General features: G+C 45.2%; 61 protein-coding genes, 1 tRNA gene, 3 pseudogenes and 1 riboswitch (1 of these 66 only partly in view). Of the genes and pseudogenes, 43 read left to right on the top strand and 22 right to left on the bottom strand.

Annotation, left to right across the window (positions count from 1 at the left end; all coding sequences use genetic code 11):
* Window positions 1-43, bottom strand: partial view of an MFS transporter gene (locus tag AB447_RS08310; RefSeq protein WP_057957539.1) — the start only. 1,136 nt of this gene lie to the left of the window's left edge; 43 of the gene's 1,179 nt are visible here — the first part of the coding sequence; its start codon is at window positions 41-43; its stop codon lies beyond the left edge, outside the window.
* Window positions 44-339: 296 nt separating this feature from the next.
* On the opposite strand from AB447_RS08310, the gene kapD reads away from it, so the two are divergent.
* Window positions 340-957, top strand: coding sequence for a 3'-5' exonuclease KapD (gene kapD, locus AB447_RS08305; protein ID WP_048353799.1), 618 nt, complete (start codon window positions 340-342; stop codon window positions 955-957).
* Window positions 958-985: 28 nt separating this feature from the next.
* Here kapD and kapB read toward each other — a convergent pair whose 3' ends face one another.
* Window positions 986-1,414 carry a kinase-associated lipoprotein KapB gene (kapB, locus tag AB447_RS08300; RefSeq protein ID WP_082142496.1) on the bottom strand — a complete coding sequence of 143 codons (429 nt, stop codon included), beginning with the start codon at window positions 1,412-1,414 and terminating at the stop codon, window positions 986-988.
* A 19-nt stretch (window positions 1,415-1,433) separates the two neighbouring features.
* Between kapB and AB447_RS08295 the strand changes: the two genes are divergently transcribed.
* Entirely contained in the window at window positions 1,434-1,628 is a 195-nt protein-coding gene (locus AB447_RS08295; protein ID WP_048353801.1) for a hypothetical protein, read from the top strand.
* A 29-nt stretch (window positions 1,629-1,657) separates the two neighbouring features.
* Here the strand turns inward: AB447_RS08295 and AB447_RS08290 are convergent, their stop codons facing one another.
* A complete protein-coding gene (locus AB447_RS08290; protein WP_048353802.1) occupies window positions 1,658-2,821 on the bottom strand; it encodes a MalY/PatB family protein in 1,164 nt (387 codons plus the stop codon).
* Between the two features lie 168 nt (window positions 2,822-2,989).
* Between AB447_RS08290 and AB447_RS08285 the strand changes: the two genes are divergently transcribed.
* Window positions 2,990-3,244 carry a DUF1871 family protein gene (locus tag AB447_RS08285; RefSeq protein ID WP_046129933.1) on the top strand — a complete coding sequence of 85 codons (255 nt, stop codon included), beginning with the start codon at window positions 2,990-2,992 and terminating at the stop codon, window positions 3,242-3,244.
* Window positions 3,245-3,535: 291 nt separating this feature from the next.
* On the opposite strand, the gene AB447_RS08280 is transcribed toward AB447_RS08285, so the two are convergent.
* Window positions 3,536-4,357, bottom strand: a complete 822-nt coding sequence (locus AB447_RS08280) for an alpha/beta fold hydrolase (RefSeq protein WP_048353803.1) — start codon at window positions 4,355-4,357, stop codon at window positions 3,536-3,538.
* 181 nt (window positions 4,358-4,538) lie between these two features.
* Between AB447_RS08280 and AB447_RS08275 the strand changes: the two genes are divergently transcribed.
* From AB447_RS08275 to yugI, 3 genes are all read left to right on the top strand, one after another.
* Window positions 4,539-5,039 carry an Lrp/AsnC family transcriptional regulator gene (locus tag AB447_RS08275; RefSeq protein ID WP_046129935.1) on the top strand — a complete coding sequence of 167 codons (501 nt, stop codon included), beginning with the start codon at window positions 4,539-4,541 and terminating at the stop codon, window positions 5,037-5,039.
* A 1-nt stretch (window position 5,040) separates the two neighbouring features.
* Window positions 5,041-6,201, top strand: a complete 1,161-nt coding sequence (locus AB447_RS08270; RefSeq protein WP_057957514.1) for an aminotransferase — start codon at window positions 5,041-5,043, stop codon at window positions 6,199-6,201.
* A 208-nt stretch (window positions 6,202-6,409) separates the two neighbouring features.
* Window positions 6,410-6,799: a S1 domain-containing post-transcriptional regulator GSP13 gene (gene yugI / locus AB447_RS08265; protein WP_048353805.1), complete on the top strand. Its 390-nt coding sequence runs from the start codon at window positions 6,410-6,412 to the stop codon at window positions 6,797-6,799.
* 55 nt (window positions 6,800-6,854) lie between these two features.
* On the opposite strand, the gene AB447_RS08260 is transcribed toward yugI, so the two are convergent.
* The gene (locus AB447_RS08260) at window positions 6,855-7,091 is read right to left on the bottom strand and encodes a DUF378 domain-containing protein (RefSeq protein ID WP_048407158.1); all 237 of its coding nucleotides are present in this window, start codon (window positions 7,089-7,091) and stop codon (window positions 6,855-6,857) included.
* A 137-nt stretch (window positions 7,092-7,228) separates the two neighbouring features.
* Here AB447_RS08260 and AB447_RS08255 point away from each other — a divergent pair, with 137 nt between their 5' ends.
* The 4 genes from AB447_RS08255 to AB447_RS08240 all read left to right on the top strand — a co-directional run bounded on the left by AB447_RS08255 (window position 7,229) and on the right by AB447_RS08240 (window position 11,088).
* Window positions 7,229-8,392 (top strand): iron-containing alcohol dehydrogenase, encoded by a 1,164-nt coding sequence (locus AB447_RS08255; RefSeq protein WP_048353806.1) that lies wholly within the window; start codon window positions 7,229-7,231, stop codon window positions 8,390-8,392.
* A 282-nt stretch (window positions 8,393-8,674) separates the two neighbouring features.
* Window positions 8,675-10,027, top strand: a complete 1,353-nt coding sequence (locus AB447_RS08250; protein ID WP_048353807.1) for a glucose-6-phosphate isomerase — start codon at window positions 8,675-8,677, stop codon at window positions 10,025-10,027.
* Window positions 10,028-10,155: 128 nt separating this feature from the next.
* Window positions 10,156-10,335, top strand: a complete 180-nt coding sequence (locus AB447_RS08245; RefSeq protein ID WP_057957513.1) for a hypothetical protein — start codon at window positions 10,156-10,158, stop codon at window positions 10,333-10,335.
* A 348-nt stretch (window positions 10,336-10,683) separates the two neighbouring features.
* The gene (locus AB447_RS08240) at window positions 10,684-11,088 is read left to right on the top strand and encodes a YugN-like family protein (protein WP_048353808.1); all 405 of its coding nucleotides are present in this window, start codon (window positions 10,684-10,686) and stop codon (window positions 11,086-11,088) included.
* On the opposite strand, the gene AB447_RS08235 is transcribed toward AB447_RS08240, so the two are convergent.
* Window positions 11,085-12,068, bottom strand: a complete 984-nt coding sequence (locus AB447_RS08235; protein WP_048407159.1) for a potassium channel family protein — start codon at window positions 12,066-12,068, stop codon at window positions 11,085-11,087. The genes AB447_RS08240 and AB447_RS08235 overlap by 4 nt on opposite strands.
* Window positions 12,065-12,319 carry a protein mistic gene (locus AB447_RS08230; RefSeq protein WP_046129944.1) on the bottom strand — a complete coding sequence of 85 codons (255 nt, stop codon included), beginning with the start codon at window positions 12,317-12,319 and terminating at the stop codon, window positions 12,065-12,067. Before AB447_RS08230 ends, AB447_RS08235 begins: the two co-directional genes overlap by 4 nt.
* A 191-nt stretch (window positions 12,320-12,510) precedes the next feature.
* On the opposite strand from AB447_RS08230, the gene AB447_RS08225 reads away from it, so the two are divergent.
* The 7 genes and pseudogenes from AB447_RS08225 to AB447_RS08195 all read left to right on the top strand — a co-directional run.
* Window positions 12,511-12,735 (top strand): YuzI family membrane protein, encoded by a 225-nt coding sequence (locus AB447_RS08225; RefSeq protein WP_048354744.1) that lies wholly within the window; start codon window positions 12,511-12,513, stop codon window positions 12,733-12,735.
* A gap of 99 nt (window positions 12,736-12,834) precedes the next feature.
* Window positions 12,835-13,512 (top strand): zinc metallopeptidase, encoded by a 678-nt coding sequence (locus tag AB447_RS08220; RefSeq protein ID WP_048354751.1) that lies wholly within the window; start codon window positions 12,835-12,837, stop codon window positions 13,510-13,512.
* A gap of 49 nt (window positions 13,513-13,561) precedes the next feature.
* A complete protein-coding gene (locus AB447_RS08215; RefSeq protein WP_048354743.1) occupies window positions 13,562-14,851 on the top strand; it encodes a hemolysin family protein in 1,290 nt (429 codons plus the stop codon).
* 230 nt (window positions 14,852-15,081) lie between these two features.
* Window positions 15,082-15,813, top strand: coding sequence for a GH12 family glycosyl hydrolase domain-containing protein (locus tag AB447_RS08210; RefSeq protein WP_048354750.1), 732 nt, complete (start codon window positions 15,082-15,084; stop codon window positions 15,811-15,813).
* Between the two features lie 92 nt (window positions 15,814-15,905).
* On the top strand, window positions 15,906-17,591 hold the full coding sequence (locus AB447_RS08205; protein ID WP_048354742.1) for a glycoside hydrolase family 13 protein: 1,686 nt from the start codon (window positions 15,906-15,908) through the stop codon (window positions 17,589-17,591).
* 36 nt (window positions 17,592-17,627) lie between these two features.
* Window positions 17,628-18,029, top strand: coding sequence for a secondary thiamine-phosphate synthase enzyme YjbQ (locus AB447_RS08200; protein WP_048354741.1), 402 nt, complete (start codon window positions 17,628-17,630; stop codon window positions 18,027-18,029).
* 109 nt (window positions 18,030-18,138) lie between these two features.
* Window positions 18,139-18,366: pseudogene (locus tag AB447_RS08195) on the top strand (nitronate monooxygenase); the annotation flags it as partial.
* A 104-nt stretch (window positions 18,367-18,470) separates the two neighbouring features.
* Here AB447_RS08195 and AB447_RS08190 read toward each other — a convergent pair.
* Window positions 18,471-19,208 carry a protein-glutamine gamma-glutamyltransferase gene (locus AB447_RS08190; protein ID WP_048354749.1) on the bottom strand — a complete coding sequence of 246 codons (738 nt, stop codon included), beginning with the start codon at window positions 19,206-19,208 and terminating at the stop codon, window positions 18,471-18,473.
* Window positions 19,209-19,385: 177 nt separating this feature from the next.
* Here AB447_RS08190 and tlpB (AB447_RS27615) point away from each other — a divergent pair, with 177 nt between their 5' ends.
* The 3 genes and pseudogenes from tlpB (AB447_RS27615) (at window position 19,386) to tlpB (AB447_RS08175) (ending at window position 25,614) form a co-directional block, all read left to right on the top strand.
* Complete coding sequence (gene tlpB, locus AB447_RS27615; RefSeq protein ID WP_057957512.1) at window positions 19,386-21,371, top strand: HAMP domain-containing methyl-accepting chemotaxis protein; 1,986 nt, start codon at window positions 19,386-19,388, stop codon at window positions 21,369-21,371.
* A gap of 143 nt (window positions 21,372-21,514) precedes the next feature.
* On the top strand, window positions 21,515-23,500 hold the full coding sequence (gene tlpB / locus AB447_RS08180; RefSeq protein WP_057957511.1) for a methyl-accepting chemotaxis protein: 1,986 nt from the start codon (window positions 21,515-21,517) through the stop codon (window positions 23,498-23,500).
* A 129-nt stretch (window positions 23,501-23,629) separates the two neighbouring features.
* Window positions 23,630-25,614 (top strand): annotated as a pseudogene (gene tlpB / locus AB447_RS08175) (methyl-accepting chemotaxis protein TlpB).
* Window positions 25,615-25,662: 48 nt separating this feature from the next.
* Here the strand turns inward: tlpB (AB447_RS08175) and AB447_RS08170 are convergent.
* Window positions 25,663-26,649, bottom strand: coding sequence for a Gfo/Idh/MocA family protein (locus tag AB447_RS08170; RefSeq protein ID WP_048354740.1), 987 nt, complete (start codon window positions 26,647-26,649; stop codon window positions 25,663-25,665).
* Window positions 26,650-26,865: 216 nt separating this feature from the next.
* Here AB447_RS08170 and AB447_RS08165 point away from each other — a divergent pair, with 216 nt between their 5' ends.
* The 3 genes from AB447_RS08165 to AB447_RS08155 all read left to right on the top strand — a co-directional run bounded on the left by AB447_RS08165 (window position 26,866) and on the right by AB447_RS08155 (window position 29,955).
* Complete coding sequence (locus AB447_RS08165; RefSeq protein ID WP_048354739.1) at window positions 26,866-28,017, top strand: AI-2E family transporter; 1,152 nt, start codon at window positions 26,866-26,868, stop codon at window positions 28,015-28,017.
* A gap of 101 nt (window positions 28,018-28,118) precedes the next feature.
* Window positions 28,119-28,949, top strand: a complete 831-nt coding sequence (locus AB447_RS08160) for an undecaprenyl-diphosphate phosphatase (protein WP_048354738.1) — start codon at window positions 28,119-28,121, stop codon at window positions 28,947-28,949.
* Window positions 28,950-29,136: 187 nt separating this feature from the next.
* The gene (locus AB447_RS08155; protein WP_048354737.1) at window positions 29,137-29,955 is read left to right on the top strand and encodes a metallophosphoesterase; all 819 of its coding nucleotides are present in this window, start codon (window positions 29,137-29,139) and stop codon (window positions 29,953-29,955) included.
* A 30-nt stretch (window positions 29,956-29,985) separates the two neighbouring features.
* Here AB447_RS08155 and AB447_RS08150 read toward each other — a convergent pair whose 3' ends face one another.
* The gene (locus tag AB447_RS08150; protein ID WP_048354736.1) at window positions 29,986-30,534 is read right to left on the bottom strand and encodes a YkoP family protein; all 549 of its coding nucleotides are present in this window, start codon (window positions 30,532-30,534) and stop codon (window positions 29,986-29,988) included.
* A 94-nt stretch (window positions 30,535-30,628) separates the two neighbouring features.
* On the opposite strand from AB447_RS08150, the gene AB447_RS08145 reads away from it, so the two are divergent.
* The gene (locus AB447_RS08145; RefSeq protein ID WP_048354735.1) at window positions 30,629-31,744 is read left to right on the top strand and encodes an MGDG synthase family glycosyltransferase; all 1,116 of its coding nucleotides are present in this window, start codon (window positions 30,629-30,631) and stop codon (window positions 31,742-31,744) included.
* A 31-nt stretch (window positions 31,745-31,775) separates the two neighbouring features.
* A complete protein-coding gene (locus tag AB447_RS08140) occupies window positions 31,776-33,257 on the top strand; it encodes an alkaline phosphatase family protein (RefSeq protein ID WP_057957510.1) in 1,482 nt (493 codons plus the stop codon).
* A 14-nt stretch (window positions 33,258-33,271) separates the two neighbouring features.
* Here the strand turns inward: AB447_RS08140 and AB447_RS26210 are convergent, their stop codons facing one another.
* The 3 genes from AB447_RS26210 to AB447_RS08130 all read right to left on the bottom strand — a co-directional run bounded on the left by AB447_RS26210 (window position 33,272) and on the right by AB447_RS08130 (window position 34,254).
* Window positions 33,272-33,445 carry a hypothetical protein gene (locus tag AB447_RS26210; protein WP_172796332.1) on the bottom strand — a complete coding sequence of 58 codons (174 nt, stop codon included), beginning with the start codon at window positions 33,443-33,445 and terminating at the stop codon, window positions 33,272-33,274.
* 19 nt (window positions 33,446-33,464) lie between these two features.
* Window positions 33,465-33,671, bottom strand: a complete 207-nt coding sequence (locus tag AB447_RS08135) for a zinc ribbon domain-containing protein (RefSeq protein WP_048354734.1) — start codon at window positions 33,669-33,671, stop codon at window positions 33,465-33,467.
* A gap of 109 nt (window positions 33,672-33,780) precedes the next feature.
* A complete protein-coding gene (locus AB447_RS08130; RefSeq protein WP_048354733.1) occupies window positions 33,781-34,254 on the bottom strand; it encodes a hypothetical protein in 474 nt (157 codons plus the stop codon).
* Window positions 34,255-34,570: 316 nt separating this feature from the next.
* On the opposite strand from AB447_RS08130, the gene AB447_RS08125 reads away from it, so the two are divergent.
* From AB447_RS08125 to AB447_RS08080, 10 genes and pseudogenes are all read left to right on the top strand, one after another.
* Window positions 34,571-34,933, top strand: a complete 363-nt coding sequence (locus tag AB447_RS08125) for a hypothetical protein (RefSeq protein WP_048354732.1) — start codon at window positions 34,571-34,573, stop codon at window positions 34,931-34,933.
* A gap of 18 nt (window positions 34,934-34,951) precedes the next feature.
* Window positions 34,952-35,308 carry a WXG100 family type VII secretion target gene (locus AB447_RS08120; RefSeq protein WP_048354731.1) on the top strand — a complete coding sequence of 119 codons (357 nt, stop codon included), beginning with the start codon at window positions 34,952-34,954 and terminating at the stop codon, window positions 35,306-35,308.
* 11 nt (window positions 35,309-35,319) lie between these two features.
* A complete protein-coding gene (locus tag AB447_RS08115; RefSeq protein WP_048354730.1) occupies window positions 35,320-36,027 on the top strand; it encodes a DUF5081 family protein in 708 nt (235 codons plus the stop codon).
* Window positions 36,024-36,347: a hypothetical protein gene (locus AB447_RS08110; RefSeq protein ID WP_048354729.1), complete on the top strand. Its 324-nt coding sequence runs from the start codon at window positions 36,024-36,026 to the stop codon at window positions 36,345-36,347. The genes AB447_RS08115 and AB447_RS08110 overlap by 4 nt, the downstream gene beginning before the upstream one ends.
* Window positions 36,348-36,362: 15 nt before the next feature.
* Window positions 36,363-37,961, top strand: coding sequence for a hypothetical protein (locus AB447_RS08105; RefSeq protein ID WP_232517705.1), 1,599 nt, complete (start codon window positions 36,363-36,365; stop codon window positions 37,959-37,961).
* Window positions 37,962-37,963: 2 nt separating this feature from the next.
* Window positions 37,964-38,326 (top strand): hypothetical protein, encoded by a 363-nt coding sequence (locus AB447_RS08100; RefSeq protein ID WP_048354728.1) that lies wholly within the window; start codon window positions 37,964-37,966, stop codon window positions 38,324-38,326.
* A 16-nt stretch (window positions 38,327-38,342) separates the two neighbouring features.
* Window positions 38,343-38,882 (top strand): RNA 2'-phosphotransferase, encoded by a 540-nt coding sequence (locus AB447_RS08095; protein WP_048354747.1) that lies wholly within the window; start codon window positions 38,343-38,345, stop codon window positions 38,880-38,882.
* A gap of 131 nt (window positions 38,883-39,013) precedes the next feature.
* Window positions 39,014-39,991: pseudogene (locus AB447_RS08090) on the top strand (ADP-ribosylglycohydrolase family protein).
* Window positions 39,992-40,169: 178 nt separating this feature from the next.
* Entirely contained in the window at window positions 40,170-40,373 is a 204-nt protein-coding gene (locus AB447_RS08085; protein WP_048354727.1) for a hypothetical protein, read from the top strand.
* A gap of 102 nt (window positions 40,374-40,475) precedes the next feature.
* Window positions 40,476-40,548: transfer RNA gene (locus AB447_RS08080), tRNA-Ala, on the top strand.
* A 442-nt stretch (window positions 40,549-40,990) separates the two neighbouring features.
* Here AB447_RS08080 and AB447_RS08075 read toward each other — a convergent pair.
* Window positions 40,991-41,218: a hypothetical protein gene (locus tag AB447_RS08075; protein ID WP_048354726.1), complete on the bottom strand. Its 228-nt coding sequence runs from the start codon at window positions 41,216-41,218 to the stop codon at window positions 40,991-40,993.
* A 299-nt stretch (window positions 41,219-41,517) separates the two neighbouring features.
* On the opposite strand from AB447_RS08075, the gene AB447_RS08070 reads away from it, so the two are divergent.
* Together AB447_RS08070 and AB447_RS27475 are read left to right on the top strand one after the other, a co-directional pair.
* Window positions 41,518-41,841 (top strand): CarD family transcriptional regulator, encoded by a 324-nt coding sequence (locus AB447_RS08070; protein WP_048354725.1) that lies wholly within the window; start codon window positions 41,518-41,520, stop codon window positions 41,839-41,841.
* Window positions 41,771-42,016, top strand: a complete 246-nt coding sequence (locus tag AB447_RS27475) for a hypothetical protein (protein WP_411801429.1) — start codon at window positions 41,771-41,773, stop codon at window positions 42,014-42,016. The genes AB447_RS08070 and AB447_RS27475 overlap by 71 nt, the downstream gene beginning before the upstream one ends.
* A gap of 534 nt (window positions 42,017-42,550) precedes the next feature.
* Here AB447_RS27475 and hmpA read toward each other — a convergent pair.
* Together hmpA and cudC are read right to left on the bottom strand one after the other, a co-directional pair.
* Window positions 42,551-43,759 carry an NO-inducible flavohemoprotein gene (gene hmpA, locus AB447_RS08065; protein WP_048354724.1) on the bottom strand — a complete coding sequence of 403 codons (1,209 nt, stop codon included), beginning with the start codon at window positions 43,757-43,759 and terminating at the stop codon, window positions 42,551-42,553.
* Window positions 43,760-43,860: 101 nt separating this feature from the next.
* Window positions 43,861-44,415, bottom strand: coding sequence for a choline uptake/conversion transcriptional regulator CudC (gene cudC, locus AB447_RS08060; protein ID WP_048354723.1), 555 nt, complete (start codon window positions 44,413-44,415; stop codon window positions 43,861-43,863).
* 321 nt (window positions 44,416-44,736) lie between these two features.
* On the opposite strand from cudC, the gene betB reads away from it, so the two are divergent.
* From betB to AB447_RS08045, 3 genes are all read left to right on the top strand, one after another.
* Entirely contained in the window at window positions 44,737-46,209 is a 1,473-nt protein-coding gene (gene betB, locus AB447_RS08055; protein ID WP_048354722.1) for a betaine-aldehyde dehydrogenase, read from the top strand.
* 17 nt (window positions 46,210-46,226) lie between these two features.
* The gene (locus AB447_RS08050; RefSeq protein WP_048354721.1) at window positions 46,227-47,435 is read left to right on the top strand and encodes an iron-containing alcohol dehydrogenase; all 1,209 of its coding nucleotides are present in this window, start codon (window positions 46,227-46,229) and stop codon (window positions 47,433-47,435) included.
* Between the two features lie 114 nt (window positions 47,436-47,549).
* On the top strand, window positions 47,550-48,131 hold the full coding sequence (locus AB447_RS08045) for an MOSC domain-containing protein (protein WP_048354720.1): 582 nt from the start codon (window positions 47,550-47,552) through the stop codon (window positions 48,129-48,131).
* A 52-nt stretch (window positions 48,132-48,183) separates the two neighbouring features.
* Here the strand turns inward: AB447_RS08045 and AB447_RS08040 are convergent, their stop codons facing one another.
* The 5 genes from AB447_RS08040 to AB447_RS08025 form a co-directional block, all read right to left on the bottom strand.
* Window positions 48,184-48,669 carry a DinB family protein gene (locus AB447_RS08040; RefSeq protein ID WP_048354719.1) on the bottom strand — a complete coding sequence of 162 codons (486 nt, stop codon included), beginning with the start codon at window positions 48,667-48,669 and terminating at the stop codon, window positions 48,184-48,186.
* A 126-nt stretch (window positions 48,670-48,795) separates the two neighbouring features.
* Entirely contained in the window at window positions 48,796-49,443 is a 648-nt protein-coding gene (pcp, locus tag AB447_RS08035; protein ID WP_048354718.1) for a pyroglutamyl-peptidase I, read from the bottom strand.
* Window positions 49,444-49,553: 110 nt separating this feature from the next.
* Window positions 49,554-49,682, bottom strand: a complete 129-nt coding sequence (locus AB447_RS27210; RefSeq protein WP_269082056.1) for a hypothetical protein — start codon at window positions 49,680-49,682, stop codon at window positions 49,554-49,556.
* Window positions 49,683-50,795 carry a response regulator aspartate phosphatase gene (locus AB447_RS08030; protein WP_048354717.1) on the bottom strand — a complete coding sequence of 371 codons (1,113 nt, stop codon included), beginning with the start codon at window positions 50,793-50,795 and terminating at the stop codon, window positions 49,683-49,685.
* Window positions 50,796-51,026: 231 nt separating this feature from the next.
* Window positions 51,027-51,215 carry a hypothetical protein gene (locus AB447_RS08025; protein ID WP_046132335.1) on the bottom strand — a complete coding sequence of 63 codons (189 nt, stop codon included), beginning with the start codon at window positions 51,213-51,215 and terminating at the stop codon, window positions 51,027-51,029.
* 158 nt (window positions 51,216-51,373) lie between these two features.
* Between AB447_RS08025 and AB447_RS08020 the strand changes: the two genes are divergently transcribed.
* Both AB447_RS08020 and AB447_RS08015 read left to right on the top strand, forming a co-directional pair.
* Window positions 51,374-52,369 carry a processed acidic surface protein gene (locus tag AB447_RS08020; protein WP_057957509.1) on the top strand — a complete coding sequence of 332 codons (996 nt, stop codon included), beginning with the start codon at window positions 51,374-51,376 and terminating at the stop codon, window positions 52,367-52,369.
* A gap of 66 nt (window positions 52,370-52,435) precedes the next feature.
* The gene (locus AB447_RS08015; RefSeq protein WP_048354746.1) at window positions 52,436-53,008 is read left to right on the top strand and encodes a class D sortase; all 573 of its coding nucleotides are present in this window, start codon (window positions 52,436-52,438) and stop codon (window positions 53,006-53,008) included.
* Between the two features lie 15 nt (window positions 53,009-53,023).
* Here AB447_RS08015 and thiT read toward each other — a convergent pair whose 3' ends face one another.
* Window positions 53,024-53,608: an energy-coupled thiamine transporter ThiT gene (gene thiT / locus AB447_RS08010; protein ID WP_048354716.1), complete on the bottom strand. Its 585-nt coding sequence runs from the start codon at window positions 53,606-53,608 to the stop codon at window positions 53,024-53,026.
* A gap of 108 nt (window positions 53,609-53,716) precedes the next feature.
* Window positions 53,717-53,816, bottom strand: a riboswitch (TPP riboswitch).
* 157 nt (window positions 53,817-53,973) lie between these two features.
* Between thiT and AB447_RS08005 the strand changes: the two genes are divergently transcribed.
* A complete protein-coding gene (locus tag AB447_RS08005; protein ID WP_048354715.1) occupies window positions 53,974-55,077 on the top strand; it encodes a GntR family transcriptional regulator in 1,104 nt (367 codons plus the stop codon).
* Window positions 55,078-55,530: the final 453 nt, after the last annotated feature.

The following is a 55,530-nucleotide window of genomic DNA, read 5'->3' as shown; positions in this document are numbered from 1 at the left end:
CCATCGTGGAGCTTGCCGCGACAAAAAAGTTCGCAAACCACATAATCAAAAGGTTTTTCTTATAAACAGAGATGGGAATCACCTTCTTAAAAAGTTGGATTCCTTTTCATTATAACGGAATATCGGAAATGACGTTCCCGGGTTCGATGAAAGAGAGATGTTTGAACGAATTTTCTACCTTTTCAGAAAATAATCACTTAAAGATAGAAATATAATGATATAATAAAAGAAAAGTTAACGTGTCTTTTGAAATCAAAAACAGGCTGAAAGCATTGGGACGGGGACGGTGCAAACCAAGTGAAAGTCTTTATATTGCGATAAGAAAGGCAGGTGGAAAAAGTGAAAACAGATTCATTGCTGATTATCGATTTTGAATTTACAATGCCTGAGGGGAAATATCATCCGCAAAATTTTTTTCCGGAAATCATTGAAGCGGGGATTGTCAAAGTTGCGAATGGTGAAGTGACAGAGACGTTTTCCAGCTATGTGAAACCAAAGAAATTTCCAAAATTAACGAGACGGTGCAAATCGTTTTTAAACATCACACAGGAAAAAGTCGATCAAGGCATCGCGTTTCATTCCTTGATTGAGAAGCTGAGGGAGCTTGATTCTGATCAAAACAGCGTCATTATTACGTGGGGAAACATGGATATGAAAGTGTTGAAGCAAAATTGTATGTTCAACCACATTCCGTTTCCATTTAAAGGGGAAATGAGAGATTTGTCAATGGAGTACAAGGAGTTTTTCGGCGACAAAACGCTGACGAATTTGTGGAAAGCTGCGGAGGAATACGGCGACTCAGGGACGGGAAAACAGCATAAAGCGCTTGACGATGCCATGACAACATATAAGCTGTTTCAGCTGGTGGAACGGGATAAACAGTATTTGGAGAATCCTAAACCGACGACGATCGGAGACAGGATCGAACTTTCGAAAGTATTTCCGCATGCCACATAAAAAGCCCAATCTTATACTGAAGATTGGGTTATTTGTTTGGAAAATATTCTTTTTCGAGTCCAGCGGCGCATTCCAGCGATTTTGCCGCATAATCGGAAGCGTCTTGTAATAGTTCTCTTTTAAAACGATCTAAAGCGTCGCGAAGCGATTCCTCATAATCCGGCACCGGACCGTCGAACGGCTTCACCATATGGTGCGGAATGTTTGTTTGTTCGCGGTAAGCAAGCGTCTTCCGCTCATGAAAAAAGGGCACATCCGCATCCTTTGGGTGGTGAAGGTCGCCCTGCTTCGGATGGGTCAGGACGGCGAGGATTTTGACGAGATAGTGCATCGGTTTAATATCCGTAATTTCTCCAATATATACGCCTGTTTTATAAAAGCCTTTCACTTTATCTCCGATTTGAAACTGATTCACTAAAAACCCCTCCTGATGGTATGATGGTGTTATAAAAAACATAATCGGGGAGGAAGGAACATTGCCGCTGCTCATTCAGTTCATGCTGTATTTCCCTGAGGATAAAAGAGAATACATTCCTTCTTTTATCACGCTGGCTGTTTTCTTTATCATCGCCGCATTCGTATTTAGGCTGATCGTCAAGCATTCCCGGCAAGAAGCGAAAAAAGCCGAACAGCTTGAAAAAAAACTGCATCAAGAATGGCATAAGCGGTAAAAAGAGCACCCGGCCTGCGGCCGGAGTGCTTATGATAAGGCCGTTTTCAGCCGTTTCAGTCCCTCTTTTACGACCTGCAGCGAACACCCGACGTTCATTCTCACAAAACCTTCTCCGCCAGGGCCGTACTTCGGTCCCGGCTCAAGGATGAGCTTTCCTTTATGGAGCAGCCTGTCCTTTAATTCCTGATCTGAGAGGCCGAGCGCCCGGCAGTCGAGCCATATCAAATATGAAGCATCAGGAATCATCATCTTGACCTCCGGCAGCTCACGGGCCAAAAAGGCGCGGACTTCTTCCATATTGTTTTCGATATAGGAAATCAAGCTGTCGAGCCATGGTTCTCCTTTTGAATAAGCGGCTTCCATCCCGGTGACGGCAAACGCGTTTAAAGACGACAGCCCGACGCGCTGCATCGTCTTTAGGAATGCATTTCTTTTCGTCAGATCCGGTATGATGATGGCTGACGCCTGAAGGCCCGCCAAATTGAACGTCTTGCTCGGAGCGATGCATGTGATGGAAAGTGCGGCCAATTCCCGGGAAATGGAAGCGAACGGTGTATGCTTCAATCCGTGCAGCATCAGGTCGGAATGGATCTCGTCCGAAACGACGGTCACCTGGTGGGAAAGGCAAAGCTCGCCCAATTTTGCCAGTTCATCCTTCGTCCAGGAACGTCCTGAAGGATTATGCGGATTGCAAAGGATCAAAAGCTTTACATTCGGCTCTTGAAGCTTCCTTTCAAGATCATCGAAGTCCATTTCATAACGTCCGTTTTTTTCTATTAATGGATTATGTAAAACGTTGCGGCCGTTTCTTTTCACCATGTCAAAAAACGGAGGATAGACGGGCGGCTGCACGATCACGCTGTCACCCGGTTCTGTATACGCTTGGACGGCGATGCCGAGAGCGGTTACAATGCCCGGGCTGAAGGTGATTGCTGACGGATCGATTTCCCAGCCGTGTCTTCGGCTGAGCCACCCTGCGACAGCTTCCTTCGTGGCTGCATTTGGAGACGTGTATCCAAATACACCGTGCTCGATGCGCTGTTGCAGCGCATCAATGACTTCTTGAGGCGCGCGAAAATCCATATCCGCCACCCACATTGGCAGCGCGTCTTTCACGCCGAACAGCTCCTCGGTCAAATCCCATTTGACGGACTGGGTTCCCAGTCTGTTTTGTTCTGTATTAAAATCCATGATCTCACCTCATGTCTCTTTCATATGTAATACATTAACGATCATGAAAAGAGATTGCAATGGTTAAGCAAGAAAAATGAAAAGGGAAAAAACGAGCTTTTCTTCCCGGACACCTCGATCCTTGTGGTACAATAGCCGTGTATAATTACACGTTAAGCGGTGATAAACATGGAAGAAAGTCAAGCAGCAGCGCAAATCATCCAAATGATAAAAAAATGGGACCCTTTTCAGGCCGGAGGGGATTTCTACGAAACGGAAGCGGCGGAAATCGTCCAGGCCGTCTATACAGAAGATGATCCCGAGCGGCTTGGAAAAGCGATTCAAACCATTTTTGACGTATCGTTTGACAAAGAGCTGCCTTTGGAGGATTGCAAAAAGCTGGCGGAGCGGCTGCTCGTCATTAAAGACAGCAGCACCTGCTGATATCATATGAAAGCACCCGGTTAAGGCCAAGCCTTGTGTGCCGGAAAACGAAAAGCCGCCGGTGTTCCGGCGGCCTCAGATTGTTGACAAAATCCTAAAACGATTTAAAGTTTTAGGATTTTGTCATCCATTCAGCGTGACCCGTCTAGGAAGGCCTGGCATCAGACTTTCACAGGACGTGATGACGGCGGTGTTCAGGCAGTACGGGCCGTTAGCCGCCGTTCCTTGAGACCTGACGACGAATGCGAAGGTTTGTCGACACGCTGAAGCCGCCTTGATGGGCGGTTTTTTTTATGTGAGGACAAACTCTGCGATCCTATCTGACACGTAATCGGGGTTTTCTTCCGGAACGAGATGCCCGGTATGCTGCAAAGAATAAAACGTGGAATCAGGCAAATCCTGATGCAGCCTTTTTCCGATCTGAACCGGGACGATGCGGTCTTCCTCACCCCATATTAAAAGGGAGGGGGTTTCGATCTTTTTTAAATCGTCGGGTGTTAAATCTCCTTCGCGATGGCGGATGAGCCGGGCGAGCGCCCTGAAAATCTGGTCGTCGAGAAACGGCTTCAAATAGCCGTCGATCATTTCCTGATCGATCAGATTACTGTCATATACGACGTTCCGCAAATTTTTCAGCACGCCTTGTTTGGACAGCCAGCGTTTAATGTACAAATAAAAGTACGGAATGTGGCTTCCGAAAACAAGCGAACGGGGCGACCGCTTCAAATACCCGGAACTGCACAGCAGCACGACCTTTTTAAACAATTCTGGCCTTTCTTTTACGGCATAAAGCGAAATTTGCCCGCCCATCGAATGGCCGACCAGGATGGCCTCGCTAATCGTGAGCTGTTCAATCAAATCGATGACCACCTTGGCCATATTCCTGTAGGTATAAATAAAAGTCTGCGATTTTTCCGATTGACCGAACGGAGGCAGGTCAATGGCGATGATGTTAAATTCATCCTTTAATAAAGGAATGATTTTTCTGTAGCAAAACGAAGACGAAAGAAATCCGTGTATTAAAATCAGCGTTGTTTTTCCGGGATTATCATAATGTTCGTAATAGATATCGACCCCTTGTATCTTCTGTGTCGAAGGTTTTGTTAACAGCATGATAAAAATCACTCCGAATGGTTTTGTTTCAGCACTAACGTAAACTAACTGCACATCGTCAGCCAGTCTTTCATATCGTACCCGAAAAAATTTTTTTCACGCGATTTTTTCCGGACTTACATTCGCAAAAAATCGTGCTATAATAATCAGAAGATTTCTCGACATAAAAGGTGTGAAGCAGATGAAGCTAACAGAAAAGGAAACCGAAATACTCGAAATATTAGAGGAGAACAGCCGCCTGAATCCGGAAACGATTGCGAAAATGGCGAATATTTCTCAGGAAGAAACAAAGGCCATCATCGAAAAGCTTGAAAAAGAAAAGGTAATCATCGATTATTCGGCGATGATCGACTGGCGGAAAGTAGACGGCCATGAAGGCGTGACGGCGATGATCGATGTCAAAGTGACGCCGAAGCGCGGCGTCGGGTTCGATGAGGTGGCAGAGCGCATCTACAGGTTTGATGAAGTTGAATCCGTTTACTTAATGTCAGGTGTTTATGATTTGTCTGTCGTCATCCGCGGCAGAACGATGTCGGATATTTCTCACTTCGTATCGGAAAAATTATCGACGCTTGAATCTGTCGTATCAACAACCACCCACTTTATTTTAAAGAAATACAAGCACGACGGTAAAGTTTTTGACTCCGGTAATGATGACAAAAGAATCGTGGTGTCTCCTTAACATGAGAGCAACCTATGTATCAAAAGCAGCACAGCAAATCAAACCGTCCGGCATCCGCAAGTTTTTTGATCTTGCGTCAACGATGGAGGGCGTGATTTCTTTGGGGGTCGGGGAGCCTGATTTTGTAACGGCATGGAATGTGAGGGAAGCGAGCATTCTATCGCTTGAACAAGGCTACACCTCCTATACCGCCAATGCCGGTCTGCCTTCTTTAAGGAGGGAAATCAGCGCTTATTTAAATAAACGCTTTCATCTTGACTATTCCCCGGATGACGAGCTGATCGTGACAGTAGGGGCAAGCCAGGCGCTTGATATCGCGATCAGGGCAATACTCGACCCGGGAGATGAAGTGCTGATTCCAGAGCCTTGTTTTGTCGCCTATGAAGCTCTCGTCGCGTTGGCCGGGGGAAATCCGGTCCATATTCATACGAACGCCGAGCGCGGATTCAAAGCGCGACCTGAAGATTTTGAAGCCGCCCTTACGGAAAAAACGAAAGCGATCATTCTTTGTACGCCGTCAAATCCGACCGGGTCTGTTTATTCGAGAGAAGAGCTGGAAGAGATCGCGGATTTTGCGGAAAAGCAAGATCTCATCATTATTGCCGACGAAATTTATGCGGAGCTCACCTATGACGAAGCATTTACGAGCTTTGCCGCGATCAGCGGAATGAAAGAGCGGACGATTTTGATATCCGGCTTTTCGAAAGGCTTTGCCATGACGGGCTGGCGTCTCGGGTATGTCGCGGCTCCGGCTTTTTTAAGGGACCCGATGCTGAAAATCCACCAATATTCGCTGATGTGTGCGCCGAGCATGGCGCAATTTGCTGCTGAAGAAGCGCTGAAGAACGGTTTGGATGATGTGGAAAAAATGAGAAAAAGCTATCGCCGCAGAAGGAACCTTTTTGTAGACGCATTAAATGAGATGGGGCTGGACTGCCACCATCCGGGAGGCGCTTTTTACGCATTCCCGTCGGTCAAAAAAACCGGCATGACGTCAGAAGTGTTTGCCGAAGAACTTCTCATGAAGGAAAAAGTCGCCGTCGTTCCCGGAAATGTATTCGGTTCGAGCGGCGAAGGCTACATCAGATGCTCGTATGCATCATCGCTTGAGCAGCTTCAGGAAGCGCTCGTCAGAATGAAGCGGTTCGTTCAAAGCATATAGACAAAAAAATGCGAAACCTTGACAGGTCCGCATCCAAAATAAGGGGGGAATACTAGAAAGCCTAATTATTCTCAGTATTCCCTTTTTCTTTGGGCTGTAAACATATATTTGCAAAAAAAGTTTTTTTGCTTATAAATGACTTGTATGATATAATTTTTTATTGCGTATAAAAAGAGATTAAATTCATAAGATTTAGGAGTTGTTAGGTATGACAGCAAAATTTGAAGTGGGCAATGTTTACACCGGAAAGGTGACTGGATTACAGGCGTATGGAGCGTTTGTAGCCTTAGATGAAGAAACTCAGGGACTCGTGCATATTTCTGAAGTAACGCATGGCTTCGTTAAAGATATCAATGAACATTTGGCAATCGGCGATGAAGTGCAGGTGAAAGTTCTTTCTGTAGATGAAGAAAAAGGAAAGATCAGTCTTTCCATCCGCGCGACACAGGTAGCTCCTGAACGTAGAGAAAACAAGCCTAGAAAGCAAAAGGCCGCTCAAGCGGAAGAAGCTACTACTCCTCAAGGGTTCAACACGTTGAAAGATAAGCTTGAAGAGTGGATTGAGCAGTCAAACAGAAAAGATTTAATTAAAAAATAAGGCGACAAAAAATAACTCCGGTTAAAAACCGGAGTTATTTTTATATCTGCATATTTTAGCGCATTTCAGGCTCTTTGGCGTCTTCACGAACGGTCTCCTCGTTAGGTTTAAATAAAAGCCCGAGGTTGATTAAACCGGCAATTCCGACAAGCGCGTAAATCGTCCGGGAAATGGCGGAGCCTGGACCTCCGAAGATGGCTGCGACCAAATCAAATTGAAAAAAACCAATCAGTCCCCAGTTAATTGCCCCGATGATCGTAAGTACCAATGCGATTCGTTGAAGCGTACTCATGTATTTGTGTTCCTCCTTTTTCATATCATGAAACATTTATAGATTGTGACGGTTTTGGAAAGTTTATGCGTAGAAGAGCAGATCGCTTTACACGGCGGAAGGTCTTTCAAGATAATATGGATAAAGGAGGAGATTGCATGGACAGCTTTACATATTGGAATCCCACAAAACTCATTTTCGGACGCGGCGAAGTCGAAAAGCTTGCCGATGAGGTCAAACAATACGGCCGAAACGTGCTGCTTGTTTACGGAGGAGGCAGCATTAAACGAAACGGTTTATATGATCAAGTCGTTTCCATCCTCGAAAAAGCGGGGCTGAATGTTCATGAACTGGCAGGCGTTGAGCCGAATCCACGGGTCGCAACCGTCAATAAAGGCGCAAGACTCTGCAAGGAACACGATATCGACTTTCTTTTGGCGGTCGGAGGCGGAAGCGTCATCGACTGTACAAAGGCAATCGCTGCCGGTGCAAAATATGACGGAGACGCCTGGGATATCGTTACGAAAAAACACATTCCGACCGAAGCGCTGCCGTTCGGCACCGTTTTGACATTAGCGGCGACAGGTTCGGAAATGAACTCGGGGTCCGTGATTACAAATTGGGAAACCAATGAGAAGTACGGATGGGGCAGCCCGCTTGTTTTCCCTAAATTTTCGATCCTCGATCCGGTCAACACGTTCACGGTTCCTAAAGACCATACGATCTACGGCATCGTCGATATGATGTCACACGTGTTCGAGCAATATTTTCACCATACAAAAAATACGCCATATCAGGACCGGATGTGTGAATCCCTGCTGAAAACGGTGATTGAAACAGCTCCGAAGCTGATCGAAGACCTTGAAAACTACGAGCTGCGCGAAACGATCCTCTACACGGGCACAATTGCGCTCAATGGCATGCTGTCAATGGGCGCGCGCGGAGACTGGGCAACCCACAATATCGAGCACGCCGTGAGCGCAGTGTACGACATTCCGCATGCCGGGGGGCTTGCGATCCTGTTCCCGAACTGGATGAAGCATACGCTCTCTGAAAATGTCGGCCGCTTTAAACAGCTTGCCGTCCGCGTGTTCGATATTGATGATGCGGGTAAAACAGACCGTGAAATCGCGCTTTCAGGCATTGAAAAGCTTTCTGAATTCTGGACCAGCCTAGGTGCGCCGAACCGCCTCGCCGATTACGGCATCACCGATGAAAAGCTGGACCTCATTGCTGACAAAGCGATGGCAAACGGCGAATTCGGCCGCTTTAAAACATTGAATAAAGAAGACGTGTTATCGATTTTGAAGGCTTCTTTGTAAAAGCGAAAGGAAAACGGCTCGGGAAGGACCGTCTCTTCCCAGGCCGTTTTTTGTTCGCCATTTTGACAAAAATCAATCAGTTCCTTTAAACAATCGTTTTTTCCGGGCCGGAGATATGCCATTTACCCTTTTTCATCACTTGATTTCACAATGGAGTTCATATAAAGTGAAAAGGGAAAAGGCTGTCGCCGAAAATCGACATGTCAGACCCCCGGCTTTACTTAAAATGAAAGCGCTGGCGGGATATCTGAACAAAACAGTGAGTACTGGAGGTTTATTATCATGACGCATGTCCGTTTTGATTACTCAAGAGCATTGCCTTTCTTTAAAGAACAGGAGCTTACATATCTGCGCGATTTCGTAAAAGTCGCCCACCACTCCATTCATGAAAAAACAGGTGCTGGAAGCGACTTTTTAGGCTGGGTCAACCTTCCGACAGATTATGACAAAGAAGAGTTCGCCCGCATTAAAACATCCGCTGAAAAAATTAAAAACGATTCAGACGTTCTGCTCGTCATCGGAATCGGCGGTTCATACCTCGGAGCGAGAGCTGCGATCGAAATGCTGAACCATTCATTCTACAACGTATTGCCGAAAGGAAAACGGAAGACGCCTCAGGTGATTTTCGTCGGCAATAATATCAGCTCTTCTTATATGAGAGAAGTAATGGATCTTCTTGAAGATGCCGATTTCTCAATCAATGTCATTTCCAAATCTGGAACAACGACAGAACCGGCGATTGCTTTCCGGATCTTCCGCAAGCTTCTTGAAGAAAAGTACGGAAAAGAAGAAGCAAAACGCCGCATTTATGCAACGACTGATAAAGCGCGCGGTGCATTAAAAACGCTTGCTGATGAAGAAGGCTATGAATCGTTCATTATTCCTGACGACGTCGGCGGCCGCTACTCTGTCTTGACTGCGGTAGGTTTATTGCCGATCGCCGTAAGCGGAGCCGATATTGACGAAATGATGAAAGGTGCGGCCGATGCCAGCAAAGACTTTGCTTCCTCAGAGCTTGAAGACAATCAGGCGTACCAATATGCCGCCGTCAGAAACATCCTTTACAATAAAGGCAAAACGATCGAAATGCTGATCAACTATGAGCCTGGCCTTCAGTACTTTGCAGAATGGTGGAAACAGCTGTTTGGAGAAAGCGAAGGAAAAGACGAAAAAGGCGTTTATCCGTCGTCTGCCAACTTCTCAACTGACCTTCACTCTCTTGGACAATACGTACAAGAAGGAAGAAGAGACATGTTTGAAACGGTGTTGAACGTTGAGAAGCCGAGACATGAGCTGACGATTGAAGAGGCGGAAAATGACCTTGACGGCTTGAACTATCTTGCCGGAAAAACGGTTGATTTCGTCAATAAGAAAGCGTTCCAGGGCACGATGCTTGCACATACGGACGGAAACGTACCGAACCTGATCGTTAACGTACCTGAAATGAACGCCTATACGTTCGGATATCTTGTCTACTTCTTTGAAAAAGCCTGCGCGATGAGCGGCTACCTGCTTGGCGTCAATCCGTTTGACCAGCCTGGGGTGGAAGCGTACAAAGTGAACATGTTCGCCCTTCTCGGCAAACCGGGCTTTGAAGAGAAAAAAGCCGAGCTTGAGAAGCGTTTGAATCAATAAAATCTTCATATGAGCGTCCCGCCGTGTATAACATGGCGGGGCGCTTTTTTGTTTTTGAAAAAGCCCCTGTCAGGCATAGTGAACAGCCTCTTAAGAAATACTAAATGTAATGAATTAGGAGGAGAAAAATGGACTTTGTTTTTAAAGTATTTTTTCTAATTTTAGCAGGCATGTGCCTGGTGAGGATTTCAAGCAGACCAGATGACGGTCGCACCAACCGTTGTTACGGTTTTTTTGATAGGTACGATGATTGTCCAGCCGATCGTTCGGGACGGCAACAGCGTCTGGGAAAACGATTGCTTCCGTAACTATCTTTATTTTCACGCTGATGGTCATCGATTTTTTGAGATTTAATTTTTTTGAAACCATGATTTCCGAAAACAGCCGTTATCCACGGACAGCTGCATGAAAAAAACCTCAAAAAACACAAAATGACCGTTGATCAGTTGGAAATGCAGGATTTCAAAAATATTTGATGTAAAGACAGCGACTCTTGACAGAACAGCTTAATTGGTTATGAGTAAACTTTTGCAAAACGGGCTCACCGCAGGACAAAATGTCACGATTTATTCAAAGAAATCTGACGAACATCGGAAAGAATTCAAAAAAAACAGCAGCAGCTTTTAACATGACATTTATCGGAAAGGGGTTTTAACATGATCAGCATACCTTCTGAACTCGAAAATCGTTCGTTTTCGCTTTACCATCTTGAACAAACGCTGAAGCCGCTCGGGTTTATCATCGGCGGGGGCTGGGAGTATGACCGCGGCTTTTTTGATTATAAACTCGACGACGCGGACGGCTACCTTTTTTTGCGGCTGCCGTTTGAAGCTGAAGACGGGCAGCTTGATTCGCAAAACGCGACTGTCCAACTGGGCCGGCCTTTTTTGCTCCGTCACGTCTATCAGGAGGCGCTTGATGATCATGTGACACAGGGAAATGTCCGGGCGTCTTTTGACCAGTTTGCCGAACCGAAGAAAAAAGACGCCGATATTCCGGACGTGTATGTAGAGCTAGGGCGTTCTTCGGTAAAGGATCTCGAAAAAGCCCTGTTGTCTTAAAGCGACAGCAGTTTATCCGTTTTCTTTATCGTGTAAGAAAATGAAGGGGATAAAATCGGGCCGTCTTTTTGCTGCACGCCGATAATTAAAATGTGCTCATTCATAAAATGGCTGACCGCCTCCTGAAAAGAACTGCCCGCCATCCGGTCAGGCACGGGAATCGCATGAATTTTCAAATGAACGTCTGCCTCTTGAAAGAGCGGGTCAGAAAGCTGATTTTTGATGAGAAAGTGCCGGAGCATCGCCGTTTTTAAAAGCTCCGCCGTGCTGAAAATTTGATTGGCTCCCGCGCGCTCGGCATTTTTTCTTTGTCTTTCTGTCAATATTTCGACCAGGCAATAGACCGACGGATTGAGCCCTTTCACCGCAAGCAATGTCAAGATCGACTGCATATCCGCATCTGCTTCGTTTTTATGCTGGTCTGCCGTGATAAACACGATCTCCGCCTCTTCAATGTTTGCTTTTTGCAAAACGGCGTCATCTGCTGCATACCCCCGGATGAAATGGATGTTTTCCAACAGGGGCCCTTCCCTCAGCGTTTCATCGATCAGAACGATCGTTTTGTTTGTATCAGCGGATTGCAACGTCCTCATTAATTTATTCGCTTTTTCGTTCCAGCCGATCAAAATCATATGGCCGCGTCCCTTGTAATTCACTTTGCCTTCTGCATAGCGCTGCTGTTTATGGAAAGCGGCCGTTGCCATCGTCGCAAAATATGCCGTGACAAACGCCGCTCCCAATAACACGAGCAGCATGCCGACGATTTGCCCGGCAGGGGTTTTGGGAACATAGTCGCCGTAGCCGACCGTAGAAACGGTAATCAGCGCCCACCAGATTCCTTCAAAAACGTTTGGAAATTGTTCAGGCTCCACCAATGAAATGAGCTGTCCGAATAATATGATCAGCAAAATGATAATAGTCGCGATGCGGAGAGAAATCGGCCATCTGAGCCACCCGATAAACACGCGGTTTGATTTCACGATTTTTCACCATCTTTCAAAAGAGAAAAGGATAAAATTTCTTTTATGATCGCATTTAATTTTTGATTAATGCTTTCCTTCCCGTATTGCTCGATCGCCTGCTTAATAACGTCAGCCGTTTCATCTTCATAGTCGATCAGGGGCTCGTCCTTTACCGATTCATTATAAAGGAGAATAAATGCATCAAGTCCTTCATTCATTTTGTCTATTGCTGTGCTGAGCTGTTCTTTTTCCTGGTCTGTTACTTTCACCGTGTCACCACCCCGAAATGCGTTTTTTTAATCAGTATATCCCTCTTTTGTGAAAATTTTTCAGGTCATAACACTCCGCGCTTATGCGGACAATAAATAATGTCATTCTTGAAATATACATGTTGTGCCCCGGCATATTGATTCTTGTCTTTCCATACACTGTTACAAAACGAGTGAGGGATGAGAGACGAATGTCGTGTCTGGCGAGACTCATCATGATGCTGATCGGGTTCCACCTGATGGCCGGGGCGTCCGTTCAATTTGTTTTTGATTTAAATGAGGTTCATCATTCCTCAGACGGGGTGTTCTGGATGGAGTTTTTTAAGGAGCTGGTGACGAGGCCGCCTTTATATGTAATGATTTCGGGGATGGTGTTTTTGTTTATCGGGGTGTGCTTCCCGCAAAAAAGCAGGTGATGCACTTTTCTGTACAAAAAAGGATCCCTCAAATAAAATATATTTAATATTACGATAAAAAAACTATTTAGCATAAAGAGGGAAGATGATTGCATGAGCATGATTTTTTACTTGTTGACATTTGCTGCATTAGGTTTGTCGATTTGGGCACAATTTAAAGTAAAGGGCAACTTTGAAAAATATTCAAAAGTAGAGGCCTCAAGCGGGAGAACTGGAGCGGAAGTGGCCAGACATATTCTTGACCAAAACGGCCTTTACGATGTGCCGGTTGAACCGGTAAGTGGAACCTTGACAGACCATTACGACCCGACGACACGCGTCGTGCGCTTGTCAGAACCTGTATACTACGGCCGTTCGATCGCAGCGATTTCCGTTGCGTCTCATGAAGTCGGACATGCCCTGCAGCATCAGGAATCATACGGCGCGCTTGTGTTAAGACATAAAATCTTTCCGATCGCAAACTTTGCTTCAGGCGTGGCGCCATTCCTGTTCCTTGGCGGTATGCTGCTCAGAAGCTTTAATTTGATCGGTCTCGGCATCATTTTATTTTCAGCGGCCGTATTCTTCCAGCTCGTGACCCTGCCTGTTGAATTCAACGCAAGCTCCAGGGCGAAGAGGATTATCGTCTCAGAAGGAATGATCCGCAACAATGAAGAAAGAGGCGTAAGCAAGGTGCTTGGTGCCGCTGCCTTGACGTATGTTGCCGCAGCGCTCGTTTCATTGTTCGAATTGCTGCGCTTTGTGGCGATTTTCCTGTCCGGTCGTAATGATGATTAACCTTTAGTCAGAGGAGGTGACCCCTTACCATGTTTGGTAAGGGTTTTTTTTGAATATCTTGAATGTCATACTCGTCATGCTTTTAATCGCAGCTACGGCTTTCTTTGTCGTCGCAGAGTTTGCGATTGTCAAAATTCGCGGCACAAGAATTGATCAATTGGTGGAGACCGGAGATACGCGGGCGATCGCAGCCAAAAGGGTCGTCTCAAACCTTGATGAATATTTATCCGCCTGCCAGCTCGGCATTACCATCACAGCTCTGGGGCTCGGCTGGCTCGGGGAATCGACGTTTGAGAAAATCATTCATCCGGTTTTTGCCTACGTCGGCATACCTGAAACGGTTTTAGGGGTCGCGTCGGTCGTAACGGCTTTTGTCGTTATTACCTTTCTGCATGTCGTCATTGGAGAACTTGCGCCGAAGACGATTGCGATTCAAAAAGCGGAAGCCGTCAGCTTATGGACGGCGAGGCCGCTTATTATTTTCTATAAGGTCATGTTTCCTTTCATTAAATTATTAAACGGGTCAGCCAGCGCGCTGGCGAAGCTGTTCGGCTTTCATTCGGTGAAGGAGCATGAAGTGGTGATCAGCGAGGAAGAGCTGAGGATCATGCTTTCCGAGAGCTATAAAAAAGGAGAAATCAACCAGTCGGAGTATAAATATGTCACCAAAATCTTCGAATTTGACAACCGGCTGGCAAGGGAGATCATGGTGCCGAGGACGGAGATTGCGGTGATTTCATCGGATCAGTCGATGAAGGAAGCGATTGAAACGGTCATGAATGAACGCTACACAAGATATCCGGTGATAAAGGATGATAAAGACCATATTATCGGCATCATCAACAGCAAGGATCTCTTTAAATCGTACTTTCTCGAACAGACGATTGACTTGTCCGAGCTGATGAGGCCGGTCATTAGAGTGATCGAAAGCATCCCCATTCAGGAGCTGTTGATCAGAATGCAAAAAGAACGCATCCACATGGCGATCCTTGTCGATGAATATGGAGGAACGGCCGGCCTTGTCACCGTTGAAGACATTTTGGAAGAAATCGTCGGGGAAATCAGGGACGAATTTGATCAGGACGAAATGCCGCATATCGTTAAAAAAGGCGAGCATCATTATATCATGGACGGCAAAGCGCTCATTGACGAGGTGAATGACCTGCTTCACATCGTAATCGAAAACGAAGAAGTCGACACGATTGGCGGATGGCTCCTCACGCAAAAAATGGAGCTCAAAAACGGCGATATTTTCCGTTCGGAGGGATGCGAATTTAAGATTCTTGACGCTGAGGATCATCATATTCGCTTTGTCGAAGTCAAAAAAACGGATTTTTAAGTTGCGGGATCGTGCGGCTGCTTTTTTAGTTCTATAGCCACTGTTTGCTTTCTGTCTGAAGGGGAATGTGAAAAAGATAAGAAGATCTATTCATGGAAATCATGACTTTTTGCGAATGTGCCGTTGTCCAATCTCTTTTATAATATCGTCTGTACATCATATAAGGAGGTTTGGAAAACGTGAACAGACATGCCGTAAAATCGTTTCTTCTATTTGGCATCGCATGCATTATGTTATTGGCGGGGCCGCTGACGGCCTTGGGCGCTTCGTCCTCAACCCCGTCAGACAAAATGTATTTTAAAAACAAAAAATACTACATTTTCAACAATATATGGGGAGCTGATCAAGTCAGCGGCTGGTGGCAGACCATTTATCATAACAGCGATTCCGATTTAGGCTGGGTATGGAATTGGCCGAGCAGCACAAGTTCTGTGAAGGCGTATCCGTCGATTGTCAGCGGTTGGCATTGGACCGAAGGCTATACGAAAGGAAGCGGATTCCCGACCCGTCTGTCGGATCGAAAAAATATCAACACAAAAGTCAGCTATTCGATCAGTGCGAACGGAACGTATAATGCCGCCTACGACATTTGGCTGCACAACACGAATAAAGCGAGCTGGGACTCTGCTCCAACCGATGAAATCATGATTTGGCTGAACAATACTAACGCCGGGCCGTTAGGTTCATACGTCGAAACGGTTTCAATCGGCGGCCACAAATGGAACGTGCATAAAGGATATGTAGATTCAGGGAACGGCAAGGGCTGGAATGTGTATTCCTTTGTCAGAACATCAAATGTTCAAAGCGCAAGCTTAAACATCCGCGACTTCACAAACTACCTCGCCGGTTCAAAGAAATGGCTCTCTAAAACCAAATATGTCAGCAGCGTCGAATTCGGAACGGAAATTTTCGGAGGGACGGGACAGATTAACATTTCCAATTGGGATGTCACGGTCCGCTAAAAGATGATACAACCGCTCTTTTAAAAGGGCGGTGATTTTTTTGCGCTTTTTACTATATATATCAAACGAAATAACCGATAAGGGGTGTGCTGATGACAAGGGCATGGTGGAAAGAGGCGGTTGTTTATCAAATTTATCCGCGCAGCTTTATGGATTCAAACGGAGACGGTATCGGGGATATTAACGGAATCAGGGCAAAGCTTTCTTATATAAAAGAACTGGGGGCTGACGCCATTTGGATTTGTCCCATTTTTGATTCGCCGAATGCCGATAATGGCTATGATATTAGAGATTATCAAAGCATCTTAAAAGAATTCGGGACGATGGACGATTTTGACGCCTTATTGTCTGAGGCCCATCAGCTCGGCATGAAGCTTGTCATCGATCTTGTCATCAACCATACCAGCGATGAGCATCCGTGGTTTATCGAATCAAGGGCTGATAAAGAATCGCCGAAACGCGACTGGTATATTTGGAGGGACGGGAAAGACGGCGGTGAACCGAATAATTGGGAAAGCATATTCGGCGGCTCCGCCTGGACGTATGATCGTCAAACTGATCAATATTACCTGCACGTATTTGCGGAAAAACAGCCTGATTTGAATTGGGAAAACAGCGGCATGCGCCGCGCCGTATACGGGATGGTGAACTGGTGGCTTGCAAAAGGAATAGACGGTTTCAGGGTGGATGCGATTTCCCATATTAAGAAAAAGGAAGGGCTCCCAGACCTGACCAATCCGAATGATCTTCCCTATGTACCCTCCTATGATTATCACATGAATGTTGACGGGATTATGAAATTCCTTCGGGAGCTGAAGCAGGAAACGTTTGCGAAACACGGGCACATCATGACGGTCGGGGAAGCAAACGGGGTTAAAGCGGATGAAGCGGCAGAATGGGCCGGCGAGAAAAACGGGATGTTCAACATGATTTTTCAGTTCGAGCATCTCGGCCTTTGGGACATTGAGGCAGGAGCGCAAATCGATATCGTTGAACTGAAACGCATCTTGTCATGCTGGCAGACCAGCCTTGAAGGGGTGGGATGGAATGCGCTTTTTACGGAAAACCATGATCAGCCCCGCTCTGTTTCGGTATGGGGGGATGACGGGACATACAGAAATGAGAGTGCGAAAGCCCTGGCTGCTATGTATTTTTTGATGAAGGGTACTCCTTTTATTTATCAGGGGCAGGAAATCGGAATGACGAATGTTGCGTTTTTCGATATCGAAGATTATGACGACATTTCCGTAAAACTTTATTATGACAGTCAAAGACAAGCCGGCAGATCGCACGAAGACACGATGAAAGCGATTTGGAGGAGGAGCAGGGATAATGCGAGGACGCCGATGCAATGGACGGATTCCGGCAATGCCGGCTTTTCAAGCGGAACGCCGTGGCTGCCCGTTAATGAAAATCATCGCTTGATCAATGTCGCCTGCCAGCAGCAGGACCCGGATTCGATCTACCATTTCTACAAACGGATGATCGCCATCAGGAAACGACATGATGTGTTCATTGACGGCGCGTTTGAACTCATCCTTGCGGAGGACCCGCAAATTTTTGCCTATTTGCGCAAGCTTGAAGGAGAAACCGCGCTAGTGATGGTAAATCTCAGTCCGGATTCCGCGCTTTACCGTCATCCCGCTTACCCTTTATCAAGCGGCGGACTCTTGCTTTCCAATATGGATATAAAACCTCATCAGCATCTGACTTCGTTTATGATGAAGCCTTATGAAGCACGGGTTTATGTCCTGCCAAAACAGGAGATCGGCAATTGACAGCGAATTGAAGATGAAAGAAAGGAGCAGATTGACATGTTGAAAAAAATAGCCATTCAGACGAACAAGCGGGATGAAATGCTCGATATCACTGACGAAGTGCAGACATTTATCAGCGAAGAAGAAGTGTCTAGCGGCGTTGTTATCGTCTATTGCCCGCATACGACGGCGGGCATCACGATCAACGAAAATGCCGATCCCGATGTAAAACGGGATATGCTGAGGCGGTTTGATGAAGTATATCCATGGGAACACCGGCTTGACCGCCATATGGAAGGAAATACGGCGGCACATATGAAGTCGAGTACAGTCGGTGCGTCGCAGCATATCATCATTGAAGACGGGAAGCTGGTGCTCGGGACATGGCAGGGGATTTATTTCTGTGAATTTGACGGTCCGAGATCCAGGACGTGTTATGTTAAAATCATCGCCGGTTAAAAGGAGGAAATACGATGAATGAGTTCCATAAAGCGGTTATTGCTGGGGAGTGAATTTCATTCGTCGTCCAAGGAAGTGAAGCGGGCAACCACGCGGCTTTCGCACTGGGCGCAAGGGCGCCCAAGCAGGAGCGGCTTTTTTGATATGCGTTGAAGCGGAACGCCTGCCGTATACAAACAACAATTCTGAAACCGATACAAGGCTGACAAAGCTGTTTTCAGGAAAGCCGGCAAGGGGCATCGTCAACCAGGACGGGCAATATGACGAAGAGGGTACACTGCCGTATCCCGTTCAAAACGCATTGACAAAACCGGTGAGAAAACAGGCGCTCCTTTAAGAAAATCCGGAAAACATGTCCCTATGGTGCAGTCAGGGAGTGCAGGCGGTGAGCAGGGAAACAACCGTAAAGGGACTGCTGGATCAGCTTCCCTGCCGTCCGGGCTATCTAATCATCTGGTATAACGCCGGAATATCAACCCGCGTGGTTTGGCTAAGAAGATGGGCGGACGTCTGTGCTCCGGGCTTTCTCAGCCGGTTCAGCTTTTCAATGATGCTTCCCGCACTCAAAATGCCTAAGCCGTGTGCCGCATATTGGTCATTGCCTAAAAAAATGGCGTTTTCCCCGCGCCATTGGGGTCTTGACGGGTCGAAATCGGGATTTTGAAAATACAGGCAATCTCCCGGAAGAAAATCGTTCCCTTTTTCGGTGTAGATCGGCAGCTTCTCATAATGCCAATCATATAAAATGATCCTGTCATAATGTCTGTCAAAAGCCTGATCGCCGATCGTCCTGACCAGCGCCATATAAAAGATGATGACGATCGCGGTCGCACATTCAAACGCGTAAAGAGAACCGCTTCCAAAAATGTTTTTAATCGCATTGGAAGCGGACGCTCTGTACCTCAATTCTAAAGCTCCTTCCGGCGTCACCCTCCAGAACGCCTCATTGCCATACGTCTTTGAAAAAGTGGCAAACTTTGCTCCGCTGTTGATCAGCGCTTTAGCCGATTCGACGGTATGTTCCCTGAAGCTGAGTTCGAACAGCAGCTCGCGAACCGCATCATATCTATACTGTGCAGGCATTGAAATCATCTGGTTGACGATGTTCTTTTGCATTTGGCTGATGTTCAGTTTCTCCGCGTCTTCCGGGCGAAGCCAATATCCTGAAATATTGATCATAAAAAGCACCCTTTTTCCTTTTTTATTATCGTATGCCTAAAGCTTGGGCAGGGGAAACGGCGGCATCGATTCGCGAAAGAGCTGTTTTTTGAAAATTCCTTTTTTTCTTTTTCGATGTAAAAACGGGCCCCTTCTCCGATATTAAATGAGTAAATCGATGAAAAAGGGGTAAGGAAAATGAAAAGGGTATTGGATTGGATCAAGCGTCCGTCTATTTCAAAAAGATTAGTGTTCTCATTTATTCTGGTTTTGACAGTCCCGATTCTCGTTCTTGCGGCAAGCTCGTATTATACGGCCAGCAGCACGCTTAAAGACGAGATCATGAGGAGCGCCAAAGATAATGTCGATGAATTAAGTGACATTATCAATCAAAATGTCGGAAGCAAGGAAACCGATGTCGCTTATTTTAGCGAATCGATCAATAAAAAGGCCTACACCGAAAAAGGACAGGCTTCTTTAAAAGAAAAATTTGAGCAGTACATTAAGCAAAACAAGGATGTCGAGCTTGTATACACAGGATCTAAAGAAAGCGCCTATACTCAATATCCGAATGCAAAACTGCCGAGCGGCTATAATCCGGTTGAGAGGGATTGGTATAAGCAGGCCGTTGAGAAAAAAGGCGAGACGATCGTCACCGAACCTTACAAGTCTGCTTCAACAGGCCATATGGTCATCACAATCGCCAAGCAAAACGACGATGGCTCAGGCGTTGTCGCGCTTGACATGAACATCGACCAGCTGATCGAATCGGCAAACAGCGTCAGCATCGGAAAAAGGGGATTTGCCTTTATTTCAAGCGCTGAACAAAAATACGTAGCCAACCCGAAAATCAAGGCCGGAACCGAAGTCGAATCAAGCTTGTCAGAGCAGATGTACGGCAAGGAAAAAGGTATGTTCACATACAATGATCAAGATCAGGAAATGCAGACGGTTTATACGACAAACAAGCTGACGGGCTGGAAAATCGGCGGAACGATGTTTACGGATGAAATAACAGATGCGGCACAGCCCGTTTTCAACATGGCAGCAATCGTATTGGCCGCCGCAATTGTCCTTGGCGGCATCCTTGTATACTTCATCGTCCGTGCCATCAGCAAGCCTTTGAATCAGCTCGTATCATCGGCGAAAAGCATCAGCAACGGCGATCTGACGCAGAAAATTGACGTCCGCTCAAATGATGAGCTCGGACAGCTCGGCACAAGCTTTAATGAGATGGCTGAATCGCTGCGTTCTCTGATCAGCGCCATTCAGGAATCGGTCGAGCATGTGGCGTCTTCTTCAGAACAGCTGACAGCAAGCGCAGATCAGACGAGCAAGGCGACGGAACACATCACACTGGCCATCGAGCAATTCTCAAACGGGGCCGAAAGCCAAAGTGAAAAAGTCGAGTCGAGCTCGCACAGATTAAGAAACATGGATGACAGGTTAAAGGATATGACCCGGGTATCTGAAGAGATAACAGATTCCTCGGTACAATCGACGAAAGTGGCCGAAACGGGCGGGAAGCTCGTGCAAAAAACCGTCGGCCAGATGAATTCAATCGATCGCTCAGTTAAACAGGCCGAAGGCGTCGTCAAAGGGCTTGAAGCCAAATCAAAAGATATTACGGCAATCCTGCGCGTCATCAACGGCATCGCCGATCAGACGAATTTGCTGGCGCTGAACGCTGCAATCGAAGCTGCACGCGCCGGGGAATCAGGCCGCGGATTTTCCGTCGTCGCTGAAGAAGTGAGGAAGCTGGCCGCCCAATCGGCAGGTTCTGCTAAAGAGATCGAAGATTTAATACAGAAAATCGTCAAAGAAATCGAACATTCCCTCACGATGTTCCAGTCGGTCAATCATGAAGTGCAGTCAGGGTTGAAAATCACCGAAGAAACCGAGGCCAGCTTCAAACATATTTATGACATGACAAATGAGATAGCCGGCAAGCTGCAAACGATGAACACAGCGGTCGAACATCTGTCAAAAGGCTCGCAGGACGTATCGGAAGCGGTCGGGGACATTGCCGAAGTCTCAAGAGAAAATACCGCCGGCATTCAGGACATCGCCGCATCTGCGGAGGAACAGCTGGCATCGATGGAAGAGATCAGCTCGTCCGCCGCGACGCTTGAACAAATGGCTGAAGAACTCCGCGACCTGACGAGAAAATTTAAGATTGAATAATAGAAGGAGCTGCCAGGCAGCTTCTTTTTGTTGCTTATTTTTAGAATCTTTCGAAATTCTTAAAAAGTTTTTTTATATACATAAACATGTTAATGGTCCGATATTAATTTCATGAATTTAGAAGCTAAAAGGAGTTATATCATATGAACAAATTATTGGAATGGATCAAACGTCCGTCGATTTCCAAAAAGCTGTTTTTAAGTTTTCTATTGGTTTTGACGGTTCCGATTTTGGCGCTCTCCTTCAGCGCTTATCAAACCGCGGGAAGCACCCTTGAAAGCGAAATTATGAGAAGCGCCCGCGACAATGTCGAACAGTTGAATGAAATCATTGATCAAAATATCGGAAAAAAAGAAAATGCGGTTTCATATTTCGGCGACTGGATTAATGAAAAGCTCTATAAAGAAAAAGGAAACGCTACGTTGAAGGAAAAGTTTGAGCAATACGCAAAGCTCAACCAGGATGTTGAAGCCATCTATACAGGCTCAAAAGACGGCCTGTTCGTCCGCTATCCTGAAGAAAAGATGTCAAGCGATTATAATCCTGTTGAAAGAGACTGGTATAAAAAAGCCGTTGAGAAAAAAGGCGAAGTGGTCGTAACAGATCCTTATAAGACCGCTTCAACAGGAACGACGGTTGTCACGATTGCAAAACAAACGGCAGACGGCTCAGGAGTCGTCGCGGTCAACATGAAAATAGATGATCTGATTAAAACGACGAAGCGTGTCAATATCGGAAAAGACGGGTTTGCATTTATTGCAAGCGCGGATAAAAAATATATCGCCCATCCGACAATCAAAGCCGGAACGGAAGGCCAGGGCGATTGGGTTACACAGATGTACGGCAAAGAAAACGGCTCATTTAAGTACACATTCGAAGGCAAAGAAAAGCAGATGGCTTTCACAACAAATAAATTAACCGGCTGGAAAATCGGCGGAACGATGTTCACAGATGAAATTACACAAGCGGCGCAGCCGGTCTTCAACATGGCCGTGATCATTTTAGCCGTCGCGATTGTGCTGGGCGCCATACTCGTCTACTTCATCGTCCGCGGCATCAGCAAGCCTTTAAATCAGCTCGTTTCATCGGCGAAAAGCATCAGCAGCGGCGATTTGACGCAGCAGATCGAAGTGAAGTCAAAAGACGAATTCGGTCAGCTTGGCTCGAGCTTTAACGAAATGGCCGAATCATTGCGCTCATTGATCAGCGTCATTCAATCGTCGGTTGACAATGTGGCCGCATCTTCTGAAGAACTCCACGCAAGCGCGGCGCAGACAAGCAAAGCGACTGAGCACATTACTATGGCGATCGAACAATTTTCGGACGGAAACGAAAGCCAGAAAGAAAAAGTGGAAGCAAGCGCGCATCAGCTAAATAAAATGAATCACGGGATTCATGACATGACAAAAACATCGGCAGCCATTACCGGTGTCTCCGTAAAATCAACCGAGATCGCCGGAAAAGGTGAGGAGCTCGTTCAACGGACGGTCGGCCAAATGAATTCGATCGACCGGTCTGTCAAACAGGCAGAATCTGTCGTCAAAGGGCTTGAAGCCAAGTCAAAAGACATTACAAGCATACTGCGCGTGATCAACGGAATTGCTGACCAGACGAACCTGCTGGCGCTGAACGCCGCAATCGAAGCAGCGCGCGCCGGAGAATCCGGCAGAGGCTTTTCAGTCGTTGCCGAAGAAGTGCGGAAGCTGGCTGCGCAGTCGGCAGGCTCAGCTAAAGAGATCGAAGACTTGATTCAGGAAATCGTCAAAGAAATCGACAACTCGCTGAATATGTTTAAATCGGTCAATCATGAAGTTCAGTCAGGGCTTGAAATAACCGATGAAACACAGTCGAGCTTCAGAACGATTTACGATATGACAAATGAAATCGCCGGCAAGCTGCAAACGATGAATGCAGCGGTCGAACAGTTGTCAATCGGCTCTCAGGAAGTATCCGGCGCCGTCGAAGAGATAGCAGACGTTTCCAGAGAAAGTTCGGCAAGCATCCAGGATATAGCCGCTTCAGCGGAAGAGCAGCTTGCCTCAATGGAAGAGATCAGCGCATCCTCTACGACCTTGGCGGAGCTTGCTGAAGAACTTCGCGATCTGACAATGAAATTTAAAATCGAATAACGAAAACACCCGGGCGTTCCCCGGGTGTTTTTTTGGCGAACCTCGATTATAAAAAATTAAAAAATCAATAAAAAGTTTTTTATAAGAATCCGATATTAAAAATATAAAAGAAAAGGGGTCAACAAGAATATGTCAAAAATGATAAATTGGATCAAACGTCCCTCAATTGCAAAGAAATTAATTCTTTCATTTTTGTTAATTTTAACCATTCCTATTATCGTGCTCTCTTACAGCGCCTATCATACAGCCAGCAGTACGCTTGATACAGAAATCATGAGCAATGCCCGAGAAAACGTAAAACAGCTCAATGACATTATCGATCAGAATATCAGCCAGAAATCGACGGCTATATCCTACTTCAGCGACTGGATTAAAGAAAGTACGTTTAAAGAGAAAGGCAACGCCACTTTAAAAGCAAAATTTGAACAGTACACCGAGTTGAATCAAGATGTTGAAGGCATTTTCGCCGGATCAAAAGACGGGCTGTTCGTCCGCTATCCGTTTCAGGAGATGCCGAGCGGCTATAATCCGGTTGATCGGGACTGGTATAAGCAAGCCGTTGCAAATAAAGGAAAAGTGGTCGTTACAAATCCTTATAAGACAGCGTCAACCGGAACGCTGGTCGTCACAATCGCCAAGCAAACGTCAGACGGCTCCGGGGTTGTGGCGGTCAATATGAAGATTGAAGCGCTGATTAAAGCAACCGACCGCGTCCAAATCGGGAAAAAAGGCTACGCCTTTATCACAAGCGCCGACAAAAAGTTCGTTGCCCATCCGACGAAGGAAGCCGGCACAGATATTGGAGACAGCAGCTGGTCCAAGCAAATGTATGCAAAAGACGAAGGCATCGCTAAATTCAACCTGGACGGCGACAAGCAGATGGCTTTTGCGACAACAAGCTGACGGGCTGGAAGATCGGCGGTACGATGTATACGAATGAAATCGAAGAAGCGTCCCAGCCTGTTCTGCATGCCGCTCTTATCACGCTGGCCGTTAGCATCGCAGCGGGCATCATCCTGATGTTCTTCATTATCAGATCGATCACAGGACCGTTAAGCGAGCTCGTTTCTTCGGCGAAAAGCATCAGCGGCGGCGATCTCACGCAAAACATCAACGTCCGTTCCAAAAACGAAATTGGACAGCTCGGCATGAGCTTTAATGAAATGGCTGAATCATTGCGCTCGCTGATCGGCGTTATCCAAACGTCCGTGGAAAATGTGGCTTCTTCTTCAGAACAGCTGACCGCAAGCGCAGATCAGACGAGCAAAGCGACAGAGCACATTACTATGGCGATCGAACAATTTTCAAACGGAAATGAAAGCCAAAGCGAGAAGGTCGAAACAAGCTCTCAGCAGCTGACTGAGATGAACAACAGACTGCTCGAAATGTCTAAAGTTTCCGCTGCGATTACCGATTCGTCCGTACAATCGACGCAAATCGCAGGTACGGGAGGAGATCTCGTCCAGCAAACGGTCGGACAGATGAATTCAATCGATCAGTCCGTGAAACAGGCGGAATCTGTCGTCAAAGGACTTGAAGGAAAGTCAAAAGATATTACGGCCATTCTTAGAGTGATCAACGGCATTGCAGATCAAACGAATCTATTGGCGCTCAATGCCGCGATTGAAGCGGCAAGAGCCGGCGAAGCCGGACGCGGCTTCTCGGTCGTAGCTGAAGAAGTGCGCAAGCTGGCAGAACAATCGGCATCCTCTGCAAAGGAAATCGAAGGCCTCATTCAGGAAATCGTTCAGGAGATCGGAAAATCGCTTGACATGTTCCAGGCCGTCAACCGCGAAGTTCAGTCCGGGCTTACGATTACGGACGAAACGGACAAAAGCTTTAAGCAAATCTACAATATGACGAACGAAATCGCCGAAAAGCTAAAGGACATGAACGCGGCTGTTGAACAGCTGTCAGCAGGGTCTGAGGAAGTCGCAGGAGCCGTTGAGGAGATTGCCGATGTTTCAAGGGAAAGCTCGGGCAGCATTCAGGATATCGCCGCCTCGGCGGAAGAACAGCTCGCTTCAATGGAAGAGATCAGTTCGTCCGCGGCAACGCTTGAACAAATGGCGGAAGAGCTCCGCGATTTAACGACAAAATTTAAAATTGAATAGCAAAAAGGGCTGCCGGACTTGTTTCCGGCAGCCTTTTCTTCAGGCTGATCATGCTTGATCGGCGGGGAAAACGAGGCCGATCTGTTTCCGTGCTTCATCCATGACGGATAACGTGGCAAGGGAGCGTTCGAACGTATTCAGCCGGGATTCAAGCCGGCCCTGTTTGATTAGACTGATGAACTCCTCTATTTCGTAAAACATGGCCGGTTTTTCGTCCGAAACCGTAATATCTTCGACTCTTCCGTCACGGTAGCGGATTTCGACTTTTTCAGGGCGGTGGATCTTATCGATAACGATTGACCCGTCTTCCCCTTGAATTTCAGCCGGCATGAAGGAATTGGATATTTTCGAATGCATCAAAACGGCTTCATGCTCCGGATATGTTAACAGAACCGTCCCTTCCCCGTCGGCGCCTGACTCGAGAATCAGACCGTTTGCTTTGACTTCGAGCGGCTTTCCGAACAGGACAACCGCCGGATGGACGCAATAAACGCCGATATCCATCAGCGAGCCGTTTGAAAAAGCGGGATTAAACGCATTTAACACGGTTCCGCTTTTATACGCGTCATACCGTGAAGAATATTGGCAATAGCTGGCCGTAAAGCGGCGGATTTTTCCGATTCGCGGCAAATGGTCGATGATGTTTGTAAAGTTTGGCAGAAATGTCGTTTTCATCGCTTCCATAAAAGCGACCTTTTGGATCTGTGCGGTTTTCACCATTGCTTCGGCCTCTTTCACATTGGATGCCAGCGGTTTTTCGCACAACACGTGCTTTCCGTTTTCCATGAACATGATTGCTTGTTCTTTATGCAAGGAGTTCGGACTAGCGATATAGACAGCGTCAATCAGATCGCTTTTCGCCATTTCTTCAGCATCTGTAAAAACCGCCGTAACGCCGTATTTTTGGGCGAACAGCCGGCCGCGCTCCTCCGACCTGGAATACACGGAAGTGAACTGAAAATCGTCCGCCATTCCGGCCGCTTCAAGAAAGCGGTCTGTAATCCAATTGGTCCCGATAACCCCAAACCGTACCATATCAAATCTCTCCCTTTCGCTTTGCTATACTTCATATTATACCGTAAATGCCGGACAAGCGCGGGCAAAGGGAGCGGCAAAAATGAAGAAGCTGCGTCGTATATGTATAAAGGTAAAAGCGGAAAAAAAGACCAAAATGCATACGGATTTTATTTTTCAGTATAGGAGGAATAGTGTACAATTTATAAAAAAGATCAAATATAATGGAGGATCGCCATGAACTCTTTGCATATGTGGGGCGGCAGGTTTAAACAGTTCTTTTTAGACAACAAATTCGTGCTGTTTTTGCTCGTCCTGCTGCTGATCGGATTGAACATCTTAGTATTTACGAAAGCGTCTTTTATTTTCACTCCTTTTATCGTTTTGGTTGAAACGGTCGCCCTGCCCGTTGTGCTGACGGGTGTCGCCTATTATCTGCTGAATCCGATCGTCGATTTTTTAGAACGGAAAAAGGTAAAAAGGATTTATTCGATCCTTCTTCTGTATATCGTGATTATCGGGCTTATTACGATCTCGATCGTCTCGGTGATTCCGCTTTTGAAAGAACAGATCACGAGCCTTGTCGACAATTTTCCAAGGTATGTCCATATTGTCGAAGACCAAATGAAACAGCTGATCGGAAGCCAGTTTTTCAACCAGGCCCAGCAAACGCTGAACATCAACTTGACGGATTTGGCCAGCAAAGTATCCGATCAGGCGAGCACGATATTAAACAGTACATTTACAGGCGTCGGAACCTTCATCGGCGCCGTGACGGAAATCGTGATTTCCATTGTGACGGTACCGTTTATCCTGTTTTATTTATTAAAAGACGGTAAAAAGCTGCCGCTGTTTATCTTAAAATTTGTCCCGACCCGTCTGCGGGAGCAGACGTATGTCGTCATGTCGGAAATGAATCACCGCCTGAGTTCCTATATCAGGGGACAGATCATTGTCAGCTTTTGCATCGGATGCCTGTTGTTCATCGGTTATTTGATCATCGGGCTCGATTATGCTTCACTGCTCGCGCTTGTTGCTGCCTGTACGAGCATCGTCCCGTATTTGGGCCCGACGATCGCGATCACGCCGGCGATTATTATCGCTTTGGTCACATCTCCGTTCATGCTCGTGAAGCTGATCATCGTCTGGACCGTTGTCCAGCTGTTTGAAGGGAAATTCATTTCTCCGCAGATTATGGGGAAAAATCTGCACATCCATCCGGTTACGATCATTTTTGTGCTTTTGACGTCAGCCAAGCTGTTCGGCGTCATCGGCGTGATCCTTGCCATTCCGGGATACGCCGTCATCAAAGTGGTGATCACGCATTTATTTGACTGGTTTAAACAGCGTTCAGACCTTTATGAAAAAGCGAACGGGGACAACGCATAATTCATCGGCATAAACGCCGTTCAAACATATATAAATGCCTATAAGAGACAAGTTTTAAAAATTTCGGCACAAAGAAGCGTGTCAAGCGAAGGGAAGGACTTATGAATATTTGGGATATCATTGTTGCAGTCATTTTAGGAATCGTTGAAGGTTTGACGGAATATGCGCCCGTTTCTTCTACAGGCCATATGATCATCGTCGATGATCTCTGGCTGAAGTCAAAGGAGCTCTTGACTCCGGAAGCGGCGAATACCTTTAAAGTCGTCATTCAGCTCGGCTCGATTCTGGCCGTCGCCATTGTGTTTAAAGACAGGATTCTTAATCTGCTTGGAATGAAGAAAAACATAACGGAAGCCCAAAAAGAAGGGAGCCGCCTGACGATCGCCCAAATCGCGGTCGGACTCGTTCCCGCGGCGGTATTAGGATTTCTATTCGAAGATTATATTGACGAGCATCTGTTCTCCGTCAAGACGGTGGCATTCGGCCTGATCGCAGGGGCCGTGCTGATGCTTGCCGCCGACTGGATCAACAAAAGAAAACCTGCCACAGATTCAGTCGACCGGATCACCTATAAACAGGCGTTCGGCATCGGACTCTTCCAATGTCTCGCCCTTTGGCCGGGCTTTTCAAGATCAGGCTCGACGATTTCCGGCGGCGTCATCTTCGGATTAAACCACAGGGCGGCCTCAGATTTTACGTTTATAATGGCGATGCCGATCATGGCGGGGGCAAGCCTGTTGTCATTGGTCAAAAACTGGGAATATCTCAGCACGGATCTTCTGCCGTTTTTTATCGCCGGGTTTATCAGCGCTTTTATTGTTGCTCTGTTTGTCGTCCGTTTCTTCCTTAAATTGATCAACAAAATTAAACTTGTTCCGTTTGCCATCTATCGGATCATTTTAGGGATCGTATTATTTGCTTTATTTCTGTAAGAGATGGAAGATCATCCCGCATCAGGCTGTAAGAAGAATGCTGCTGCGGCGGGCTTTCTTCGAATGCAAAACCGATTTCGTTTACGAAATCGGTTTTTATATAGGTCAATAGATTCGTATCCTAATATTTCCCACTGTTAAACAGCCTCCTGACTTACTATACTTGTAGGAGGGAGGAGATATTGAAATGTTTTTTGCTGTTGTTTTTTTATTGTTGATCATAGGATTAGTTCCTTTTTTATATAAAGCAAATCACAATACGAAAGATGTGAAAGTCAACACCATATCTGTCGATCGGGCAAAAGGCGACACTTTCAAGAAAAAGCTCAACATTCTTCATCTGTCAGATCTTCATTTAGAAAACATTTCGATTTCACCGAAGCAGATTCTTGACCTTGCAAAGAAAAAACAAGTCGATTTGATCGCGTTAACCGGCGATTTTCTCGATCGAAAAAGAAATATTCCTAAACTTGCAAACTACTTGAAAGCTCTTCAGAAGCTCAAACCCGCCTATGGCATGTACGCCGTATTCGGAAACCATGACTATATCCTGAAAGGCGAACACTTCGAAAAGCTGAAACGCGTATTGGAGGAAAACGGGTGTGTCACCCTTCAAAACAACAATGTCTCCGTTCAAGTCGGCGGCGAGACGCTGAACATTATCGGCATCGATGATTACAGTACGAACAGAAGCAATATCACCGACTCCTACAAAGGGGTAAAGGACGGCTATCGTCTCGTACTGACGCATGATCCAAACGTAGTCCTTGAGATGAAGGACTTTCATTTTGACTATCTTCTATCAGGACATTTTCACGGCGGACAGATCCATTGGCCGAAGCCTTATCACCTTGTCAAAATGGGAAAGCTCGTCCGCATGAACATGATCAAAGGGCTTCACTATCTTCATAACAAACCGTTTTACATCAGTGAAGGGCTGGGCCAGACCGGAGCGAATATCCGCATTGGCAGCCGTCCTGAAGTGACGTTCCACCATATTTCATAAAAAAAGAGGCTGGCGTATCAGTCTCTTTTTTTATTTATGCAGATAGGAATTGAACAGCTTTTCTTTAGAGATAAACAAATAGCGGGAAGGGGGAATGCCGCGAAAAGAAAATTGAGAAGTCGTTAAATATAAAATCGGGATTTGTGTCAGCTTTTTAAAAAAACGGTAGAACCGATTGGCAGGCTCAACGGCTTCGAAACCGAGTCTCTCCACGCCTTTATGCAGCGTCGTAATGCCGATGATGCCTTTAATTTGGTCCGCTTTCCGATGGTCGTTGACATATTTCGCTAAAGCCGGCATTGAAATACACGTCTTTTGATAAATGAGAAGGCCTCTTCTGACAGCACTCTCAATATGCTGCATCTCCTTGATCAGTTTAATATTATGCAGATGAATTTTAATCAGAACATCATTCTTTTTAATCACCGTTCCATCGCTTAATATCACATCGATCCCTTTATATTTTGTTAAGCGGACGCGAAAAATGTTTGATTGGCTTTTATCGATGAGCATCAGTCTTGAAAAAAAATAATAAAAAGGGTCAATCACGCTCCAAATTGACAAAAAACAGCTTCTCAAGTCGTCACCTTCCTTTTATTTCAGAAAATGCACTTATATTTTGCCTTGATTATTTGAAAAATATAAATGGAAAACAATTTCATGGAGGATAGAGATGACAACGATTCTGATTTTTCCTTTTCTCAGCATTTCGACCGGCCATCACCACGTTGCCGATTCGCTTCATACAAATCCGGGCATCCAAGGGCACCAATGCGAAAAAATCGATATTTTTTCATATGCGTACGGGCGTGTCGAACGGATGTCCTCCGCAGCATACTTAAAGTGGATCCAATATTTCCCGAAAGTGTACAGCGCCGTCTATCATCTCCTGGCGTGCGGAAATCATCGCCCGAAAAAACGCCATTACATGTATGAGCTGATGTTTTTAAAGAACATGCAGAAGATCATTGCTGAAAAAAAACCCGATATTGTATTTTGCACGCATGCGCTGCCTTCCTATTTGCTCAATCGGTTAAAAGTTCAATATCCCGGGCTGACCGTTGTGAATGTCTATACGGACTTTTTCGTCAACCGAATATGGGGAAGGGAACATATCGATTATCATTTTGCGCCGATCAAAGACATAAAAGACCAGCTCATATCTGAAGGAGTTGATGAAGGAAAAATCTTTTTAACCGGCATACCGATCCACCATTCGTATAAAACGGCTGCGGGGCTTATGGAAGAAGAGGGAAATCAACCGCACTACAACATTCTCATCACCGGAGGAAGCATGGGAGTAGGCGGCATTTTTAAACTGGTGAGGGAGCTCTCGCCGCAAGGGAGCGCCGTATACCACATATTATGCGGAAAAAACGAAAAGCTCTACCGCTATGTGAAAAGCGCAAACGATCCTTTCATCAAACCGCTGCCTTATATCGAAAGCAAAGCCGAAATGAACAGATTATACGAGCAGGCTTCGGGAATCATTACAAAACCGGGGGGCGTGACGATCAGCGAATGCATTGAAAAAAGGCTGCCGGTTTTCATTTATGATGCGCTGCCTGGGCAGGAGGAAATGAACCTGAACATTCTCAAGAAAAAAAGGCTTGTCATGGAGCTGAAAAAGGGAAAAGAAGAACCGATTGAAAAACAGCTGCTATCCTTTTTAAGCTCGAGAGACGGCACCGTCCGCCATTCCTTAAACATCAGCCGATACGTACACGAAACGTCCGAACGGGACGTCGGCGAAATACTGGAAAAGATTATGATGGCGGCAAATAGATAGAATCGGCCGCGAGAGAAAGGAGATAAGGGTTATGGAAGCGGAAGACAAAAAGAAATCTGTCATCATGCTGCTGATCGATTCGCTTATGCACGAGCCTCTCAGCCGGGCGATTAAAAGCGGACAGGCTCCCGCCATGAAATTTTTGCTTGAAAACGGCCATTATGAACCGGACGTCATCAGCCCGTTTCCGACAATGTCGGTCACCGTTGACAGCTCGCTGTTAACGGGGGTATACAGCGACCGCCACAAGGTGCCGGCCCTCGTCTGGTTCAACAAGAAAGAAAACCGGATCATCAACTACGGCAGCCATATCCGCGAGCTGATCAAACTGGGCATCAAACAATCATCACGCGATATCTTCTACAATTTGAATCAAATGCACTTGAATCAGCAGGTGAAAACGATTCATGAAGAGCTTGCCGAAAACGGCATTGAAACATGCTCGATCAATGCGCTCATGCACAGGGGAAGCAGGGACGCCTATCTGCATGTTCCCGCACTTGCTTCCTGGGTGACGGGGCTGAATCATACCGTGAAAATCAATGCGCCGCAGCTGTTTTCTTACGGAGGTTTTTCAAAAATAAATCCGGGAAACCTTTCCCTTTTGAAAAAATTCGGATTCAATGACCGCTTTACAGCGAACGAATTGAGACACCTGATCCGATTAAATCAAGTCCCTCCGCTCGTTCTCGCATATTTTCCCGACCTTGACCAGCATGTACATAAAAACGGGAGAAACGACGTAAAAGGAGTCGCAAAAGCCGACAGCCATGTACAAAGGATTTTGAACAGCTTCCGTTCATGGGAAGACGCGCTAAAGCAAAACATCTGGATTGTGTTGGGGGACAACGGCCAATCGTGGATCAGCGAAAAGAAACAAGTAGCGCTGATTGACTTAAGGGGTCTTTTGGATCGCTATCGAATCGTAAAGCTGAAAAAAGGCGTGACATCTGATGATCAAATCGTTCTGGCCGTGAATGAACGGATGGCGTTCATCTACACGCTGGATCATGAAAATCTGCCGCTGCAACAGGTTGCCGAACAGCTTAAAGAGGACGAAAGAATCGACATCATCGCCTGGAAAAATGAAAAGAATGCCGTAGAGGTGATATCAGGCGGAGGGGATGGAAAGCTGATATTCAAGCAGGGGGGCGATAGAGCGGACGAATACGGGCAATCGTGGACATTGGAAGGCGACGGCAAAGTGCTCGATTTGACGGTTGCAGAAACAAGCGTAGCGTACGGAAAATTTCCCGATGCCTTGGCAAGACTGTACAGCTCATGCTTTTCACATGAAGGCGACTATTTGATCGTCAGCGCAAAGCCCGGCTGCGAATTCATCGGCGAAGGTTCACCGACGCACATCGGCGGCGCGAGCCACGGCGCACTCCACGAGCAAGATTCGCTCGTATCCATGATCATCGCCGGAACCGATTCAAAGCCAAAATATAAGCGGATCGTCGATGTGAAGGAATGGATAAAGCAGATCGTGGAATCACAAAGCGGGGGATGAGCGAATCTCCCGCCTTATGACGGCTGCTTCAGGCTTTTTGCAAACGCTGCAATCCCCGCAGCGACCATCACAGCTAAAGAAACCGTTTTGACGGCCGTTTGAAGCAGCTGGTTTTCCACGATGATATTTGAATGGACGCATAAAGCGAAAATGAACACAGCGATAAATAAGCCGTACTTTTCCATCATGCGGATTCACCCTTTCTAATCATCCAAAGAATAAGTCGATGATGTTTCCCGCTTTGGATGATTCTTTATTATATAGCTCCGAATAACCGCAGTTTTTGCAATACACGACGAGAAAACGGTTATGCTGGACATCAAACAATTTAGACAAGCCGGTTCCGGTCGTTGCGATTTCTTTTTGTCCTGCATCTGTACTGCCGCATTTGATACATCCTTTTTTACCGTTCATGGGTCATCTCCTTGGCTTCTATGATACAGCTTATTATACACGAATTTTTTGAAAAGAGCTGCTCCAGAAGGGGATGCTGAAGCAGCTTAAGCAACACGCGGATAACGGATTAGTCGTAATACACTACTGCATTGCCTTTTATAGACACAGGCGCGGACGTGTTATTGACCGCCTGGAGCACATACGTTTTGCCTGCCGTTAAAATATTGGTGGCAAACTCTCTTGAAAAATAGCCGTTCACATTTGTGACGTCAATATAGCCCAAAACAGGACCCACTTCGCTGCTGTTGACTCTTTCGCGGATTTGGTATCTGACTCTTGCAGCCGTCCCTTGTGCCTCCTGATAGCCGCTGATCGACATGACCGTATTGTACTTGTAAAGGACCGTGTCTAAGATGACTTCTCCGCCGGTGGTTGAAATCGATTTGTTCCACTCCCCGACCGTTTCGATTCCCATCAGTTTAATATCGGACACATGCAGCGGTTTTGAAGGCGCCTGCTCCGCGGCTGAAGCAGCACCGCCGATCGAAAGGGCAAGTGCTGAAGCAGCCAGAAGGGAAACGCCCGCTTGTTTTAACTTCATTTTCCACACTCCTCCGAATAATATTTGGATACATTTGTAATTATTAAACGCCATGTGAAAGATATCCTCTGTTTTAAATGTTAAAGATTTGTGTCTGGAATGCCGAAACAGGCAGGATAAAAATACCGGTCTTTTTTCTTTCTAATAAGACTTAAGCCTTACATATCTCCTGTTTCTCCTCTGGAAAACAATCCATTTCACCTATTCATTCGTCCGGGACCTTCCTGTAACATTAACATATTAGCCCTATTACAAATTCATCCACGACAGGAAAATAGTTTGTATTGACTAGGAGAATGGAAAGGAGCCGCTGTGTGTGAGCGAAGGATTTTGGGATTCAGTAGGTAACTTTTTACATATTTCTTATACAGAGTATGAACGGAAGCGCGATCAGTACAAAAATCTATATGACTATTTATCTGATAAGGAAAGCGATGTCAAATCAAAACTATCGGAGGTCAAATCGGCAAAGAATTCTTATAAAACAAGCAATCTCCCGGACATGAAAATTCCTTCTCACGAATTCGAGGATACGCGTCATATAAAAGATGCCGAACTAAAGACGCTGATCACACATTTTGACGACATGCTGGACGATATTCAGCAGGCAAAGACGAAGGCCAAAAGCAAATGGGAGTATTACAAGGCAAAAGCGGAAGCTGAAGAAAAAAAGGCATAGAGGAGGGGCAGCCGAATCATGGACGGATATGGCTATTACAATTACGGCTACAGCGCTGCTGAATCGAAAGTAGGCGGACAGACTGTTGACATTTCACTAAATGAAACGAGTAAGGCTCTTTCCCATGCAAAGGCAATCGAAAAGCATGTCAGCGACTCGCTAAGTCAAGCGAAAGAGTTAAAAGTGTTTATCGAAAGCGGTAAATGGAGCGGGAAAACCCGGGATGCATTTTTAAGCTACCTTGAATTGATAATCGATTTGAATGCAGATATGAAAGACGCATTGAAAGAAAACACCTCCGCACTGGATGCGCTGGAGAAAAGCATCAGCGATTTTTCAAAGCTCAGCGAAGTGAAAGAAATACAAAATCTATGAGGGGGAACGACATGCAGATGAAAATAGATGCGCTGACGGCGGCAGAGCTCTATGTGCTGGCGGGAGCAGCCGGGGTGAACTACATCTTCGGCCTTCCGGAGCGTGAACAGCTCGCTCTGATCGAGCCTGATTGTGCAGCAGAAGCAAAAGACAGCCTGATCAAAAAAGGAATCCTGACAGTAGAAGGCAAGTTGACGCGTGCCGCTTATTTCTTAACGGAAATGCTGAAACGCTTTCAAGAAAGCAAAGAATACGTCCGCTTTAATAATGTTTTGTGCGCCTTTCTTCCGGAGGATGAGGAGCGCGTGCTCGTCCTGACTGAAATAAGCAAAGGCAAAGAATACACATTTGACTATCTGGAAAAACGGGAAGTCTATTTGTCGATCATTTCAAACGTGTCATTTTTAAGGAGAAGCCCAAGTGAAAAAGACCGCGCTTTCTTGACAAAACCGATGAATCCGGATGAAAAAGCGGAAGTTCGGGAAATGGATTTGGATAAAAAAGAGGTTCTCGCTGTGGAAACGTTCAACCTTGCTTCAGTTCCAAGCTTGACAAACCCCGGATTTCAGACGACAAATTTATACTTCACAAAAGGCGAAGACTTTATCTGCATCGATCCGCTGCAGGACCGATATGAATGGGTCAGCCTTTATATGATGAACAACCGGATTTATGACGCGCTGCACATTAACTTCAGAGCAGGGAGGGCGATGATATGAATGCCGAAGGCGGAGCAGGAGGCGGAGGTACAAACATCCAGCTTCAGTTTGAAGAAATGATCACCATTGCAAATAAACTGCAAACCATTTGTGACCTCTATGCGGAAGGGGTTCAGCCCGAAATCAAAAAGCTCACAGATACCCATTTTTATAAAGCCGGACAAGCCATGAAAACGATTAAAAGCTATCCGGAGATACTCGGAAAAACGATGGAGCTGTTTGATAATTATTCGATGGCCGCTCAAATTGTCAACTATGCGATGGAAAAAATGTATGAAACAGATAAAGAGCTCCAAAAACTCTACACGATCCAGAAATAGAGAGGTGTTCACCTGATGGATGTAAAATACAGTCCCGAAGACTGGCAAGGCATGAAAGACGGCCTTGATACATTAACGGGAGGAAAGTACGGGGGCGGAGCGAAATCGGGCCTTTTGCAGCTCAACGACCTCCTGGAAGACATCGAATCAAAAATCAATGATAAAGACAGCGACGGCAGCATCAGCTTCAGCCATTCAAGCCAAAAAAGCAAAATCGATGAGCTGTTTAGCGATTATCAGAAACTGTCTGATTTCTGCCTGAAAGCAGGCGGCTTAGTAGAAGACCATATCGACAATCCTTTTTACAAAAAGCTCGACGCTTTTGCAGACAAGATGGAAGGCATGTCAATCCACAACTACAAAACGAAAAACCGCATCGGCTCCAAAGAAACGACCTATGTCGGCTACGGCATGAACAAGACGGCCGTCCAACAAGATAAAGAAGAAATCACCGTAAATGATATTTTCAAAGACTCAGCAGCGTTTGATCATGTGCTGAGCGAAGAATATAAAGCGTTTAAAGCACAAAATCCCGACATCGATTTAAACTATGAAGACTATTCGAAGGCGATCTTTTCCGCCCGCGGCTTTCAGTACGAATCGGTCAGCGACGTCCAAAAGAGTCAGGAACTGTGGCGGGATCTGATCATCGGCGGAGGCATAATCGTCCTCACCGTCTTTTGCGCGCCGGCAGGCATTGTCGCAGCAGGCGCATACGGAACAGCCCAAATCACAAGCGCAGCCACAGGAAAAGACTGGATGACGAAACGCGAGCTAAACACTGGCGAACGCTTTGAAAGAGGCGCGTTCGGCGCACTCGACATGCTTCCGGCCGCCGGTTTAGCCGGAAAAGCCTTCAAAAGTACAGCAACAATCGGCGAAATAGCAGCCGCAGGCAAAGCGAAAAATGTGGTACAATCTCTTAAAGAAAGCAAGAACACCTGGTCAAACCGCATGCGGGTCAACAGCCTGAAAGCCCAGGACAAACTCAACGACGCAGGCTACGCCATCAAAAAACAATTCGCAAAAAGCGCAGACGCCTTGAGCGACATCGCCCGGGGATCGGAAGCAGGAGCCGGTGGGACCCTTGCACGGAAAGGCACTGATTTTTACGGGCATGTTAATGATGCTCATCAAGCTTCGAAAGCGAAGATACAGGAGTCGATTCAGCGGATTGAGACTGGGATTGAGACTGGGAAGACTGGCAGCCGTATACATAGTATCGATCAGTCAAGCAAAACTATTGCACTCAATCCTCATGAAATTAGGTTTAGTCAAAATTCGGTAAACGGTGCTGAAGAAATTATTGAAAGTATGAAAGTGAATGGATGGAAAGGTGAACCTATTGATGTTGTGAAAATGAGTGATGGGAAATACACAACAATAGATAATACAAGAGTAGTAGCTGCTAGAGAGGCAGGAATTAAAGTTCAGGCAAAAATACATGATGGAAACGAACCTCTTCCGGAAAATTTTATTGATAGATTTACAACAAAAAAAGGGGTTCCAAAAACATGGGAAGAGGCAATAGAATTAAGAATTGGAAAACAAAAGGCTTCATTTAGAAATAATAATCCTTTAGGTTCTGAGAATATGGAAAGAGTGGGGAAATAATAATGAGTATACAGTTTTCTGAAGAAAATATTAATATTGAGGGATTTGAGTATCCCCAGTCATTTTTAAAAATAATCGAATTAAATTTAGTAGACTTTGATTTATGGTATATCATGAGTGAAACTCAGGTATTAAGAAGACTTGAGGGGCTTAAAGAGAGATATCCCAATAGAAAACTAATACCTTTTGCTAGAAGAGATGATAATGATGATATAGCTTGTTTTGAGGTAGGTAAAGGAGAAAAAGTACAGATAATCCATGATTTTGCTTCAGAAGGTTATGAGCAAAGAAAAGAATATATGAATTTTTGGGAATGGTTAGAGGCTGCTATTCAAGAAATGATAGAATTTAATAAAGGTGATTAATAGGGGGTTGCTTTCTATCAACTATTTAGAATTAAGTAAAGAAGTATCTTATGCGCTTAGGCATGCACCATGGGAATATGAATTAGAAATTGATGAAAACGGCTGGGTAGATACAGATCAATTATTAAATGCTTTAAGAGAAAATGTTAAATGGGCAAAAATAGAGGAAAAAGATTTAGAATATATGATCAAATCATCTGAAAAGAAAAGACATGAGATAATTTCAGGTAAGATTAGGGCTTTATATGGCCATTCAAAATTAAATAAGATTGTAAAAGAGGTTAAAGAGCCTCCGGAGTTTTTATTTCATGGAACTGCAAGAAGATATTTTAATTCAATAAAAGAGTACGGACTAGTGCCAAAGTTAAGACAATATGTTCATTTATCTGTGGATACAGAAACAGCACTTCAAGTAGGAAAACGCCACGATAATCAACCAATCTTACTTCAAATTAACGCGAAGGAAGCCTGGTTTAATGGCTTCAAATTTTATCAGGGGAATGATAAGGTGTGGTTAGCTGATTTAATTCCAAATCGATATATCAGCAAATTGTAGAAAAATTGTAATAATCAAAGTTTAAATAAAGTTGGTTACTATACAACATAATAAAAAGAAACGCATGGAAATTTGTTCTCCATGCGTTTCCTTTATGATAAAAGCTGGTGTGATAAATGGAAAAGAAGATAATGCTAGATCAATTAAACGATAATGATCACTTTTTCTATAGAAATAAAAGCCGCCTCCTCCCAACCATCCTCGGCGGAATCATCGGCGACGCATTGGGAGTGCCGGTCGAATTTAAAGCCAGGAACATGCTGAATATTAAAGGAATGACCGGGTTCGGGACTTACAACCAGCCGCCTGGAACCTGGTCTGATGATACTTCGCTAACGCTGTGTTTGATGGAGAATTTGATTGAGGGGCAAGATGAAATCGGGTTGATGAAAAAGTTTATAGCCTATCGTGAAGGGTATTGGACGCCTTACGGCCGCATGTTTGATATCGGGAGAGCGACCGATGAGGCGATTGAGCGCTTTCAGAGGGGCGCTTCAATTGATGAATGCGGCGGAAAGTCCGAGTTTGACAACGGAAACGGCGCATTGATGCGAATCGCCCCGTTGGCTTTTACGTTATGCAGCGAGCCTGATTTTTCAAAGAGGAAAACTGAGGTCGAACGCTGGGCGGTGATAACGCACCGCCATCTCCGTTCAACCCTCGGATGCATTTTTTATATAGAGTTTTTAATCCGATTATTTCATGATGATTGACCATTTGAAGCTTACCAGAAAGCAGTGGATTTGTGTGTAAAGCGTTTGGCGGGAACAGAATACGAAGGTGAATTTAAGGCCTATGGAAGAATCATCAGCCGCGAGCTGCCGGATCTTCAGAAAAAAGACATCTTTTCTGACGGTTATGTCGTTCACTCTTTGGAAGCGGCTCTGTGGTGCTTTCTCAATCATGATGATTATTCGGAGGCCGTACTCTCAGCTGTCAACTTGGGCGAGGACGCAGACACAATCTCATTTTTAACCGGAACGATGGCAGGCATGTATCATCGCATGAACGGCATCCCGGAAGAATGGATCAACGCTTTGGCGAGAAAAGAGGATATCTTTGATTTATGTGAAAGGTTTCTTCAATTTTGTGTGAAAAAATGCGGATGAATTCGGTTCACCTATACAACTAAGGAAAACGCCAGACCCGGGGTCAGCGTTTTCTTTTGGTTGCGATACAGAAAAAAGAAAGAAGACATGAAAACACCATCAATGATATGATAGAGAAAGCGATGAAAATATTGTCATCGGCAACCACCCATGACAAACATGAAGGAGATGCGGCAGCATGGCTGATAAAATAACGATTCTGAGAGAAACATTCGAAAATGGAGAAACGGGACAGGAAGTCGAAGGATTGACTCTTATGATAGACGGCAAGATGAAGGACGTGTTTGACATTCTCATCAGCCAAAACGATGATTACAATGATTATACAGAAATCATGAGAGATATTGTGATCGCAGGTGTCAATCATATCATCGGCAAATAATGTCCGGATGATCTTTCGAGAACATCTTTTCCCCGGCTGAGTCAAAAAAGCACTTGCTTTTATTCAAAATACCATCTATAATAAATCATGTCTCAAATAAACGGGGCATTAGCTCAGCTGGGAGAGCGCTACACTGGCAGTGTAGAGGTCAGCGGTTCGAGCCCGCTATGCTCCATCTTGGAAACCCTTGATACTTCAAGGGTTTCTTTTTTATTGCTATTTTTAAAAATTGTCCAGATTTCTGAGTTGTTGGCAAATCGTTTTTTCAGTGATCAATACCAATGTTTTCTGGATCAAATTGAGCAATATACCCATTTTTCTGTGACATGACCAAATGTGTCAGATCATGTGGTAGCTTGAATGTCCAGCTCGTTTTTGAATCGCATCCATGTTCCCCCCTGATTCTGAACGTAATGCTGTGAAAATGTGTCGAAGACATGTAACCTTATATCCTTTAATTTAAATTTCTTTTTAAACTTCGACCACTTTCTTGTTGGTGCGTTGTGATAGTACGGCTTTCCATTTCTGCTAATGAGTCATTAGGGATTCTAGAAGCAAAAGAACTCCAAAACAGTGAATAAGAAAAAGCATCGGTAATACCGGGGTTTTTCTGTGGTCTAGAAAATATAAACAGTAATTATAACCCACGCTATAAGCAGCAATATAGGATTTTTTTCTTTTCTCTCTATATAGCCTGACAGGAAAAATCCGATACTAAGCATAACAAAAGATGCTAATTTAAAGAATAATTGAACAGATTCAGGTGTGAAACTCCATACAAGTACGAATACAAGAGATAGGATATATGCTGTTTTTTCTATTACTCCAAGTCTATCTTCATCCATCATATGACCTCCGTTTTCATGTTTTAGGGATGAATCGTTTAATCTAAAAGCCTCCTTTGGTCTAATCCGCATATAATGCCATTCAATGCTCCACCTTCTCCCGGTCTGAATCCACCAATCAAATAAACCGCTATTTAATGTCTATCTTGGTTTTTCGTTTAACAAAAGATTGAAGTCACCATATCAAAAGTTCATTTAATTGTAACATTTTAGACATAATATACCGCGAAAATCGCTTGACATGGAGATGGTATAATTTTATTGATGATATTTTTTTATGGATGAATAGGAGTGGTTAAATGTTAAAAGAAGGAGATAAAGTTCTGTACCCTTTACACGGAGTTGGGTATCTTAAATCAATAGAAATACAAAAGGCTAAAAACAATTCTACATTATACTATAAAATTTATATCCCTGCTCGCAGATTGGAAATATATGTACCTAAAGAAAGGGCAGAGAAACTAGGGCTGCGGCCGATTTCTTCAATAAAAGATTTCTTATCAATTTGCAAAAAACCTTATGATTATAGAGTAAATTTAACTCATCCTCGGGATGAAAAGAAAGGTTATCCTGGAGGAAAAGTTCAAATCAGGAACTTTATGCAATATAACTCAACTCGCTAGGGACTTAAAGTACATATACTTAACAAAAACAAAAATATCTGTTGAAGAAATGGGAATCTTAAAATCAGCTAAAGAAATATTAGAGAATGAAATTATGATGATGAAAGATATTTCTCTAAAAGAAGCCCGATTGCTTTTAGAGTGTAAGCTTTTTAGATTCGATTCTTTTGAATGATCCCTTTCTAATAGATGGAAGGAAAGAAATATTTCTCTGATTAGCTTAATAAATGTTATGTATCATTTCATTTGTTTCTGCAGTCAGGGTTAAATTAAATGTACCGAAAGCTTGCATGAGTGCCATGATCATTAAACATTAAGACTTTCTCTTCCGGTATTTAGGTCAATCCTGCTTTTTGATTCAACACAGTGAAAACAAGCATCGCCTACCCGGCCCAAAGAAAAGCCCCGCAATAGGCGAATAGCATATATGTAAGAAAAGGGATTTGGGTAATGCCCGAAAAATAGCCGGTAATATGGTGGACGCCGGGATGAAGTAGGCAAACAGCAGCAGTTTATTTCCGTAGTTTCAAACAAGCGGGACATTTTTTCGAGCTGCCCGGTACTGAAATGAATGCGGCGGCCTTATCTATGAAAAAAAGGGCACCCAGTATCCTATCTACGAAAGGATCATTTCTAATCCAGCTGCCTGCACCGGACAGAAAACCGAATTCATCTTGTTCTCGCAGACAAGAACGCCCGCATATCCCGCTTATTCCTCTTCTAAAATCGCAACCGGATTAAACACTTCATAATGAATGTTGTTTTTCGGCACACCCCATTGTTTCAGCGCCCCGTTGACGGCTTTCATAAAGGGAATCGGTCCGCAAAAATAAAAATCTGCATCATTTCCCGGGAGGATGGATTGCAGCCACTCTAAGTTGATAAAGCCCTCTTTATCAAAGTTTTGCAAGGAACGGTCTTCAGAAGAAGGCGCTTCATAGCATACAAAAAACCGGATATTCCCGTTCTTTTCAGCCAAATCGGCCACATGTTTTTTAAAGGCGTGAAATTCGCTGTTCTTTGCTGAGTGAATAAATGTCACTTGTCTGTTGGGCTGTTGTTCAGCCGCCTTGTTTAACATGCTTAACAGCGGCGTAATGCCGACGCCGCCGCTGATCAATACAAGCGGCAAATCGGTGCTGCTGATCACGAAATCGCCTGCCGGAGCGGAAAATTTAAGAATATCGCCTGTTTGTACCTGCTGATGCAAGTATGTTGAGACGATGCCTGCCGGTGCGTCTCCGTGCGCATCTTCGCGTTTGACGGACTCTTTGCCAGGGGCGTCGGAAAGGCTGTAATGCCTGATGTGCGTATACGCCTCGCCTTCGATTTCCGCTTTTATCGTCAAATACTGTCCTGCCTCATATGAAGCGATCGGTTGTCCATCCTCAGGCATTAAGTAAAACGATGTAATCAGACTGCTCTCTTTCACCTTTTGATCCACGCGAAAATTCCGGTAGCCTTCCCATCCTCCCGGAAGCTGCTCGGTTTCTTTATAAAGTTTTTGTTCAATATCGATAAAGGCCTTTGCAATTTCGCCGTAAGCTTTTTTCCAGGCTCCAAGTACTTCCTCGGTTGCAGCATCGCCTAATACATCTTTCACCGCTGCGAGCAGCGTTTCGCCGACGATTGGATATTGTTCAGGCTTTACGCCAATTGCCCGATGTTTTTCAGTAATTCTTTTAATGACGGGCTCTAAAGCCTCCAGATGATCGATGTTTTCACCGGCGGCATATACCGTATACGCCAAAGCTTCCTGCTGTATTCCGCGTTTTTGATTGGTCTGGTTGAACATATTATGCAATTCAGGGACTTTTGAAAATAACAATTCGTAAAATCGCTTGCCAATTTCGTGGCTGTGCTCCTTTAGAATGGGCGCTGTCGACTTTACGATTTGAATCGTTTCTTTATCAAGCATCAGGGATCTTCCTCCTTTTCATTTAGTGTTTTAATAAAAAATTGGAATTATGCATAAAAAAAGGTTTTTAGCCGCCATGTCAAGAAGCGGCTAAAAACCTTTTATTTTTTGTCTTCAATCGGAATGAACTTGAATATCTCTCCGGACTGCACTGCTTGTGCGAGTCTCATCAGCCAGTCGTAATACGGCTTTGACTGTTCGAGCTGCTCGTAAAGCGCCTTCGCTTCTTCTTTTACGCTTTGTTCCAGCCCGTCGTCTTCTGCGACATTCTGCAATGCCTGCTGGGCATCTTGAATGGCAGCCAGATTGACCTTTACTTCTCTCTCCCACTTTTGCGGAAAAAAGCTTGTGAAAAATGTAAAGAAATCTTTTTCAGCCACAAAACTGTGTTTTCTTCTTCCTCTGTGAAACGTTTTTTTCACAATATTTAAATCCTGGAGCTTTTTAACGCTCGTGCTCATGCTCGGCTTGCTCATCTGCAACTCTTCCCGCATTTCGTCCAGCGTCATTTCGTCTGAAAGGTACATCGTTCCGTACAAAATGCCCGCACTCCGGGTAATGCCGTACAGATCCATCGTTTCTGCAATCGAATCGATGACTAAATCTTTCGCTTGTGCGATTGCTTCTTTTGCGGAAAGATCACGGGGCTCGTCCATCATTATCCTCCTTTCAAAGGAGCGGAAACATCAATGATAAAGACCCAATCCCCATAAAAATCGGGATCGGTCCTGAAATCCGCGTTAAATTTGTTAAGTAATTTCTTTATGTTCTTTATCTTAACGAAAGATATCAAAAAGTCAAAATTAAATTTTTTTTGAAAACGGCTCAGTCCGCATGAGGCTTGAGATCACATAAAATTCAAACAAATCGTCCGGCCGATTTTTCTTTGACACGGTTTTATACGCATGGTAAATTCAAAGTGTTAAAAACGTTAAATTTTTATTTAACAAACTTTGCGTGATCGGGAGGTTGCTTTTATGAGTCAAACACTTTTCATTGACGGAAAATGGGTGAGCGCTGAAAAAGGCGGTACTCGCAAGATTATTAATCCCTTTAATCAGGAGCATATCGAAACCGTCGGTGAAGGAGACAGAGAAGACGCTGTTAAGGCTATAGCTGCTGCGCGCCGTGCCTTTGATGCAGGCGAATGGTCAAATACAACCGGTCTTGAACGCGGCAATATTATATTGAAGATCGCGGAGCTCATAAGGCGAGATCATGATGAGCTTGCGGAGCTTGAATCGCTCGATACCGGTAAGACGCTGGAAGAAAGCAAAGCCGACATGGATGATATTGCAAACGTATTTCAATATTATGCGGGACTTGCGGATAAGGATGGGGGAGAGATCGTTTCCTCGCCGATTCCGAATTCAAAAAGCGAAATCGTCAGGGAGCCAGTCGGAGTCTGCGGACAAATCACGCCATGGAATTATCCGCTTTTGCAAGCCAGCTGGAAAATCGCTCCCGCTTTGGCAGCCGGAAATACAATCGTTGTAAAGCCGAGCGAGATCACGCCTCTGACAACGATTAAAGTATTTAAATTAATGGAAGAAGCGGGCGTGCCAAAAGGCGTTGCCAACCTCGTCCTCGGACCGGGAGATACGGTAGGCGACGAGCTTGCCAGAAATACGGACGTCGATCTGATCTCATTCACCGGCGGAATTGAAACAGGGAAGAAAATCATGCAGGCAGCAAGCACGAATGTCAAGAAAATCGCCCTTGAGCTCGGCGGGAAAAATCCGAATATTGTGTTTAAAGACGCTGATTTCGATGCCGCGGTTGACCAGGCGCTAAACGCCGTGTTTTTTCACGCCGGCCAAGTCTGCTCTGCGGGCTCCCGGCTGCTCGTGGAAGAATCGATCCACGACGAATTCTTGGAAGAGCTTGTTAAACGTACGAAAAACATCAAGCTTGGCAACGGATTCGCTCCAGAGACGCAGAGCGGTCCGCTCATTTCCGCTGAACACCGAAGCAAAGTGGAACAATACGTGGAAATCGGTCTGAAGGAAGGCGCAAAGCTTGAAACAGGCGGCAAGCGTCCAGAAGATCAAGAGCTGCAGGACGGTTTCTTCTACTTGCCGACGATTTTCTCAGGCTGCCGGCCGGATATGAGAATCGTGCAGGAAGAGGTGTTCGGGCCTGTTTTGACCGTTGAAACATTCCGTACGGAAGAAGAAGCGGCCTCGCTTGCAAATGACACGATCTACGGCCTTGCCGGGGCGGTTTGGACAAACGATATTGAAAAAGCGGAGCGCGTCGCTTCCAAGCTGAGAATGGGCACGGTGTGGATCAATGACTTCCATCCTTACTTTGCTCAGGCGCCGTGGGGCGGATACAAGCAGTCAGGGATCGGCCGCGAGCTTGGCCGAATGGGTCTTGATGAATACACGGAAGTGAAGCACGTTTACCGCAATACAAAACCGGCGGCTGTCAATTGGTTTAAAGCATAAGAGGAGGAGAATCACGAATGACTTTAAATATGAAAGTAGAAGCCATGAACAAATTCCATACGTTTGAAATTCCGACCGTTATTAAGCACGGAATCGGAGCCGTAAAGCATGTCGGGGAAGAAGTGAAAAAGCTTGGCGTCACGAAAGCGCTGCTTGTCACAGACCCGGGCATTCACAAAGCGGGTGTTACAAAACCCGTTGTTGAATCATTGCAAGAAGCCGGCATTGAAGTCGTCGTCTTCAATAAAGTCGAACCTAATCCGCCCGTGCGTCTTGTAGCAGAAGGCTCAAAGCTTTACGCTGAAGAAAACTGCGACGGTCTTGTGGCGGTCGGCGGCGGGAGCTCAATGGATACGGCGAAAGCGATCGGAGTTGAAGCGACTCACGAGGGTACGGTGCTTGATTATGAAGCGGCAGAAGGAAAAAAACCGCTTGAAAACCGGATTCCTCCGCTCACGACGATTCCGACGACAGCAGGTACCGGTTCAGAGGTTACGCAATGGGCGGTGATTACGGATGAAGATCGCGAATTCAAGTTCAATACGGGGGGACCGCTGATCGCGGCGCATTTGACAATCATCGATCCTGAACTGCACGTATCGATGCCTCCCCATGTCACGGCGATGACGGGAGTCGACGCTTTGGCCCATGCGATCGAATGCTATACGATGAAGTTTGCGCAGCCGATCACCGATGCTGTTGCGCTGCTTGCAATTGAATATGCCGCACATTATATCCGCAGGGCGTTTGCCGACGGAGAAGATCTTGAAGCAAGATACGGAATGGCTCAGGCGGCAATGCTTGCAGGCCTTTCCTACGGCAGCGAATCAGCGGGCGCGGCTCACGCGATGAGCCAGACGCTCGGCGGAATCATCCCGGTTGCCCACGGCCAATGCGTTGCCGCAATGATGGGACCTGTGATGGAATACAATTGGAAGGGCTACCCTGAAAAATTTGCGCGCATCGCAAAAGCATTCGGCATTGATACAAGCAACATGACGACGGAAGAAGCGGCAAAAGCCTCCGTCAATTGGATGTATCAGCTTGTAGAGGATTTAGAGATTCCGGGCCTTGAAGAACAAGGCGTATCACCTGATATGATTGAACGCCTTGCAAAAGAGGCGATGAAAGACCCGCAGACGGTCGGAAACCCGAGAGACCTAAATGAACAAGCCTACATTTGGATTTACAAACGCTGTTTTAATAAAACGCCGAAAACTGTATAAGCCCAGCTGAAAACCCGCGTGTGCTCCCGAGCACAGCGGGTTTTTAGCTTGATTTGAAGAAAAAAAGGAAGCATTGTAAAATAATTCTCATATTCAAAAAAGGAGATGGGTTGAATGTGGGAAAGGCGGAAAGCGACGGCGGAGAACGTATACATCGCCGATACCCCGTCATTTGTGACGGAGAAAAAAGAAGAAATTTCGATTGACTACGGAGGGATTCCCGGTGATCTGCATTTCGGCTTGACAAAGACGGCCGGCGCCCGGGAACCGATGTATAAAAAAGGTACGGAGATTTTTAACAGGCGGCAGATTTCGATCGTCTCGGTCGAAGAATGCCTGGCGATTGCCGAAAGGCTAAACATCCCTGCCGTACTTCCGGAATGGCTCGGAGCCAATATCGCATTAAGCGGGTTGCCTCAATTGACGCATGTAAGAGAAGGAAGCAGACTCGTTTTTCCGAGCGGAGCCGCGCTTTTGTGCGAAGGTGAAAATGAACCGTGCATCCAGCCCGGCGAGGTTATTCAAAAACAGTTTCCGGACAAGCCGAAGCTCGCTTCCCGTTTTGTACGCCATGCCATGGGCAGAAGGGGGATCGTTTGTGTCGTTGAACGGCCGGGGGTGATTGCACAAGGCGATCAGGTTGACGTATGGTCGTACTCACCGAACGCCGTAAAAGGCGCAAGATCATTCGCATAAGAAAGAAGGGGAGGTATGGAAAGCCTGATGAACATGCCTCCCGAATGTCTTTTCACGACAATTTCTTTTTGATCTCCTGAATTTGTTTGACATGTCTTTTTTCATGATGGCCGATAAAGTCGATCCATTGTCTTACCGTAAGCTCTTTAAAGACGGAATGAGGAAGCACCCTTTCAAAATCCTCCGCCTGAAGCGTGGCGATTACCGTTGTAAGCTGTGAGCGGGCATGATCCAGTTCGGCTTTGATTGCCAGCGAATCCGTCGTTTTTCTCTCAGGCTCCAAAGAACCTGGTGCTTTTCGTTTGACAGACCGGTCCTCAGACACATGGACCGGCTTGGCTTCAACCGTCCGAAAAGGCGCGCTTCTGATTCGTTCCCTGAATAATCGGGCAGCCTGCAAATCGAGTTTTTTCAGGTGGTCAAGGACTTCCTGAATGCTCCATTCATCTTGTTCGGGCCTTTTGTTGATGTCATCGTCTGACAACCCCCGTATTTCGCTCCATGTTTCTTTTCTGGCTTCATTAAAAATGCTCATCATATCCCCTCCTATTGTCATGTTATTATTGTGAAATCTGGTAAAATAACCAAAATATCTCTTGGGGATAACCGCAGGGAGACTGCTAATACGTGTCGGCACGATCCGGCTTATCCGCCCGAGTTCGAATCAGTCGAGAGAACCGCCTTGTTCACGGATATCGGTTTCATGGCTGGCAGCCGTTAATGCCGCGATGCGCAGCGCTTCGACGATCACGTCAAGGCTAAGGCTCGGTTCTTTTTTATCGATGGTTTGTTCAGGAAGATAGGGAATATGGATAAATCCGCCCCTTGCACCTGATGATGAAAGGGCTAAATGGTGCATTAACCGGTAAAATAAATGATTGCAGACAAAAGTGCCTGCTGAATTTGAGACAGATGCGGGAATCCCGTTGTGCTTCAAGGTTTGTACGATCCGTTTGATCGGGAGAGTTGACCAATAAGCGGCAGGGCCGTCTTGTGCAATGTTTTCATCTATAGGCATCATGCCTTCATTATCGGCGATCCTGGCGTCGTCGATATTAATCGCTATACGTTCGGGTGTGATATGCGGACGCCCGCCGGCTTGCCCCGTACAAATGATAATGTCGGGCTGATGTTTCTCGATCGCTTTCTCCAAAACGTCAGCCGATTTACCGAAAACGGTCGGGATTTTTTCAGCTGCAATGGAAATGTCACGGGCCGTTTCACCATGAAGCCGCTTAACCGCCTCCCAAGCGGGATTGACGGATTCTCCGCCAAAAGGATCAAAACCTGTCAGCAGCACTTTCTTTTTCATATAAATCGCTCCTGAAAAATTGGATTGATATAGGCTGAATAACTCGACTTTTTATAAGGTGCAAAATCCCCATTCAGCTATGCAGTGAATGGGGATTTTGAAGGAAATGTTTAACCGCCTGCTCCGCGAGAAGCCAGAAGGATATTGTCGCTCTTTGAAACAGCTTCGGATGGGTGGTTTGCCAACGAAAAGCTCAGTACCGCCCCTAAAACAGCGGCTGCTAATAAAAACTTTTTCATTTATTCTCCTCCTCTTCCGGCAAGCTTGCTCGCCTTATCAGTTTTAATGTAGAAGTATATGGCTTCTTCATATAGCTTCTTTTCCCTATAATAATTCGCCACGTCCATTAATAATTCCTCTAGATCAACCCAAGCTTTTTCAGTTTCTAACTGGTGAACAAAGTCCTTGATCATTTCCATTTTATTCGGCGGGCTTGTGTATAATGTATGTAAAATTTTGAATTTCAGCTCGAATATTTTGCTGTTCATTTCACGGGACTTTTTAAAGCCTACATCGATCCATTGAAAAGCTTTGTCTTGTGAATCGGTTTTCAAAAGCGATCTTACGGTTTCGTACACACAGAGGAGGTAAGCATATTGGGCCTTCGATTCAAAATCCTTGATGGCAAAAGCTTTATTGTAATATTTAAGCGCTTCCTCATGCTTTTCTTCCTTGCTTTTTAAAAAGCCCATATTATAGTAGGTGTAAGGAAGAAGAAATTGATCGCCGATTTTTTCCGTTCTATCGATCGCTTCATTTAATAAGGCTTCGCTTTCGGAAAATTTAAATTGGTCTATATAATTTAACCCTATCAGCATTTTGCAGTTGATAACCCGCTTGGCATACCCTTCATAGCCCTGAAAAATTCCGGCTGCGATATTGATATGAAGGATCGACAGCCAGGTCGCTTTTAAATTGTAGTACAGCACTCCGATTTTATAGTGGAATTCAGCTTTTTCTATTTCGTTTTGAATCGCTCCGAGCCTTTTTTCCGCTATTCTGAAAAAATTGAGCGCTTCTGTGTGGTTTTGTTTATAATCTTCATAAATCCCTTTAAACAGGTAAAAATAATAGTTCAGTTTATCATCCGTACTCTTCGGATCATTGTCGTGAAACTCGATGGCTTCCAGCTTTTCGGTAGCAGATTGGCTGATATCTTCAAGAAGAAGCCGCAAGCGGAAATCAAGCATCTGATAATAAAGAAGGACGTCCTGATCTTCCTCCATCTCTTCAATTGCTTTATCTATGTCATCTTTCATTTCGATTGAGCGTGAAATGTCTCGTTTCTTCATCAGTATGTACCAGTCGTTCAGCATGTTGGCGACTTCTTGTGAAGCCACGGCTTTGCCCATTCTCTTCCCTCCAATCTTTTGTGAATTTTTTGTAAATTGAAGTTCTATTTATCATAGCATAAATTGCCGTGCCCTGTGAATAATGCCAAAGTGAGAGCTTTTCTTTTTTGAGGATCATTGGCAGCAAAAAAACGGCATTTGCATACGATATTTAAGCGTTTTGTCCCATTTTTACGCGAGATGGGCCTTTTTCGAACGGGAAAGCGAATGACATTCGAATCGTTCCCCGGTCTAAATGGTCATTTTCCAGAAGAAATGCGAAAAGAAAGCAAAAACAACGCCCAACGGAATACAGGAGATCATAACGGTTCCGTCAACGAGTCCGTCAGCTCCGCTTATTTTCAGGGCTTCTCTGTAACCGATCAGGAAATGGATGATCGACAGAACATAGCAAAAGAGCATCATATAGTAAGGATTCACGTTTATACCTCCTCTATTTCGCTATACTATATTACATTCAGCGAGAGCAAAGATTATGACTTTTTTTAAATAGAGAAAACGATTTTGAATTTAATCATGTATTTTTAAAAAATTTCTATTATAATCAAAAGGTAACATATAAATAGGGGGACAATTTTATGAAGAAAAGGATGATGGCGTTTTTGATATGCGCGTTGTTTCTGGTGCCGTCTGCAGAAGCTTTCGCCGCACCGAAACAGTCAGAGCTGAACGAGTATCTTAAAGAAATAGGGATGACAGAAAAAGAATTGGAAGCCTATTTGCAAGATACATATGATGAAAGTTTGAAAGGATTTGAATCGGCGGAGGAGTTAAGAGATTTTCTTGGAGAAAGGCTCGATGAAAAACGGCTTGCTTCATATTTAAAAGATTACGGCTTAAATGAAAAAGAAGCGGTCAAACTTCTCGTTGATAATGGTTATATGGAAGAAGGGCAAAGCATTCTCGATGCCTTCATGTTTGAGTATGAGCTGGATGATGCGCTTTGGAACGTCACAACTGACGAAGGCGACGCGGCAATCGAAAATCCGTTTCGGGAGCTTGGCGTAGACGAACAGGAATGGGAAAAGCTGACTGGGCACCTTATAAGAATCCATAAAAAAAATCCAAATCTTGAAGATGAGTTAATGGCGATTGGGGAGCGTCTTGAAGCGGTTGCCGATTTTGAGACGGTAACAGAGCTGAAAGCGAAAGATATCGCCCAAATGCTGTCTATTTTACACGATCTTCAGCAAACCCTTGAGGTGAAAACGAAATATTATTTAGTCAAGGATGGCAAGAAAAAGGAAGTATCTCTGACGACGCTTGTCAGCGCAGACGAGCTGAAAGGTGCAAGCCTGCTGGTACAAGTTTACGATCTTGAAGGAAATTTCATTTTGGACGTTTTGCTGACGCCTGACATGATTGGATCAGATTTGTTTCATGAAACAGGAACAAAAGTGAAGCAAACCCAAACAGCCGTTCAACATGATGCAAAGAAGCAGCATGTGAAAAAGACGGTGAGGGGGGCAAAGCTTCCAAAAACGGCCGGTCATTATGCGGAATGGTTGATCCTCGGTTTCGCGCTGATCCTCAGCGGGTTTTTCTTGATGAGAAGGCTTCGCAAAGCGGCGTAGACAAAGAGGTGAATTGACATTAGAGCATCCCGTAAAAAAAGGGTAATTTGGCTTTTGGCGATCGCCATGATAATGGCCGGGCTGTATGTTGCAGCTACCAATGCGTTTAAGCTTTTTCAAGGACGCGCACTTTCCGTTGAGCAGCCGTCTGAGAAGAAGCACTCTGAAAAACCGTCTGTTCAAACCGGAAAAAAACAAAAAGCTGAGATTGTGCAAACGTTTGAAACCGGCGAAAAAATCGGCGACCTTGTGATCCCGAAAATAAAGGCGAGGCTTCCGATTTACCACGGAACAGACGAAGACGAGCTGCAAAAGGGAGTGGGGCATTTTGCAGGTTCTGTGCTGCCGGGCGAAGATGACAACTCGGTTCTGTCCGGCCATCGCGACACGATTTTCAGAAGGCTCGGTGAAGTCGGCAAAGGGGACCGGTTAATTGTTGAAGCTGAATATGGAACTTTTACATATAAAGTGAAAAAGGTGAGGATCGTCGATGCGGATGACAGGACCGTTATCGTTCCAAAACCCAGGGCGACATTAACCGTTTCGACCTGCTACCCGTTTGACTTTATAGGCTCTGCCCCGGAGCGGTACGTATTGGTTGCAGAATTAATAAAAACGCAAAAAAAGCGGAACCTATAAGGTGTCCGCTTTTTTTCAACTCTTATCCATGCTCCGTTCCAAAAGCCTCGGTGCCGTCAGCAGCAACAGGCACAGCACGATTGCACAAATGATGAACGACGGGAGCATGTATGTTGCATTATACGTTAATGTATAAATCCAAACCGGCGTCCCTTTAGGCGCAAAATTTCCAAAAAAGACGGCGCCGCTAATGACGTGGGCGAGAAATTTCAGTCCGCTTCCGAAAAAGGCGGCAACCGTAACATATGATACGAGTTTCCCCTTTGCTTTCTCCGCGGCAGATTTTCGGATCGGACCGGCAAATAAACCGCCGATTCCTGCAGCCGTTGGTGCGATAAAATAATCAAGGAAAAACTGTACGGGATGAACCGCATAAAGCTCCCCGGTAACAAACTGCAGCAATCCGGCTAAAAATCCGGTAATCAGTCCGGCTTTCAGCCCCCATCGAAAAGAAATTAAAAAGATCGGGATCATCATGATGGCGATGGAGCCGCCTTGCGGCATTTTTAAAAACATTCCTGAAGCTATGTCCAATACGATTGCGATGCCTGTCATGACGGCGATTTCAATAAGCCGGACAAGTTGTTTTGATTGATTCATTGTAACCCTCACTTTTGATGAACAAAGGGGTACTGGACTTCTTTCCCAATAAAAAAGCAATGCGGGGAAGAAATAGGATAGTTTCCACGCACTGCTTTGGATGCAATAAGTTTTACTTTGCCACATCCCTACGCCAGCGTTAACTAACAGGTTCAAAGGGTCAGAACGGTTTGTTCACTCTCAGCCTGAGGCTCCCCTTGTGGTCATCAAGTTTATTTAGTTGTTTTCTACTATACTAAAAAAAGAAACGAACGACAAGCGTTATTTTTCAAAATTTTTTGCTTAATTTCTCCAATAAGTAGCAATAATTGAAACTTTTCCTTTATAATAGAAATTATTCGTACGTACAAGATGGGGTTGATCTGATGAGTGAACATACAAAATACAGCATGGTCAAAAACCACATTAAATCATGGATATATGAGGGAAAGGTTAAGCCTGGAGAAAAGATTCATTCGGAAAATGAATTGATGAAAATATTCGATGTCAGCAGACATACGATCCGCCAGGCGATCGGCGACTTGGTTCACGAAGGTCTCCTGTATAGGGAGCAGGGGTCGGGAACATACTGTTCACACCGCCTCAGGCCTTCGGAAAAAGGCAGGGAAAGACATAAAATGATCGGCGTGATCACGACCTATTTGTCCGATTATATATTTCCCTACATTATAAGAGGGATCGAATCGACGCTGTCGAGTGAAGGGTACACGCTGATCGTAGCGAGCACGAATAATGACATTGAAAAAGAAAAGCAGTGCCTCGTAAACATGCTTGATAAAGACATTGACGGGTTGATCGTTGAGCCGACGAAAACAGGAAGCTTTAATCCGAATTTAAACTATTACTTGACGCTTGAGCAGCACCACATCCCTTACCTGATGATCAATCAGTTTTACCAGGAGCTGAACCCGCCCCACTTTATTTTGGATGATGAATACGGCGGATTTATAGCGACTGACCATTTGATCAAGCTCGGCCATGAAAGGGTTTTCGGCCTTTTTAAACAGGACGATATGCAAGGCGTCAACCGGATGAAAGGATTTATCCGCGCCTTCAGGGAAAACGGTCTGTCATTTTATCCGGAAATGGTCGTCACCTATGAGACGGAGAACAAAGAGGAAAAGACGATCACTGAAGTGAGAAAGCGTCTGTCTTCACAAGAGCCACCTACCGCGATTTTCTGCTATAATGATCAGATTGCTCTTTTAGTGCTTGACGTGATCAGGGAATTCGGGCTGAAAATACCTGAGAACATATCGATTGTCGGCTATGATGATTCGCATTTAAGCCAGGCGTCGGAGGTTAAGCTGACTTCGGTAACCCATCCGAAGATGCAGATGGGAACCGAAGCGGCAAAATGGATGATCGCGAAAGTGGAAGGAAAGAATATAGATCAGTTAGAACACTCCACAGTATACAAGCCGGAATTGATCGTCAGACAATCGACCGCAAAATTAAAGAACGGTTAAAATACTAAATGAAAGGCTGGATCACTGTCATTGAATTTACGATGATAATCTTTTTAAATTCATGACGATTATAATAAGAAACACGGCCGGGTATAATAAAGAAGAAATGATCTCAGCAAAGCCGGGAAGAAAAGAGTTCGCCTGACATAAAAAACTGCGGTATATTAGAAAAGGACTATTTGCTAACCGCAGCAGCGGGAGTTTTACATCCATTTAACGGGCAGAAAGAATGTAAAGCGGACGATCTGTTCACGCTGATGACTTTATTATTTTTTTAAAAAACTATTGTATTAAATGAAAATAGATGATATATTAATATTCGTCCTTAAAAAGACGGCTTTATAAAACAGCTGATTCAATATTTTTAAAAAAAGTTGTTGACATTCACCTTACTAGAATGTTATATTGATAAAGTCGCTTCTCACCGAAGCGGAAATGATCTTTGAAAACTAA

This window comes from Bacillus glycinifermentans (assembly GCF_001042475.2).
Classification (GTDB): Bacteria; Bacillota; Bacilli; order Bacillales; family Bacillaceae; genus Bacillus; species Bacillus glycinifermentans.
This window is presented reverse-complemented; position numbering and strand designations above follow the sequence as displayed.

What these genes read in the sequence shown, in the direction of transcription:
- kapB (WP_082142496.1), bottom strand. Translation starts at nt 1,414, where the DNA reads ATGTTTTTTATAACACCATCATACCATCAGGAGGGGTTTTTAGTGAAT.
- AB447_RS08290 (WP_048353802.1), bottom strand. Translation starts at nt 2,821, where the DNA reads ATGGATTTTAATACAGAACAAAACAGACTGGGAACCCAGTCCGTCAAA.
- AB447_RS08285 (WP_046129933.1), top strand. Translation starts at nt 2,990, where the DNA reads ATGGAAGAAAGTCAAGCAGCAGCGCAAATCATCCAAATGATAAAAAAA.
- AB447_RS08280 (WP_048353803.1), bottom strand. Translation starts at nt 4,357, where the DNA reads ATGCTGTTAACAAAACCTTCGACACAGAAGATACAAGGGGTCGATATC.
- AB447_RS08275 (WP_046129935.1), top strand. Translation starts at nt 4,539, where the DNA reads ATGAAGCTAACAGAAAAGGAAACCGAAATACTCGAAATATTAGAGGAG.
- AB447_RS08270 (WP_057957514.1), top strand. Translation starts at nt 5,041, where the DNA reads ATGAGAGCAACCTATGTATCAAAAGCAGCACAGCAAATCAAACCGTCC.
- yugI (WP_048353805.1), top strand. Translation starts at nt 6,410, where the DNA reads ATGACAGCAAAATTTGAAGTGGGCAATGTTTACACCGGAAAGGTGACT.
- AB447_RS08260 (WP_048407158.1), bottom strand. Translation starts at nt 7,091, where the DNA reads ATGAGTACGCTTCAACGAATCGCATTGGTACTTACGATCATCGGGGCA.
- AB447_RS08255 (WP_048353806.1), top strand. Translation starts at nt 7,229, where the DNA reads ATGGACAGCTTTACATATTGGAATCCCACAAAACTCATTTTCGGACGC.
- AB447_RS08250 (WP_048353807.1), top strand. Translation starts at nt 8,675, where the DNA reads ATGACGCATGTCCGTTTTGATTACTCAAGAGCATTGCCTTTCTTTAAA.
- AB447_RS08245 (WP_057957513.1), top strand. Translation starts at nt 10,156, where the DNA reads ATGGACTTTGTTTTTAAAGTATTTTTTCTAATTTTAGCAGGCATGTGC.
- AB447_RS08240 (WP_048353808.1), top strand. Translation starts at nt 10,684, where the DNA reads ATGATCAGCATACCTTCTGAACTCGAAAATCGTTCGTTTTCGCTTTAC.
- AB447_RS08225 (WP_048354744.1), top strand. Translation starts at nt 12,511, where the DNA reads ATGTCGTGTCTGGCGAGACTCATCATGATGCTGATCGGGTTCCACCTG.
- AB447_RS08220 (WP_048354751.1), top strand. Translation starts at nt 12,835, where the DNA reads ATGATTTTTTACTTGTTGACATTTGCTGCATTAGGTTTGTCGATTTGG.
- AB447_RS08210 (WP_048354750.1), top strand. Translation starts at nt 15,082, where the DNA reads ATGTTATTGGCGGGGCCGCTGACGGCCTTGGGCGCTTCGTCCTCAACC.
- AB447_RS08205 (WP_048354742.1), top strand. Translation starts at nt 15,906, where the DNA reads ATGACAAGGGCATGGTGGAAAGAGGCGGTTGTTTATCAAATTTATCCG.
- AB447_RS08200 (WP_048354741.1), top strand. Translation starts at nt 17,628, where the DNA reads ATGTTGAAAAAAATAGCCATTCAGACGAACAAGCGGGATGAAATGCTC.
- AB447_RS08190 (WP_048354749.1), bottom strand. Translation starts at nt 19,208, where the DNA reads ATGATCAATATTTCAGGATATTGGCTTCGCCCGGAAGACGCGGAGAAA.
- tlpB (WP_057957512.1), top strand. Translation starts at nt 19,386, where the DNA reads ATGAAAAGGGTATTGGATTGGATCAAGCGTCCGTCTATTTCAAAAAGA.
- tlpB (WP_057957511.1), top strand. Translation starts at nt 21,515, where the DNA reads ATGAACAAATTATTGGAATGGATCAAACGTCCGTCGATTTCCAAAAAG.
- AB447_RS08170 (WP_048354740.1), bottom strand. Translation starts at nt 26,649, where the DNA reads ATGGTACGGTTTGGGGTTATCGGGACCAATTGGATTACAGACCGCTTT.
- AB447_RS08165 (WP_048354739.1), top strand. Translation starts at nt 26,866, where the DNA reads ATGAACTCTTTGCATATGTGGGGCGGCAGGTTTAAACAGTTCTTTTTA.
- AB447_RS08160 (WP_048354738.1), top strand. Translation starts at nt 28,119, where the DNA reads ATGAATATTTGGGATATCATTGTTGCAGTCATTTTAGGAATCGTTGAA.
- AB447_RS08155 (WP_048354737.1), top strand. Translation starts at nt 29,137, where the DNA reads ATGTTTTTTGCTGTTGTTTTTTTATTGTTGATCATAGGATTAGTTCCT.
- AB447_RS08145 (WP_048354735.1), top strand. Translation starts at nt 30,629, where the DNA reads ATGACAACGATTCTGATTTTTCCTTTTCTCAGCATTTCGACCGGCCAT.
- AB447_RS08140 (WP_057957510.1), top strand. Translation starts at nt 31,776, where the DNA reads ATGGAAGCGGAAGACAAAAAGAAATCTGTCATCATGCTGCTGATCGAT.
- AB447_RS26210 (WP_172796332.1), bottom strand. Translation starts at nt 33,445, where the DNA reads ATGATGGAAAAGTACGGCTTATTTATCGCTGTGTTCATTTTCGCTTTA.
- AB447_RS08135 (WP_048354734.1), bottom strand. Translation starts at nt 33,671, where the DNA reads ATGAACGGTAAAAAAGGATGTATCAAATGCGGCAGTACAGATGCAGGA.
- AB447_RS08130 (WP_048354733.1), bottom strand. Translation starts at nt 34,254, where the DNA reads ATGAAGTTAAAACAAGCGGGCGTTTCCCTTCTGGCTGCTTCAGCACTT.
- AB447_RS08120 (WP_048354731.1), top strand. Translation starts at nt 34,952, where the DNA reads ATGGACGGATATGGCTATTACAATTACGGCTACAGCGCTGCTGAATCG.
- AB447_RS08115 (WP_048354730.1), top strand. Translation starts at nt 35,320, where the DNA reads ATGCAGATGAAAATAGATGCGCTGACGGCGGCAGAGCTCTATGTGCTG.
- AB447_RS08110 (WP_048354729.1), top strand. Translation starts at nt 36,024, where the DNA reads ATGAATGCCGAAGGCGGAGCAGGAGGCGGAGGTACAAACATCCAGCTT.
- AB447_RS08105 (WP_232517705.1), top strand. Translation starts at nt 36,363, where the DNA reads ATGGATGTAAAATACAGTCCCGAAGACTGGCAAGGCATGAAAGACGGC.
- AB447_RS08100 (WP_048354728.1), top strand. Translation starts at nt 37,964, where the DNA reads ATGAGTATACAGTTTTCTGAAGAAAATATTAATATTGAGGGATTTGAG.
- AB447_RS08085 (WP_048354727.1), top strand. Translation starts at nt 40,170, where the DNA reads ATGGCTGATAAAATAACGATTCTGAGAGAAACATTCGAAAATGGAGAA.
- AB447_RS08075 (WP_048354726.1), bottom strand. Translation starts at nt 41,218, where the DNA reads ATGGATGAAGATAGACTTGGAGTAATAGAAAAAACAGCATATATCCTA.
- AB447_RS08070 (WP_048354725.1), top strand. Translation starts at nt 41,518, where the DNA reads ATGTTAAAAGAAGGAGATAAAGTTCTGTACCCTTTACACGGAGTTGGG.
- AB447_RS27475 (WP_411801429.1), top strand. Translation starts at nt 41,771, where the DNA reads ATGAAAAGAAAGGTTATCCTGGAGGAAAAGTTCAAATCAGGAACTTTA.
- hmpA (WP_048354724.1), bottom strand. Translation starts at nt 43,759, where the DNA reads ATGCTTGATAAAGAAACGATTCAAATCGTAAAGTCGACAGCGCCCATT.
- cudC (WP_048354723.1), bottom strand. Translation starts at nt 44,415, where the DNA reads ATGGACGAGCCCCGTGATCTTTCCGCAAAAGAAGCAATCGCACAAGCG.
- betB (WP_048354722.1), top strand. Translation starts at nt 44,737, where the DNA reads ATGAGTCAAACACTTTTCATTGACGGAAAATGGGTGAGCGCTGAAAAA.
- AB447_RS08050 (WP_048354721.1), top strand. Translation starts at nt 46,227, where the DNA reads ATGACTTTAAATATGAAAGTAGAAGCCATGAACAAATTCCATACGTTT.
- AB447_RS08045 (WP_048354720.1), top strand. Translation starts at nt 47,550, where the DNA reads ATGTGGGAAAGGCGGAAAGCGACGGCGGAGAACGTATACATCGCCGAT.
- AB447_RS08040 (WP_048354719.1), bottom strand. Translation starts at nt 48,669, where the DNA reads ATGATGAGCATTTTTAATGAAGCCAGAAAAGAAACATGGAGCGAAATA.
- pcp (WP_048354718.1), bottom strand. Translation starts at nt 49,443, where the DNA reads ATGAAAAAGAAAGTGCTGCTGACAGGTTTTGATCCTTTTGGCGGAGAA.
- AB447_RS27210 (WP_269082056.1), bottom strand. Translation starts at nt 49,682, where the DNA reads ATGAAAAAGTTTTTATTAGCAGCCGCTGTTTTAGGGGCGGTACTGAGC.
- AB447_RS08030 (WP_048354717.1), bottom strand. Translation starts at nt 50,795, where the DNA reads ATGGGCAAAGCCGTGGCTTCACAAGAAGTCGCCAACATGCTGAACGAC.
- AB447_RS08020 (WP_057957509.1), top strand. Translation starts at nt 51,374, where the DNA reads ATGAAGAAAAGGATGATGGCGTTTTTGATATGCGCGTTGTTTCTGGTG.
- AB447_RS08015 (WP_048354746.1), top strand. Translation starts at nt 52,436, where the DNA reads ATGATAATGGCCGGGCTGTATGTTGCAGCTACCAATGCGTTTAAGCTT.
- thiT (WP_048354716.1), bottom strand. Translation starts at nt 53,608, where the DNA reads ATGAATCAATCAAAACAACTTGTCCGGCTTATTGAAATCGCCGTCATG.
- AB447_RS08005 (WP_048354715.1), top strand. Translation starts at nt 53,974, where the DNA reads ATGAGTGAACATACAAAATACAGCATGGTCAAAAACCACATTAAATCA.